Below are 57,671 nucleotides of genomic sequence, written 5' to 3'. Positions count from 1 at the left end.
CGGCGTATTATCCATGAAACTGAAAAGGTTTGGTGTACGGTTTAACGGGAAATATCTTTTAGAAACGCGAAAGTAAAACTAATTATTCCATAAGGGCTGTTAAAATTATTTAAAAAATCATAGAAATCATTATGCCGGATCTTTTATCTCCGGACCGGTTCCCCGAATTAATACCGAAGGCTTTTGCTCGGAAGAGCGGACAAGGAGGGGGATATGCTTCTTCAGAATAGTAGAAATATATGTTATCTTTGATACACAAAACCCCGATCAGAACAACGATGTTGCGGGGCGGTAAAAAATAATATTATGGCAGATACGTATAAGGTTCCCGGACAAACCAGGATAGGACATGTGCATCTGAAAGTCTCCGATATTAAAAGGGCCCTGGAATTTTATTGTGATCTGCTGGGGTTCGAACTTATGACCACTTACGGTGAAGATGCCGCCTTTATTTCCGCCGGAGGATATCATCACCATATAGGGCTGAACACGTGGTACAGTAAAAACGGCCCGCATCCGGCAGCTGATGCTACGGGACTGTTTCATACGGCAATTTTGTATCCTACCCGTAAGGACCTCGCAGTAATATATAACAGGCTGAGAAAGGCAGGATATCAGCTAACTGGAACTGCAGACCACGGTGTGTCCGAGGCCTTGTACCTCAATGACCCGGATGGTAACGGAGTAGAACTTTACCGGGACCGTCCCAGGGAAGAATGGCCCCGGAAACCGGACGGATCGCTGTATATGTATACAAGGCCCCTGGATATTCAGGATTTACTGACCGAGCTTGATAAATAGACGCTTAAACCGGGTTCCGGTCCATGTATGCTTATAACATTTTCCCCTCTTTTACATACTCTTTCTTAATACCGTTTACAATATCCTTCAGGTGGATCATCTCTTGCTGTTGTTCCATGGTTTTCAAACAGGTATATTGTATGATATTGACAATATTGGCCCCGGTAACATCATATTTCCTGGAAAGTTCCTCGAGACAGACATCTTTGGCAAGAGGGATTTTTTCAGGCAGGTTGTTTTGCCATAGTTGCAGGCGTTCGGCATACGTGGGAATTTCAAAGTCTATGACGGACTGGAAACGTCTGCTGAATGCGGTGTCTACATTACTTTTCAGGTTAGAGGCCAGTATGATGAGGCCGGGGTGCAATTCAATGCGCTGCAGGAGATATGAAACCTCCTGGTTAGCATATTTGTCGTGTGCATCCCTTACATTCGTCCGTTTTCCGAAAATGGCATCGGCCTCATCGAAAAACAATATCCAGTCCTTATTGGCTGCCTTGTCAAACAGGGCGGAGAGATTCTTTTCGGTTTCCCCGATATATTTGGAAACCACCAGCGAAAGGTCTATGCGGTATACGTCCCTGCCCGTGTATTTTCCCAGTAAACTGGCAGTAAGGGTTTTGCCCGTCCCCGGTGGACCGTATAACATGACGCGGTAGCCGGGTTTTATTTTGCCTTTCATTTTCCATTCGTTCAGGAGTATGTCATTATAGCGGAGCCAGGACTCTATTTCCTTTATCTGCCCGAGTGTCTTCTGGTTCAGAATAAGGTCTTCCCATTCCATTTCGGTTTCCAGTAACTGGGCAGGGAAGTTGGTACTGAGTTTCGGTTTGAGGATATTACCGGTGGAGAGGAGTTCCGTATATTCCTCATCCAGGAGCAGTTTACCACTCATTTTGGGCTCTCCCGCAGGGACTTCTTCCAGAGAGAGGATGTTTTTCCGGAACAAAAAGGAGGTATGATGAATGAAGTCCATAGCTTTTATACGATCTTCCATATCGTCTCCCGCCAGGACGAACAATGCTGTTTCCCCGGTGGGAAGAATGCCCCGGTGGTTTTTGGCCTTTACCCCGCCAAAAAGAGGGAATTCCCCGCCGTTCGGCAAAAATCCGGATATGATATCCGTAAGGTAATTCGGGGACAGATGAGGTACCAGTGCCAGTAGAAGCAATAGCAGGTCTTGTTCGTCCAGGCGGTGTTCGGACACGAAACGGGCCAGGGGAGAGGACAGGTCAACTTCATCCGGGGACGGACAGGAACAGGTACTTTCCCGTTCTGCCCGTATCGCAAAAACAGTATGCATTCTGTCCTCTATGTTATTCTTTAAGATGTCGAAAAGATATTTCATTTCCGGGGAATTTCATTATCAGATTAAAGATAAAACTCTGCTCCCGATGCCGATATCGGGAGCATTGCAGCTACTTTAGCTATACCGGTCGTAAGCCTTTTGTAATTTTTCATCATAGTGGTTTTCTTTATATCCGGGACCGTTATACCCTTTAGCAAAGGCTTTCCAATCCTTGCTTTTGATATGCGGTATCAGGTGGTTTACTTCCAGGTACCTGCCGAAGGCTTTCAGGTGTTCCCTTTCGTGCTCGTATTGTTTGGCCACAAAGTGGTCGACAGACATATATCCCAGGATTTTGGCATGGTATCCCATAACCTGGAAGGCACCCCAGGAAGCGGCACTGTAAGCGGCGTCATGTACTTCCTGCAAGTCGGACATTCCAGCGGCTTTTTCAAGACGATGATATTCCCCTGCGCCACCCGCATAATATTTTTTCGTCCAGTTTTTATACAGGACGTTAGCCGTACGGGATGACAGGAATTGCTGAGGATCAACGCCCCTTTTTGTCAATTCTTTCCAGAATACGTGCCCTTCGAAAAGTATTCTGGGGCGTCCGTCCACCAGGAATCCCTTACCACTGCTTTCCACTTCATTCACAGCCTTAACGGCGGCCAGTTCCAGGTTATAGTGTTGCGCAAAATCTACGAGGTCCTGTTCGGCCAGCAGTTTGTCATTGTGTTGCAGGACCTCCTTTTCCGCTTCCAGGAGCTTGGACCAGGTTTTGATGCCCACTATACCATCAACGACCAGGTTGTGTTTCTGTTGGAAATCGCGGACAGCGGTATCGGTATCCCTGCCGAAATAATCCGAGACTTTTACAGGGTAACCCATCTTTTCCAGAATCTCTTCCAAAAAGCGGACATCGGGGCCGGTGGAGCGGTATTTTATTGTTTTCATGGTAAATAAGATTATTTTTAGTCTTTAATCTTCCGGAAAAGAAGTTAAGATATAAAAAGATTTTTTGTCTCCAAATGCTTGCTTTTCAAGAATGATCCTTGCGTCCCATACATCAAAAGTTTCAATTTGATTGTCAATTCGCATCAGGGATTTACCTATTACATTACCCGGATTACCCTGATAATTTAATCGAAGCCGCCCAGAATCCGTTTCATCTAAAAGCCATATGATAATACTATTCCTAAACCGGGAAATCTGTTGACTTATAATTCTTTCAGCTGTAGATTTTGAGGTCCACACTGATCGAGGATCTTGAGTATTTTCATTCCAGATTCTGGAGGTGGCATAAATTTCCTGTTTTTCTTCAAGAGGAAGATTGTTATCAATGCCTGAAATCTGTGGTGAGACATGTCTCGCTAATGTATGTCCACCTTTGTGTTCATGAGAATTTAAATTTATTGGAGGCCACGAAATTTCATTTTCTGCCCGCTCAAAATCAATTTCTATATTTTGACCGTTTAAACGAGGATTAATGACTGCTTCCAAATGTACTATTTGAGTTTCATCCCGTGTGGAGTCAGTAATAATTTCGAGAGAAGTTAAATTATACTGAGTTTTTATAGAGTCTAAATGCTCTTCTTTTTCTTCATATGTCAAATCGTCCCGTCTTAATATTTGGTTACCCTGATTTATTGCCAAATTCAAATCTTCCCGCTTTTGCTCATCGTTACGTGGGTCTTCTCCGGGGGTGTTTTCTCCCCCCATCCCAAGCATATTCAAAAATGCGGTACCCGCAGCCATGGCACGGTCTATCAGCCAATCTATCCCTTCATTGATCATTCCCCGGGCATTTTCTATCATTTCCTCTATCTTTTCGCTGATGTCGCCCAGTCCCAGTTGTTTGGCAAGAAAAGATATAGCTATCGGGATACCGTCTGCCAGTGCGTTTTCCAGGAACCCGGCGGCAGTCTGTATGTTCCCGCGGGCAATGTCGGCCACACCGGCAACAAAGGAGTTAATTATACCGAGAATCTCCCTGAGCTTTTCAATAAAAGATGCAATAGCATTAAAAACAGTCTGTACTCCTCGTATAACAGGCATGATACCTGTAACATCGAGGAAAGATAATAACCAGGTGATAGCCTGTTGAATGACTTTTTCCTGTATAAAGCCCATGATGCCATCTTGTATGATGTTCCAGAGGTTACTGATCTGGCCCTGGATGTATTCCCAGATGGCTATAGGGCCCCGCTCTATCACATCCCTTACAAAAGCCCATAGTCCGGAAAGCGTATCGAGTACGGAACGAATCTGTGCTACTCTTTCTTCGCCTATCCTGAGGGCAAGACGTTCCAGTATATTATCAACAGTGATTCCCAGGACATCCATTGCCATTCCCATGATGGACCGGAGGCTCATATCATCCGGGATTTGTATGCCCGCATCGGCAAGAGTACCGAACAACCAGTTCTGTAACCCGTTCAGGAGGTGCGTACCTATATTGTTCAGGAAATTCAGGAAGCCTTTTTTAACCGCATTCATCAGGTTGAGCAGGAAGCCTATGGGGTCGTTTTTTATATCGGTAAAGGCCTGCATGGCATTGGCGAGGATACCGGCTATCATTTCGGGCGGTATTCCCATGATCTCCAGTATCAGTTCCACCAGAACCTTTACTACTTTCATTACAAACCGGAACAGACGGGAAATAGGTTCTTCGAATTGTGCGGCAATACGTTCGAATGCCCCGAGGGGATCGATCAGATCTTCGATTGACAGGGAATTCCATATATCGGTAAAAAGCTGTACAATAGTGTCCCATGAAAAGCCAAGTTCTTCTATTAATGCCTCAATTTGTCCTGCAGCCCTCGGGATAACCCCGGATTGTTTGAGTTCCTGATATTTTGCTTCTCCTCCGGGAACCAATCCCATGAAACCACGAATAATATTCTCTACGGATCGGAGGACTTTTTCTTCGGTGAGCGGATTTTTCCCCAGTATCACCGTAAGCAATGTAAAGCCCGGTATATCGGCAGCAAATGAATTAAGCCAGCCCAACAGGGCATTTTTAATGAGTTCCAGGACCTGTGTTGCCACTGTTGTTGCAAAATCCCATACCCTCTGAAGAAATCCGGTGGCACGTCCGGCAAGTGCTTGCAGGTTTTCCACAATGTTAGGCAGGTTCTCCGGTTGAATGGCATCCCATACGGCAGTAATTAACCCGCGCAATTCTCCCAGGAGCGACATAAACGTACCTACCTGGGTATCGAGCCAGTCTGCAGTTTCCTGTAATGTACCGCGTTCCTTCATTTGTTCGAGCTCGGTCTGTTTGTCAATAAGCAGGAGGAAGTCTTCAAGTATTTCCACTGTTGAGGCATTTACTTCTTCGTCCCTCAGAGGATCATAACGAATGATTTTTTTGATAAGTGACCAGGCCCGGTTTTCCTCCAGGATAGGTTCGGCGACATCGATAAGCACTTCCTTTATCCATGTAATAAGCTGGTCTATAAGTGAGGTGGCAAAAGTCTCGATCCTGTTGACAAGGTGTTGAAATTTATCCGTAATAACCTCGATGGCATTCCTGAACGGAAATTCCAGTTCGTCCCAAGCCTCTTCGAGCAGGTCCAGCAACCCCTGGGTTGTCAGGTTCAGACTGTTCAGTTGTCCTTTTACCCAGTCAAATACCCGTTGGATGATCCCGTATTCCTGCAGTTTGTCGAAAATCGCCGTGCCGAAGGGAACGAGCCCCATGAGGCCTTCTATGAGGTTGATGGGGGTCCGTTCTACCGTCCTGTCCAGCAAAGGATCGTATTCAATGATTACGGTAAAAAGCGTATACCCGGGAATATGCCTGGCTCTGTCAATAACCCAGTCCGGTATGACATCTACGATACCGAATCCCTGGACCATTTGCGGAGCCGGGCCTATATCCAGGGGCTTCAGATTTACCACACCTCCCTGTTGTACGGTATGGGTCAGTTCATGAGCCAGCAGATGTTTTCCGGAGCTGGACGAAGGATTGTACTTTCCCTCGTTGAAATAAATGTCATTACCATGGGTGAAAGCCTGTGCACCCAGTTTCTGATTCATCTGAACGGCTTTGTGATCCGTATGTATCCTGACATCGCTGAAATCCACGCCGAAACCACTTTCCATTTGCGATCGGGTAGTGGTATTCATGGCCTGTCCGCCGGGAGCATGACGTAAATCGTGTTCCATTTTCGGCGGGACCATGTTGAATTGGTCCGTTTTTGCCTGGATAGCGGTATTTTCATCTGTATTTCCATCATCGGCCCGGGATTGCTTTTGCAGCGATTCCTCTTCTTCCTGTTTCTGGATCTCCTCTTCCTTCTTTTCCTGGACCTGTTCTTCCTGAGGCTGTTTTTGTACAAGGGGAGTAATGTTTTCCGCAACAGGCCTTTCCTGTACTACAGGTTCTTTTTCGTCCCGGAACTCTTTTTTTTGCACGACAGGAGCGGCTGCGAAAAAAGGAGTATGACCGTAATGCCGGAAAGGGTTTTCCAGTTTTTGTACCACCTTACCAGCAGTATGATCGGCTTCACGTTCGTACTTGTCATCAGCCTTACCGATAGAAAGTTTGGCCTGCACACCAAAAAAATCGTCACGCCCTTTATTGGTGGAGGCCGGACTGGTAGTGGTACCGGATTTTTTGGCGAAGGCTTGCATAAAATTATGTGGTTACGGTTATGGGACCTGATAATTCGCAATGAGGATTAGTATTGCCGGCAAACCAGAACCGAAAGTAATACCTTCCGTCTTCCAGACCGGACCATGTTTTGGTATCGGGCCCGCCGATGGAGAACTTCTTTGTCCCCTGTTCGGAATCGAACCAATTATCCACCTCCTGTACAAGCGTAACATTTAAATGGGAAATGCCGGCACAACCGGGGGGATTCCAGCCGGAATCGATCATTGCCCGTACAAAACCACCGTTTACATCAAACACCCTGCTTTGCAAAAAGCGGTGTTTTATACTTATGGTACTGCTAAAACTGGCCTGTACATTCGGATTGGATGACCTGTTTCCCTGCTGAATGGTATGTGTCAACTCATGGGCAAGCAAATGTTTTCCTTCTTTGGAATCGGGGTTATATTTTCCTTCGTTGAAATATATATCATTACCATGGGTAAAAGCCTGTGCACCTATTTTTTTACTCATTTGTTCTGCCTTCCTGTCGGTATGGATATTCACATTGCCGAAACCGGTTCCGAAACCGGCTTCCATTTCCTGCATTGTACCGGCTCTCATTTTGCTCCCGGCTCCTTTGGTACCGGCCAGCTCACCTTCAAAACTGTTTTTATCCGGATTGCCAATGTATATCTGTTGTGATTTGGCTTGTATCTCTTCTTCCTCCTGCTTTTGAACAGGTTCTTCCTCAGTTTCCGCCTGTTTCTGCACTTGTTCTTCCTTTTCGCAATCTGCACATTTGGCCTGCACTTCTTTTTCTTCTCCTTTTAATTCTTGTTTTTGTACGGTAGATATGGTCTCCGCCAGGGGCTTTTGCTGTAGTTCTTCTTCACCGTTTCCCATTTTCTGGATTCCGGGTTGACTGGCCGTTTTATTCACTATCTTATCAGCTACCTGGTCGGCCTCCTTTTCGTATTTGTCCCCCGGCCGGCCCACATTCAGCCTGGCCTGTACTCCAAAGAAGTCCCGATTGTTTTCATTTTTCACTGCTGCGGAAGCACCGCGTTTTTCTCTTTTGAATTCTTTCATGGGTCTCGTATTACCATTCCACAAAAATCAGTTTCTCTATCCACGGAATTTTTACAATACTGATATTCCATGGCAGTTTTTCCAACAGGATATCCTGTGTTTTACGTTCCACGATAATCCTGGGATTGTCTCTCCCGGTAATAAGTTTCCCGGGGCGTTGTATGAATTCGTTCCTGATGGTCACGGCAGAAGTATTTTTAAACGCTTTCCATTGGCCGGTTACCGAAGCCAGTAACTCCAGGCTCTTTTCCTTGTGCTGCCCTGTAAGGGGTCTTTCCCTGGCAACGGGCTCCTGCAGGGGAATATCACACAGGAATTTTTCCAGCAGCATAAAATTCTCGGTGTCCATTTCTTTCCCTGTAGCCGTATAATGCAGCAGGTGGGCAGCGAGTTCTTTATCTGAGAAAACATTATCCGGTCCGATAAGCCCGCAATCGAGGAGAAAAGGTTTTAAAAATGGGTGCAACAGGATAAGACCTGTATTTTCGATAAATATTTCCTTTTCAGTTGCTTCCGCCGGAAAACCTGTTTCTTCCGGGTAACCTGGTTGACAGCTTTCTTTTTGGTCCGAAAGGACAACACGTTCTCCCTGGTCCGGGGAAGAGCGGGAAAAGGATATATCAGGTAAATTTCCGGGGATTTTATTTGAAGCCCCCGGGAATAAGCCTGTCGTATTCTCGATTTCTTTTATATCGGCCAAGAATGCAGACAATGCAGTCATTGACGATTGGAGGGCAGTTGCACTTGCAGACAAGACCATAGTGGTTACAAGGCTCCAGAAATGTTCTTTTTGGCCTTCCTTATACCGCTGGGCTCTGCGTTTTAAATATGCTGCAAATATTTTTGCAGCTTTTCCCGGTGAATTGTAAAGCGTACTCCCGTTCGGAACCGTTTTTTTTTCACTCTCCCTCAGGACCTGCGAATAGAGGGTAAGAAAGGATGGGACGGATTCGACATACCGGATGAAAAGCGGGATGAGTATGTTGTCCGGGAATTGCCTGATAAGCCTCTTCAGGGGAATACGCTCCCGGAGTACATCCCCTAAATCTCCTGCAAATCCTTTTTGAAGGATAAGGGAAGGTATATTCGCCGGGTCGGACAGGATATTCATATCTTTTGCGGATGCCCACCAGGGAGACCTGCCCGTCTTTATAAAATGGAAGAAGGTGTTGTACTGTCTCCTTTCCGGGGAAAGCGGTCTTACGTTGCCATTGTTATGGTCCTGTGCCTGTTGATACGGAAGTGACAGCTTTTCTGTTTCTTTCGCTATCTGTTCCTGAAATATTCTTTTCAGCCCGTTAAATTTTTTTTCCCGGAGATGTTGTTCTTCCACATTGAGGACCATGTGCAGCTTTTCCGTTTGTATGGCAACTGTTCCCCCGGGCATTTGTACCGTATTGAAATACGTTTCCAGCATCGGGAATATTTCATCTTTCAGAAAAGTATCCAGATGTTCCCGGAGGTAGTGAGCCGTTTTTAACGAACCGGTCTCTACCTCGAGAAAGACCTTTTGGATGATATGTTTCTTTCCGGTGTGCATTAGAGAATAACTTCCAGTTGTTTATTGATATGGTCCTTGATAAAATCTGCCCCGGTTTCAAAGAGATATTCTTCCAGGAAATCCTTCAGATCATTGTCCGTGTCAAAGAAAACCTGTCTTGTGAAAAGGGTTTGCAGTATTTCCGTAACAGAGTCCAGTAGCCCGGTAAGTGTTTCGTGATACTTTTCCAGTACCGGCAAAGACTGACAATGCAATATGAGGTACAACAGTTTTACCTGGGCAATGAACACTGTGGACAACTGTAGGAATACAACGGAATTGTCCTGCCACCTCAAAAGGTATTGTGCGGTAGTCCGGACCAGTTCGGTAAACATTTTTTCCAGATTACCATTGAGGTTACCGTAAAGGTAACGGAGGTCTCTCAGGACTGTTTCATATATTTTAACTGTGGGATCAATGATATTTTTACGGATATCTTCATCCACATCCATTGATTGTGATATACGTTCGAGCGCTTTGCGGATAAGAGTTTCCGTTTCTTCGGCACAACCCTCATTGGAAGCCGTCTCGAAGGTAATGGTGTGTCCTACGGTATCCGGACAGGCACCGTTACCCGGGGTGACCGTAAGGGATACCGAGGTTTTGTTCTCCTCATTTACCGGAAGGTTATAAGTATGTGTGGGGTTTCTTTCTTCCGAAGTATTTCCGTCACCGAAATCCCACCGGAATACCGCATTATCCAGTCCGTTTCCTTCGGGGATAAAGGTGATCCTCGGGGAGGTTACCGGGCTTTCGGGTACTTTAAAATCAAATACGGGTGTCTTGTGGACGGTAAGGGCCACTCCCGTTACCTGGTCGTTGACGGTAAAGTGTATTTGGGTGCCGAGCATTTCATCCGGGAATTTCCCGTGATCAATGCTAAGTTGGTAGCCTTCTATGGTCAAACCTTCGATTTCCGTATCGGCTTTTATGATACCGTCTTCCGGAGATACTTCAAAAAGCAGCGGGCCTTCGTCCTTACCTATGCAATAAGTGTTTCTTTCCAAACGCAGGAAAACTACCGGTTTTGGCACGATGAAGTTTACCGGTGAGCAATCCGTACAGCAGAGGTAGGGTAGGGAGAAATCGGCAATGACCGTACCTTCGGGAACTCCGGCGATACCTTTTAATCCCGCATTACCCATTCTTGTCCCAAGGGCGGATAATTCCCGGGAGAGCTCCGATGTTTTCATATTTGCACTGATGAACGGATCTTTCAGGGCCATGTCCCTGCCGGAAATGACCCGCTGCGTTTTGGCGAGATATACCAGCACGAATGTTCCGCCTTTCCGTACTCCCGCATGGTGTTCCAGTCCGGGGTGTTTCTCGGCGAAACCTGATAATTGCAGGCGAAGCAATATCCGCTCTTTGCGTTCTTCGATCTCTTTCAGCAACAACTGAAGTTTCTTGCCGGAGCAACAGATAGTGGCCAATTGATTGATAAGCAGGCCGTAAAATGCCTTGAGATTCTGGGGAAGGTCTGCATTCTGATATACGCTTTGTATTTGTTTTACATAAGCACATAATTGTTCCTGTGTAATATTGTAAGAGGAAATAATATCATTATCGAGGCCTTTCAGGTTTTCCGGCATTTTCCCGGACAGTATGTGCGTATAGGCTAGTATCTTTATGGAGTCGTCAATGACCAGTTTTTTAATGTCTTCTTTTCCTTCCCAGGTATCCGGGTCGAGAGTTTCATCCGCTATGTATTGCGCATCGGTTATAATATCGTTTACCGATCCTGTCCTGTTTTTGTCAAAGGCCGCTTTTACGATGTTTCCGAGGGCATTTGTGTCCAGGACGAGGCTTTCTTCCACAATATTGTTCCGGGCTACGGATATATCTCCTTTTTCGTTCCCGGTCATTGTGGCGTCCGCTTTCATTGTAAATGTAAAACCGGTTGCGGCGGACAGCCTTTTTGCCGGGGTTTTTATGTTGGTCCCGGGCTCCGTGATACTGAACCCCGAAAGGAAAGCGGCGACCCGGGCCAGGATACATTCCTGTTCGGCAGTCCAGGCATTCAGGAGTATGCGGAGGTCCTCGAATTCACATTCGTAATCGTCCATCTCAATTTCCTGTTCGTTTACTCCTATGGAAACCGCTTTGACGTCAAAAGCAAGACTGTTTGTCGTTTTTATGGCTTCGATCTGCTCAAGTGCATCTGTGTAATTCCTGCCCTGGTGACCTTCTATCCTGTAAAAGTCATAGGTATCCGGACCATATAAGAGAGGTTGCTGTACCTGGGGAATTTTTTCCAGGTTTTCCGTATGATAGCTGAGATTGTTTTTTTCTTTGTAAATGGAAGTCCTGAAAGCGCTCCAGCTTTTCAGTAATTCTTCTTCGACCCGGTAGTAGAAGGGGATAGCCCTGGCCCCGAGGGGGGCTATGGCCAGTGAGGGAGTTATTTTTACATCTCCTTGTGGTATGGCAAAAGCATTGAGCATGTTCTTTGCCCTTTCCAGAAGTAAAGTGAATTCTTTTTCGTAAGCCCGGTCATTGAGGACGGGGGATTTATAAAACCGGTGGCGATAGGCCTTGTAGGTTTCACCGTCCGTTACTTTTCCCAGCATGAGATGTTTGGGGAAAGCACTGATATCCGGGTAGCATTCGGTGGTCAGGCGGATAAACAGTTCTTTCATCTCCGTATAGGTGTCGATGAGGTCCTTGAGTAAGTCATAGTGATACTGGAACAATAGGGGAGTGTTCAGCACATTGAACCCGAACCGGTGGTTTATCCGGTTCTGGATGATGGCATTGTCCTTGTCCAGCTTAAAATGCAGGAGAACAGTCTGAAATCCTTTTTTGAGATGATCTATCACACCATGATCAAAAATGGCGTTGTAATAACTCATTTGCAGGGTTTTGTACGTAGCGGTATTCATATTATTCAGGATCACCCTTTTTTGTGCTACGTCCGCAAGTTTTTCGTAGAGATCCTTCAGGTAGAATTTTTGGTAAAGTGAATCGCGGTCAGTGATATGGTCTGCATCGTCCTGTGATACGAGCAACACACGAAGCCGGGCCACCTGTTCGGTTCCCTGGTTATCACAATCAATACCGGAACAGAGGTCCGGGTCTTTGGGGTAGCTTTCCAGGTAGAGTAAAACCACTTTATTTTCCAGGCCCGGAAGATCACTTAACGGAGTTTCATCCGTCACCTTGTTTTCGGGGATAAGTTCCAGCAATTCCACCTGTTTATCTTTATCGTCCAGGAAGTGAGGGTAAAAGACCCTGTCATCGATAAATGTTTTGAACGCGGTATACCTGATCGCGGAAATATGAATATTTTTTTCGGGCAATTCCGGGATATCCTTCCGCAGCTTCAAGAGATCGCCGTCAGTGGTGATTCCTGTTCCCTGGGTAATGGTAATGCTCTTGTCGGCCGGGTTGAAATGCACTTCAAAGCCACAGGCGATCCCCGTACCGCTGAGAGATATCCGGGACAGTCTTACCTGGTCTTCGAAGTAATCGATGGATTCGTTGAGCTGGGTATGGGTGAGCACCTGGTCTTTTTTATAGGAGTGGTACTGTGTGGTTATGATATCTAGTCTGGTTTTCATGGCGGCATGTTTTATAATGTTCCTAAGTTGGTTCTTCCGAGGATGACTTTTCCTTCCGGATGCTCTTCTTCTTCTTCACAATCGTACAGTCTTCCTACGGGATAAATGGTATTGAGTTGTGACAACGCATCTGTAAATGCTTCCAGTTTCTCTTTATCCTGGGCAGTCCCGACGGATGTTTTGGCCTCTAAAAAGGCCTTGTATGTCTTTTCGAAGTACAGGAGGTCGTTTTCTTCATCGGGAATTTCCCCTTTGCGGTAACCTATCCAGCAAATTCTGGCCAGGATATGTGCAGGAAGTTCCTGCCGGATGAGGTTTTCGAGATATTCCCTGAAAGCTGGGTCCGAAAACCGAAGGGTATAACCGGGAAGCACGATGCTTACACGATAGGAATACGGGTCTATGGTATGGCATTCTTCGCAATCGTCGGTGCATATCGGCAGAAACCCGGTGTCGGTAGTGTTTTTGGTAACATCCGGAAGTAAAAGAGTGTGTTCGATAAGGAAAATCCCTTCTTCGGTGAACGTAAATTTTACAAAGTCAATAAGGCCTGTAAGGGCATTCTTCAATTCTTGCTGTGTATTGTAATATTTGAATTGTTTGGCGATGATCCTATCCGGATGGGAAGCGCTTTCGAATTCCGGGTTGATGATGTGAAAAGAGAACTTGCCACCCGGGGACAGGTGTATTTCCACGTTATCTATGGCGATTTCCGAAATGGGTTTTTCAAAAGCCTTTTCCACGAGTTTTTTCCTGGTCTCCATAACCTGGCGAACGGCAAAATAAAGTTCTTCCACAGCCAGTTTTACGCTGGGGAATGCTTCTGTGGAAGAAAGGATAATATGGTTGCTCTCATTTCGTATTCTCCACTTGAAAACCGTCTCCCCCTCATGGTTGACAAGGCTGTAGACCTGTACGAAGGAACGCGACAGGTCCCTGCGAAAATAATTTTTGATCCCCGCCAGCCTTGCAATCCTTTTCTGTATTCCCGAAACATTATTGGTATTCCATAACCGCTCCTTGGGTTGATTATAGTAGTTAAAAGCGCTTCCTCTTTCTGCACTTACCGTGGCATATTCTTTCAGGAATGCCTGTTTGTTGGTGAGGACAATCTCTTCGGATGCACTGCCGTACAGGGTTTTCATCAGAAAGGCATAGTCTCCGAAACGTTCGGCAAAGCGGGCGATCAGGTGGTCGAGTAGGTTGTTCCTCCGCTCTACGGAATGGTCGAATGAAGCAAAGAGAACGTCTGCAAGCCCCTCGTCGTCATTCATAGTGTAGTCAGTGCCTGCAATGAGGTCAAAATCCCCGATGTCTTTTACGGCTTGTGTAAAATAAGTGCGGGTGAGTTCTCCGTCTTTTGACAGCAGGTCCTTTACGCTTTCCAGATGTTTGAAATAGCTGGCGAGTATCTGGTCATAGAACAGGAGGTAGCCCTTTAGCTGTTTTGCCCATGCTTTCCTGGAGGTTCCCGCTGTCGATGGCAGGCCGTTAACTCCTATGCCATACGTGTCGGGGAAATCATTCTGGATGGTAGTATAGGCTCCTGTTTCGGTATACCTTCCTGCCGGCAGTTTCAGTTCCTTGTCCAGGCGGGCCTTTTCCCGGTCTTCTGCTTCCTGTGCCTCCAGTTGTTTTTTATATGTTTCTACCGCCTGTCGGTTAATATTTACGGGGAGAATTCCCTTGGTATAGCTAAAAGTGCTTTTAGAACACAGCCGGGGTTTATGGTCCTTATCTACACAGATGATCCAGTTGTCTCCCTCACCCGGGGCATCACAGTCGTTCAGGGAAATCTCTTTGACTTCATGTACTTCTTCAATATCCATGATGATATTTATGATGTCCGAAAGACGTACTTCCCTGCGGAGTTCCGTTTTCCGGAGTTCTTCGGTGTCTATAAAACCATTGTCTAGCAGGGGGCCTTCGAAGATTTCATGGGAGGCATATCCCTTGTCCAGCATTTCCCGGAGAGAATAAAAGGTAAGCGGTGGAGAGAAGTATTTTTCTATGGCCCGCAGTACCCTGGCATGTACAAACTCTTCATCGGCACCGGGACTTATATCTATTATGGCACATACCGATATCGGATGCGATTTTACCTGTTCGATCTTTACAAGATCTTCGCACAGGTTCCTGTTTTCGTGGTATTTCCGGAAAATAATATCCTTTATCTGCTGCTTTTTTGCTTTTTGCTGTGTACTGTCCATATGACCGAAATCTTCGAAATCCACCAGGAGGGTATATAATCCTTTCAGGAGAAAGTCCTTTCTGAAGGCGGGAAGGGTTGCCGCAAAATCATTTTTGTCATAGGAAAGCAGTTGCTGTTTGCAATCGACATATACTTTTTTGGAATAGGTTTTCAGCCAGCAGTTTTTTACTCCGGGAATATCGATAAAGAGCTTTCTGTAATCCAGGGCGGTTACAGGTTTGCAAGGAAGGATCTCCGTAGCCCTGAAGAATTGTTTTTCCACCCCTGCCTGGTCTTTTCCTGCCAGGATATCGGCAATAGGCATATTGATACGCTGCCCGAGGTCCGTTATGGCGTAGCACAGCATTTCCAGTATGGTAATTCCCGGATCGTGTAAGTTATAATCGGTCCACAGTTTGCCGCCCAGATGTTCAATATATTCCATTCCTTTTTTCCGGAGGAAATCGAAATCGAGGTCATCTCCTGTAGCGGTGCTTTTGGGGATACTGATATGTTTGTCTAATGTTGACATTTTTCCTGGTTTTCTGTATGGAGGTTCGTACATGTTTTTATGGTACCGGTATCCACCGTATGCTCCCTGGCGGAGACCAGTATGGCCGCGGGACCGGAGGGAGGGAGCGATTTTTTCTGAAGAATCCCGTTTTTAAACATAAAAACGTCCTGCAGGTAGTCGACATAGTTCAGTTTTTCGATATAATTGACCAGGACGCTTTTGTGCAGGACAGTTCCGAACGCTATACCCTTATTTCGGTCAATAGCCCAGGGCGAGAGTAGTCCGGTGATATCTTCTTTCAATTGTTTTTTATAAAAAACATCGTCAAATCCGGCACGGAATTTTACCTTAAGCTCTATTTTGACGGGTTCGTATTCCGGATTGACCACTACTGTTTTTACTTGCATGGAATTATATCGGTTAATATATTCTTCCATTTCATTTAAAAGAGTAGTGCTTATCCGCGGTTCGTAAATATCAAAGACATTTTTATTGACAATATCCGGGATGACTACCAGGGTTACATACCCGGGCGACTGGTAATACAGCTGACCTTTTTTGCCGCAATACCGGGTGTGGTTCAGGCATTTGGTTTTATAGACTTCGGGAAATTGCTGTAAGAGCATATGTTCGTAATCCCAGAGCGTCTGTGCCCGTTTTTTGTGCCGTAACCTTTCACTTACCCTGCGGTAGTAATCCCGGTCATTTTCCGGGGGGACCCCTCCGAAAGAGTTGTAGGGCTGGGTAACCGCTTTTATACTACTAAGGCGTTCAACAGGTTTTGATATGGCCCCGGCAGGTAGTCCGTGGTCCAGATGTGATAATTCATTGTCCCGGTTCTCAAAAACAGCCTTCACGGCCTGGGTATGTATGCCAATAATCTTACAGACTGCATCAAAATCCTTGTATAATTTGGCACGCAGCCAATACAGGCCTTCCGGCAACCTGGTATTATTAGCTGTAGCTTCCGGCGGAATGGAAAATTTAACAATACCGGACCGGAGAAAATTATCGATCCCGTTGTGAATAATGTAGTCGTCATCCATCGATATCCATCGGTCATCGCTCAATACAGACCATTCGATTTTCTGTTTTTCCTTAAAACTTTCCTTTTCAGGGTTTTCGCTGCCTTCCAGCAACTGAAAGAATACGGATAGCTGCTGTCCGGGGACCAGGGATTCAAGGCCGATATAAAGTTCGCCGGTGTGGTTGCCGTACACCGGAAAAAGGGTTTTCTCTTCGGAAACCTTGCACTGTCCGAAAGGATGGATGTGGAAGATGTCCATATCTTCCTTTTCCGCCTTTGCCGTGTAATCCATGGCAATACTATCGGCGAACGGGGTATAGGGCTCGTTCGGAATAAGGATGTCATCATCATCACCGGCGAGGGCAATGGCATATATCCTGGGGAACATTTCATGAAGGAAAGACTGCTCCAGCGCTAACCGCAGGGGGCCGTTCTTGCCGGGAGCATACGGGGGGGACGGATTATTAACGGTAAGACTGGTTTCAAATACTCCGTTTTTACTTGTAAACAACGTGACCGTATCATCGGGAGTATCCGCATTTTCCCATTCTTCCCTGTTGGAAATCAAAGCAATGGCTTTAAAGTGGTTGTCGCCCTTTACGATCAGGTTATCCTCATTGAATGACGGGGAGATGAATGCATCATTAAAACTCCCTTTTTTCCGGGTCATTTCCTGGTAATTATCAAAGATGCCGCTTTTGTATTTGTTTTGGCTGGATTTGTATTTGTCACCTTCCCTGTATGCATAGTAAAGGGTCCGGAAGCTTTCGGGGGTATTTTTCCAGGTGATATTGATATTTATCTCTTCCCAGTGTTTTTTAAATATTTCGGGATAGTGCATGGTAAAAGCCGAATCTTTTACCGGGCGCGTGGTGAACGGATAAAAGGGCTTTTCCGGGTTTATCGTGCCGTGATCGTTTTCGATTGAAAGGTTTTTAATGCCTTTTACACTGACACCGATACTAATGTTCCCGATGGTTTTTCCTGCCAGTTTTTTGTACAGCCCATAACCGTTTTCTGTACCGGTATTGCATATGGCTTTAACAAGGGGCAGGGAAGTACGAAAGTTTTCTTTTAACGCTTTGTGGTCGTAGACGGTAACGGCATCGATATCTTTATCCAGTATTATTGTACATGTCAGGGTGTTCTTATCGGTCCTGAAGATGTTTTCATCGGGAGAGACCGGTCCTATCCATGCTTTTTTCCCACTGAAATAGAATTGCAGTCCGTCCTTTATTTCATCTCCCGTAATATGGGGTATGGGTTCGTTAAAGGTTATATTGAGAGTAATGGTCCTTTCTCCTTCTGCCAATTCCAGGATAGGCGACGCAACGGCAAAGCCCAGCGGGGCATCCTGTAATTCGTGCAGCCCCTTTCCGGTAGCTTCATTCCCGGTATGGCTGTGCCCGAAAGGGTACCATTGTGCATGGCCTTCGGGAAAACCGGCACCCTGACCGTCATGCGAATTGGCTACCTGGCTGTATTTGATAACAGTGCTGTCCCTGTACACATTTTTGAGACTGGTAATTACGGCCTTGTTAGCCACGAGTTCTTCTGCCGTGGTATAGATGCGTTTTTTGCCCGAAGTATCTTTTCCCCCGTTTAGTTCGGTTGCTTCGGGAATTTTTTCGTCGGCTATGTTCCTGGCAAGTTCGAACAATACATAAACTTTATCGGCAGTGGGAGGGAGTTTGTCTATTTTAAGCACTTCACGATAATAGAAATCCAGGTGCCTCCTGGTCAATTCGTTAAATCGTTGCTGACTGAGTTCCAGTAATTTTAAAAAGCACAGGAAAAGGGTGAGGTGAGGGGGGAGCGTGTGTTCATTTTCCAGGATACTGAGCCCGTTGCGTATATCTTCCTTAACTTTATTGAACCTTACAGGCATATCTGCGCTTACCTCTTCCTTGTCCATACCCAGATAGGCAAAGAAATTCTGCCAGTTGCCCGACATCTTGTTATCGGGACCGAAGTAGTTGACATGTTCGGCAAATTTATAGGCAAACAGCATCCAGTCGGCTATGTCCAGGTCCTGTAACCTGAAGTAGTCGGTCCGGAGCGCTTCGGTATATCGCTGTTCCTGCCCGGTGCCGTCGCGCTTCAGTATGTCCAGTATGTCGTTGCAGTCTGCCATCTTTTCGATTTTGAGGTGGTTATTGTCGGTTTGCTGTATATTCTACCTGTCTGTTCCTTCTCCTTTATAGAAAGGAAAAACAAGATTTTTCCTGGAGTTTGTTGCACGGACCCTGTAATCGAGCAGTATCAGTAATTCCCCTTCGGATTCGTTGCCTTGTGTTATATCTGTTTTTTCCACATCTATCCGGGGTTCGTAATACAGGACAGCGTTGTTTATAAGCTCTGTAACATAGGTTTTAAGGGTCCTGTTCAGGGGATTAAACAACAGGTCTTCCAGGTTGCAACCGTATCTGGGCTGCATGATACGTTCTCCCAGCCTGGTAGAGAGTAAGATCTCCAGGCTTTTGCGTATATCTTCTTCATCGGAGGTCATGGCAACGGATTTGCCTGCCTTACTGAACTGTGGAGGAAAACTCCACCCGGTACCCAGAAATGAATTTTTACGGTCCATTTTTCTTTAGAATTTGTAATTGGTTTTAGAAGGCATCTGCCTTATCCGATCAATACGGTAGGGTCTCCCGATATTATGGTACCACCGTGTGCTGTGGTGTCACCCAGCCTTGCTGCGGGCATGCCACCGATAAATACCGTGGCGGAACCCGTGAGGATGGAGTCCGGCGGACCGGTGCATGTCGCCATGTCACCGACCCTTGCCGCAGGTAGCCCGCCGATAAGAACGGTAGGCTCTCCGGGAGGGAGGACGGGCCCTCCCACATGGGGTGCACCGCCGGGGTTTACCATCGGGCAGACGTGCATATCGGTTATTCTTGCTGCTGGTTGTCCCATTTTTTTAAGTTTTTATGGTTATTGGTTCTGTCCGGTTTGAGACGCACGGCCTTTTCCTGTCTGAGACGCACGGCCTTTTCCCGTCTGAGACGCACGGCCGTGCGTCTCAGACGGGGATCTATATCAATTGATCTGTATGATCCCGCCTTTGAGTACGGCCAGGGCACTGGATGACATTTCCACCCCGGCACTGCCTTCGGCCTTGTACTGTGCATTGGCCTTTATATTGACGTTGGTGCCCTCGATGTTTACATCTCCCGTGGCTTTCAACCGGATGTCACCCGGGCTTTCCATACTTATTCCGTTATTGTCGATGGTAATGACATTACTGTTTTCATCTTCCACTTTTATGATCCCGGCATCTTCGTCGAGCGTAATGTACTTCCCGGCCGGGGTTTCGATCCGGATGGATTTTTTATCGTCGTCAAACAGCACTTTCATTTCACTGCGGGTGATAAAACCCTTTTCGTGGTTATCGTCACTCGCAGTGATGGGAGCAGGCTTGGCACTGCTGTGCAACATACCGAGGACTATGGCGTCATTGGGATCTTCGTTAATAAAGCCCGTAATGACTTCATCCCCGATCTCCGGGCGGAAAAAGGCGCCCCGGTTTTCCCCGGCATCAAGGGAGGCCACCCGGCACCAGATGCCTTGTTCTTTACTGTTTACGATGGGGAAGGTGACCAATATCCGGTCCTCACCGTCAGGATCGTCCTGTAGCCGGGAGACTATACCTACCTGTAATCCGCGGATGGCCGGTAAGAGGCCGGAAGCGGAGGGGGAGTGGATATCGTAGGTTTCCGAAAACCACTGTGGGTTTAATCCGAACTGGGCGTCTACGGTCCAGTTTCCTTCGGCAATGTGATGGTGCACCCCGGTAATATAAGCTTTGCCGTTAAAGCGGTCGCCCACACCTTCCAGTTTCAGGATGGTACCCGGTTTTACCCCGGGAATACCCTGAAACTTAACCCTGCCTCGAACCCTGGCAAGTTGCTGAAAAAGCGATCTGGCATCGGCCCAGTCCTGCAGTTCCACATCCGAAACACAACCGCCGTGGCGCAGTTCCATATTTTCCGGGGCGACAACCTGTGACAGCTCGTTCTGGGAAAGATTGCCATTAAGGTTTACGTCCGGGCCGTCGCCCTCGATTTCCAGTAATTCCTGGCCGGCCGGGTTCCAGCCATAGGAGGATATTTTATTGAACTGGTTCCGGGCGTCGATCTCGGCATCAAAATCGAGCATGGTGGTCCCGAAGGTCACGGTTTCCACTTCTTCCGTATCCAGGTCGGGTTTTTTCACAACAAGTTTTCCGTCATCGGCAAAACATAACTTTCCGTTGGCCTGCGCCCGGGAAACTACAAAATCCCAGTCAGAAGCGTTGTATTGTACCAGTTCCCTGTGTGTGTACTTGGTTGCTTCCACCTCATTTTCGAGGGCATAGGAGCCTATGATCTCTTCAAAAATATCACTGTCCTTCGCATCGTAGAAATATCTGCTCTTCCGGCCCATGGTCAATTTCACGGCTTCGTCCCGGCATTCAATGACCAAAAGGGAGGTGTTGCTTCGTATTTTGATATTGTGTTTAATGATCATTCCCTTGAATATTGTGGCTTCGTCCGAATGATATCCGGCAGTGATCTCTATTTTTTTCCCGGGAATCAGCAATTCTTCGTTACTGAGCTTAAAATCTCTTTCGGAGGCCTCACCGTCGATCAACACTAGCTGTGCGGTGGGGATACGGTTGACTTCCTTTGTAATGGTAATGCTCTTCACCGGGTGTTCCGCGGAGAGTTCTTCCCCCGCGATCAGTACTTTGCAGGTAACGAGATCGGCACTTCTGCTGGTCTGTATGACATCACTGTTGTTCATATCCCTGATTTTTGCAGGGGCGGGAAAAATAATTCCTGCCCGGTTTTCAACTTCCTGAAATTATCCAGCTTATTAACCCTGGCTACTTCCAGGTAATACCTGGGATCGCCATAGATCCGGTAGGTCATGAGCGGCAGGGTATCCCCATCCCTGACAATCCGGTAATGGGTCAGGTCGGGCGACTGGTTGTTTTCTTTGGCTGCCCTCAGGTTATCTTCCACAAACCCCTTGAACTTTCCCTTTGCCACCGCCCTGATGGGCGTACCGTCGGGTTTAAAGAGCTTGAACTCGATGTCCATCTGGGTCATGGCTCCTTTAAAAAGCAGGCTTCCCCATGCGATCATAAGGTAATTGGGCTTGTGTTCTTCACCGTCATAATCGAGGACAACTTTTTTAAAGGCTTCCAGATCATCGATAATACCGTCGTCTGTATTTTCATGGCCTGTGATGACCCCGGTGCGGTCGAACACAAATTCCAGTTCCAGTTCTTCCGGCAGTTTCTTATTGAATTTCGGGGCGGCCGCACTGGTGCCCGAAGCCTGGTCGTCATTTTGCTCGGTCTTGTAGTGATAGGTATATTTCTCCGGGTTCAGCAGTGTGGTAAATTCACCATCACCTACTTTGTTGTTGAATTCCGGGTCGCTATACGCTACTACTTTCAGTTTTTCGAGTTCTCCTGTGCTCATTTCTCCGGGACTTTATCGTTCTTTTTGCCTTTGCAGGGTTTCCATGACATACTCCACGCATTCCGCCGCGATATCCCTTTTATTTTCCTGGGAAGTACCGGCCGCGGAGGGAGAATTCTTCCCGCCTTCATCCACATGGATCTTAATGTGGAGTTCCTTGATCTCAATCGCCATTACCGATCGTTTTAAAATAGTTATAACACAATTCCACCGACTCTACCACCAGTTTGCTCTCTTCCGCATTGAAGTCCTCCACGGCCCATTTTACGGGATAGGCATGTACCACATTCCAGGTGAGCAGCGGTTGTTGTTCTTCATTGAGGAGTTTTACGGTGAGGTCTACGGGCTTGAATTCGAAATTTTCTATGGCGTTCCTGCACCAGTCGATCACTTTGGAACTGACCAGCATTCCCCGTTTCAAGACCAGGTTGGGGTACTTGGTCTTTACGGGGAATTTGTGTTTGAAACGGTTTTCCCCGCCTTCGGCGATCTCTTCGGTTTCGATATCTACCGAGAGACCGGAGACAGACTGGAACTTATGGTCTTCTTCTTTCGAATCTATACCGGTAAACTCCACCAGAAAATGAAAGCCTACCGGCGGATAGTACGTTGCCATGACCTAATCGTTCTGGATGGTTAAGCCTTCGTGGACCACTTCCATAGATTCTATCGCGGTTTCGTTGCCGTCTCCCTTGAGATCGGTGGACTGCACTTTGGCAGGCCAGGCATTTTTTACTTTCCACGTTACCACCGGTTCGTGCTCTTCATTCAGCAGTTTAATGGTAATGTCCCGGCGTTCTATGGTATTCAGTTTAACGGTATTCCACCAGTCGTAATACTCATTATCACTTTTGAATGTTCCCCTTTTAAGGGTGATATTAGAGTATTTCTGCATTCCGGGCATTTTGATCTTGCTGTATTCCGGACTGGCGCCGTGGCGGTATTCGATGACTTCGGTCTCTACATCGAGGCCGGAGACCTCGGTAAATCCTATTTGCGTTCCTCCCCAGTCTACTGAGAAATGGAACTTAGGTAATGGATAGCTCATAATATTGTTGTTTTAAAGTTTTGTTTCAATGGAGTAAAGGGTTGTCTAGGATTCCTGCATCTTGTGAGAGAATTTCAGGATGATAAATTCCGCAGGGCGTACTACGGCCATGCCTATTTCAATGTTCATGCGGCCTTCCAGTATGTCCTGGGCGGTCATCGTCTGCCCCAGGCCCACACGTACGTAGAAAGCCTGCTCCGGTTTGGCCCCGGCCAGTGCCCCGGCACGCCATTGCAGGGTAAGGAAGTTCTCGATCATGGCCCTGACCTTTACCCAGGTATTGGCATCGTTAGGTTCAAAGACAAATTGTTCCGTGGCTTTCTTGGTGGATTCCTCGACCATGTTGAAGAAGCGTCTTACGGGCACATAGCGCCACTCATTGTCGTTGCCCGCGAGGGTCCGCGCCCCCCATACGAGAGTCCCTTTCCCCACAAACGCCCGGATGGCATTGACGGATTTTCCGGTGGTATGTATATTCATCCCGGCCTGTTCTTCGTGCGAAATGGTCACTGTGGGACGTATCACATAATTCAGCCCTGTGTTGGCCGGAGCTTTCCACACGCCACGGTCGCTGTCTACCCGGGCATAAATACCGGCCATTGCTGCCCCGGGAGGCAATACTACCCTGTGATTATTTATTTCGGACAGGATGGTGTTGTAAGTAGCATTATCGAGGGGCTCGATATCGCTCAGTAAACGGCCGTTCAGTTTTCCGTTGTTTACATCTATCGGTTCGGCGGTATTTACGGCGGCGATAATGTTGCCCAGGTTGGTTTCGATATCCGAGAAAATATCGATTGACACGGATGCCGACGTTCCCGTATTCAGATCATATGTCAGCAATTTTTGCAGTTCTTCCAGGAAATTCAGGGTGTTTATGTGGAGTATGTTTTCCACTTTGGTGCCCGTATCGGCCTGGTTGAGTTTGACCAGCAGGTCTTCGAGGTTTTTGGTAACGGACATAATATGGTTGTCGCCTTCGAAATCCGCATTGAAAACGTCCAGGGCATCTGAGATAGCCGTTTGTATGGCGCTGTTTTCCTCGGAAGATGCAATGGCGGCATTGGCTTCCTTGTTGATCTGTTCCCTGGCGTCTATGACATTATTTAAAGTGGTGAGAAGTGATGTTACCAGTGCGGAAAAATTATTGACCTTGACGGAATTGGTAGCAAAAGTACCGTCGATATCAAATCCGTCGGCATCGTCATGCATAAAGAACAGGACTTCCTGGATTTTTCCGGCAACATTAGCCCCGCTAAGGTCCCTCAGGGCCTCAATCTGTGCCGGAAGTGCCGTTGGAGCGCTAATGGCATCCAGGTTTTCCTGCACCGTTGCAACGGCATTGGGATTGTAGGAGAGGTGCTCTATTACAATATCATCCCCACTGTACTGGTAATTCAGGATGGTCCGGATAAACGGAAAATATGCGGCTCCGTATTTCAGGTAATCCTGGTTCAGGTTGATACCGTTCCTGAGGGCGGCAAGAGGCTCCAGGTCTTCGATCCCGTTGTTGTACTCCCTGTCCGAATAGGTGTCGATAATGGTAAACCTGTCCTGGAGGTCCCTGCACTGCATCAGGGCGTTGTTGTAAAGCGAATAGAAATCGGTATCATCGCCAAGGTTAGTCGCATCCGGAAAAACGATAAGTGTAGGTTCGTCTTCTTTGCGCACTGCACCCAGTCCTGTATTCAATTCGTTAAAGTCAATAGCAGGAGGGGTTTCGGAATCTGTCCAGTCTTCATAAGTGCCTGTGGAAACGATATAACAGGGCCCTCCGCCGTTGGCAAAGTACATTTGTAACGAATAATACATGAGGTACGGGGACTTTACCATGGGCTCCGGCACATTGATGGTACGGCTTTCAGAGCCGTCTGTCAGGGAATCTTTTAACTGTACGGTGATCCCTCTTTCATTTTGTGCCGTACCGAAATACGTGGTATACTCCAGCAGGGAAGCGATCCTTTTAGGTTTAAGGATCAGATCGTCCGTCTCTGCCTGGGGTTTGGATTTCGCGAATTCCGTATAGCCTATAAAGGCCGGAATGGCGGTTTCTACTTGTGCTATAGATGGCGGAAACTTGGAGATCTCCTCTATATACACGCCTGGTGTTTTGTACGTTGTTGCCATAATGTTGGTTTTTTAAATGAATATTTCCGAATAGGTTTTGTTCGCTATGGTTCTGATGGAATACACGGAAGGGTTCGGGTACCTGTATGTATCTGCCCCGGGAGGGGGCGCGGCAAAATCGGTATCCGGGTCTATTTTAACGAATCCGTTTTTGGTCAGCGGTTTTTCCGCCAGGGTCTCCACCTCGAAACCTTCGGAAGGTTTCAGGTATTTCCAGAATGTCTTCCGGTTGTCAAAATGTATTTTGAATTCCGGGATATTTTCGAATAATTCGCCGTTGTTATCCAGGATGTGATGTTCAACGGAATCTGCACGCATATGGAGTTTGATGCAGCCCGATATCCCTGTTTTTTCACGATCTCTCAACCTCCCGAGAATATCCCGGGTACCGTTTTCGCTCAGGAGGTGGTTTTCACTGATAAATGTGTTTTCTGCGGGCCCGGGAATACAGGCAAAGTCCATATCTTCGGTAACGGGTTTTACATTTGTGAGATAGAGCACCCGGTCTTTTTCTGCGGTATACAGGGTATAGTTCATAAAGTAAGGGTCATTTATCCTGACGAGGAAGGTCAGGGAGGCCGTAATATCAATAGGAATAAATGGTTGCTGTGCGTTGTCGGTGTCTGTTTTTACCCCGATACTGAAGTGATCGTTCCGGGAGTGAAAAACCAGCTTATGGCCGGCCAGTAACCGGAAAGTATCCTCCGAGGGAATGATCTCCAGGAAAGAACGATGGTCATAGTGCTTTAACTGAATATCTCTTTCGCCCTCGGTCATGAGGTTAAATTCATCCGTTCCGTTATTGAGATGGTAATTGTGGTAGATAAACACACGGAGCAGGGTTTTATATCGGGTTTGAAATGACATCTCAGTTCTTGTTTAAGGTTCCGTTTATTTCTGTGATAAGGCCTTTTTCGCCGGTGATGATGTCCTTTCTTTCTATCTGAACAATGCTCAGTTTGTACAGGGCGGAGGGGAGTTGTCTGCCACCCAGGGTGCCCCATATAAAATTGAGTTCCTCGAAAGTGGGGGTATAGAGTTCTATGGTAAACTTGAAGTTGGTAATATCCGTCATGGAAATGCTGTCGCGGTCATACACCGTATTGGTCTGGGTGAAGACTTTTTTGCCCTGGAAAAATTCGATGACCTTGGAAATATCTTTTAACGATTTGTTATAGGTGTTCCTGTTGGCACTGAACAGCATAAAAAGGTTCAGGTGAATGACCGGGTTTTTGCGGAGCACCCTGTCGGGTTCGAAGGTGTTGTTGGGAATATTTTTTAAAGTGGTCTCTTCGTGAAAACTGATCAGGGTCAGGGCCACCTTGTCCGTAAGCTCATCTGCATTTTCGTTCTGGGAATCCAGAATGGCAATATTTTCGAGTATAACGGATCTGTCCAGTCCGGAATCCTCCAGGTACTGGTTGACCTGTTCTGTGATGATCTGTGCGATTTCAAAAAGCATTTTGCGGGATAGTTTAATTGTTTTCCAAAAGTATCCCGGTACCGGAAGAAGGACAAGGGTATTTTTCCCGGAATCAAAGGGGGATTTTTCCCCTTTTCGCAAAAGAGGCTTTATTCTTCATGCTTTTCTCCATACTTTTAACTAAACCATTAAAAAAAACAAATATTATGAAAACTACCTTATGTAAACAGGCTGTACGATTACTGGCCTTATCTCTTTTAATCATTCTGGCATCGTGTCAGCCGCCAAAAGTGGAGAAACCTGAAAAGACCATTGACAGGGACCGGGCTGCGAAACTGAGCAGCAGGTTTGTAGAGGAGCTCACGGAGCTAATGGAAGGAGCACGGGATACGGCCAGGCTGAACAGGATGCAAAAGGCCGGTTTTGTTCCCTTGGCAAAAGCGGATTTCGAACTGACAAGCCATACCTATTATACGGTAGAGGAACTGGAACACTATTTTGCCTGGGTAAAACAGGAAGCGCGTGAAAAAGGATATGCACTGGATGGCTACCGCTTTTATTTCGGGATTTACCCGGATAGCGATGAATTCGGGGAAAAACGGAATTTTATGACCATGTTCATTTCCCCGGCAGGAAGGAAGCTGGAACGGCAGGAAGGAGCTGTGGTAAATGTACCGTTTATGTATTATAATGCGGCCGAAAATATTGAGGAAATTGATCCTTATAATTACGGCGGAAATGGAGATCCGCCCAAGGCAACATATGAATAATCGGACAAAAAGGTGAATATGTTTCTAAATCGGATTGTTTTACTATAATTATCACATCGGGCGAAATGTATTTTTAAATTTCGCTCGATGTGATATCAATACTGATTATTTATCCTTCTATTAAATGATATTAGCTTGGAAATACTCGCTTCTTATATAAAATATATAGCTTTATTATCTGCAATAATTGCTACTATCACCTATCCGAAATATATAAAGGGAAGAGCGAAATATTTTTTGTATTCCATATGGTTAATTGCCGTAACGGAATTTGCATATAAATTTGTTTATTATAAAATCCTTGATGGTAAATACCCTGTTTTTTTTATTGCCAATATTTATTCTGTTTTACAATTTCTCTTTTATTTTTTCTGGTACAGATACCTCATCAACGCTTTGAAATTAAAAAGGCTACTGCTGATTTTTGCTTTACTCTTTGCCTTATTTGTAATATGGAATTCTATTTTCTTGCAGGACTTTGTTTATACTACTCAAACCTATACATATATAGTCGGGACAATTTTTACAATCGTTTCAATATATTTATACTTCGTACAGGTTTTTAATGATGATTTTATCCTTCACTTTCAACGTTCGGTGTATTTTTGGTTTAGCCTGGGGATTTTGTTATTTTTTATTCCTTTTCTTCCTTTTATGATCGCTTCCGAGTTTTTTAACTATGAGGGGAGTTTATTTTCTTTGGTTATCTTTATACTCAACGTAGTGATGCACAGTTGTTTTGTCATAGGCGTATTATGGAGCAAAAAGAAATACAATTACTGATCCTGGCCTCATCCATCATCCTTTTGATGTTATTGGCTGCCCTTGTCATCATTTTTTCTTTGTTCCACCGGAGGAAGACCAGGCTTCTTATCCAGAAAGCCGAAGACAAAAAACACTTCGAGGAAGAACTCGCCAAGACCCAGACGGAAATACAGGAACAGACGCTGAAAAATATCAGCTGGGAACTGCACGACAATATAGGCCAGTTGCTGTCGGTGGCAAAAATGCAGCTCAATATGCTGGAACGCGAGGTCCCGGAGGCACAAAAGAAACAATTTGCCGAAGCCACAGAGGTCCTGGGCCGGGGAGTCAGCGAAATACGGCAGTTATCCCATTCCCTGAACGCCGATTTTATTCTGAATGTTGGCCTGGAAGAAGCTCTGAGGGCTGAGGCCACACGCTTTAAACGGCTCAATTTTCTCAAGATCGATTTTAAGGTTGAAGGGGAGCCCATGCCCATGGATAAAAAGGACGAGGTTATCGTTTTCCGAATTTTCCAGGAATGTTTTTCCAATTGTATCAAGTATTCCAGGGCGACCGTATTGTCCATTTTCATACAATACTCCCCGGAAGAAACCCTGATCTCGGCTACTGACAATGGCATCGGATTTGACATACAGGGGGGAGGGGACGGAGTGGGTATTCTCAATATGCGAAGAAGAGCGGAGCTGATCGGCGCAAAATTATCTATAAAAGCTAAAAAAAACGAAGGAGTTTCAGTAACTTTGGTCTATCCCTATAAACCAACCGAAACCCGAGATGAATAAGAATGGTATTGCCATAGTCGATGATCATTTACTATTTGCGCAGTCTTTAACTTCCCTCATAGCGACGCTGGATAAATACGAAGTGCTGTTTCATTCCCTGAACGGAGAGGATTTTATCTGTAAGTTAAGCACCCAAACCACAGTTCCCAACCTGGTATTGCTGGACATCAATATGCCGGTGATGGACGGCCTGGAAACTATGGGCTGGATCAAGGAGAATTATCCCGCCCTGAGGGTACTTGCCCTGTCAATGGATGACCGGGAAGAGACCATTATTAAAATGCTCCGCCTGGGTGCCAGGGGGTACCTGTTGAAAGATATCCACCCGGACATATTTGAAAAGGCCCTGGATGATGTACTGATCAAAGGTTTTTATTTCTCTGACAGGATCACCAACACCATACTGGATTCCATAGATAAAAAGGAAGAGACGGACAAACTACGGCTCAAGGAGCGGGAAATGGAATTCCTGAAGCTGGCTTGTACGGAACGTACTTACAAGGAAATCGCGGAGGACATGTTCCTTTCTCCTAAAACTATTGACGGCTACCGCGAAGTACTTTTTGAAAAACTGGAAGTGAAGAGCAGGATAGGACTGGTGCTGTATGCGATAAAGAACAAGCTTATCGAAGTTTAGAAAAGCAGTAATTTATTTGTACGCTTTTTTAATCCTGTCCAGGTTACGTTTGTTGTCCCGGTCCTTGATCGTTTCTCTCTTATCATACATTTTCTTTCCTTTTGCCAGGGCTATTTCCATTTTGGCCAGTCCGCGTTCGTTGATGAACAGGCGAAGGGGAACAATGGTTAGTCCCACATTTTTCACTTCCTTGTTCAGTTTGCGAAGCTCGTTTTTGTTCAGCAGAAGTTTACGCTCGCTGCGGGGGTTGTGATTGTAGTGCGTGCCATGCACATACTCTTCGATATACATATTGATAACGAAAAGTTCTCCCTGGTCATTGAACTCGCAAAAGCTCTCTGCTATGGAGGCCTTGCCGAGGCGTATGGACTTTATCTCCGTCCCGGTAAGTACAATTCCGGCTACGTACTTGTCCAGCAGCTCAAATTCAAAGCGGGCACGTTTGTTTTGTATGTTGATCTTTTTTTGCATAAGGACTGCAAAAGTAATAACTATTTCGGGAATTGTGTTTTTTTGATCTTATTTCCGGTCCGGCAGGATTTCCGCTCCCGGATTACGTCAGTTCCAGCGCAAGGGTAACCATTTCTTTCAGGGAGTTTTCCCTGGAGGCTGCGTCCATACTTTCTCCGGTAACTATATGATCGGTTACCGTGAGTATGGCCAGGCTTTTTATGCCGAACCTGGCTGCAACCGAATACAGCGCAGCGGCTTCCATTTCCACGCACAGCACCCCGTATTCGGCCCATTTCCTGTAATATTCCGGGTCTTTATCGTAAAATATGTCGCTGGTAAGGATATTCCCGGCCTTTACGGGAATTTTCAGGTCTTCCGCCTTTTTTACCGCGCGGATAAAAAGCTCATAGTCCGCAGCAGGGGCAAAGCTATCCTGGTTAAAATGGATGCGGTTTATATTACTGTTTGTGGATGCGGCCATAGCCAGTACAATATCCCGTACCTTTATATATGGCTGGTATGATCCGGCGCTTCCTATACGGATGAGTTGTTTTGCCCCGAAATCATTTATCAGTTCGTGTGTGTAAATGCTGATGGAAGGTATTCCCATGCCGGTGCCCTGTACGGACACTTTTTTCCCCCGATAAGTGCCGGTATAGCCGTACATACCGCGTATATCATTGTACTGTATGGCATTTTCGAGAAAATGATCTGCTATCCACCGGGCCCTGAGCGGGTCGCCGGGCAGTAATACGGTCTCTGCTATATCTCCTTTTTCTGCTCGTATGTGTAAACTCATATTAATAGGATTCGTTAGAGGTATACCCTTCCACAATGGCAATACCGCTGGAGGTACCGATACGGGTAACCCCCAAATCTATGTATTTTTTGGCAACCTCAAAATTTTTTATACCTCCGGATGCTTTCAGCTGTATACGGCCTTTTACCGCAGCCCGCATTAATTCTATATCATGAAAAGTAGCGCCACCGCTTCCGAAGCCCGTGGATGTTTTTACAAAATCGGCCCCGGCATCTGCCACGAGAATGCTGGCGAGTACTTTTTCTTTGTCATTCAGGTAACAGGTTTCTATGATGACTTTGAGAATACGAGACCCGATCACCTTTTTTATGGCGTTGATCTCCTGGAGTACTTTTCCCGTATCGCCGGATTTAAGCCATCCGAGATTAAGGACCATGTCTATCTCATCGGCACCGTCTGCAACAGCCTGCTCGGCTTCATAAAGTTTGGCTTTGCTGCTCATGGCACCGAGAGGAAAACCGGCGACGGAACACACACGGACACCGGCGGAATCTATCAGTAAATCCCGGGCCCGAAGCACATGGCAACTATGTACACAAACGGCATAAAAACGATAATCGGCTGCCTCCATACATAATTTTTCTATGTCCCTTAACGTAGCTTCCGGCTTTAGCAGGGTGTGATCTATGTACTGGTTTATCCTCATAGGTAATATCTTGTATTATGTGATCCGTTCACTTTTACCGGTATGCCCGGTTATGCCATTTTAGGAGAGCGGAAACTCAAATGGCGTTCCTCAAAGGTAGTACTTTTTACCGGTAGCAGCACTTCACGGAAAAGTTCCATGAACTCTTCGGTATGTCTCTGTACTTTGCTGGTCCGGAGATTGAAATGCACGAAATTGATCCATGCCACGGATTTGAGGACGGTCTTGTCCTTATCCCACATACGGGCTTCTACCTGGAGATGTTTGTCGGAATACCGGATAAGTTGTGTTTCTATCACAACTTCCTCCATAGTAAAAACGGGTTTCAGATAAGCGATGTGACTGCTGCTTACTACCCATCCGAGCCCCTGTTCCCTGACAATACGGAATATATCCAGGTTATATTGTTCCAGCAACTGGTCTTCACGGGCGTTGATAAAATAATCGAGGTACCTGGCATTGTTCAGGTGGTTAAAAGGATCACAGTCCTGAAACCTTATTTTTGTTCTGCTTTCTAAAATGCTCGGTCTTTTTTCCATATTCATTTGTTTTATACCAAATGGTATATTTATAGTTAAAAAATTTAGTTTACGTATTTCCCTGTCTGTTACTATTGCGCATTATGCCACTCTGTGCGGATAATATGCTTCAACATATCCATGGTACTGTTAATATAAGAAGAGTCGTCCATGGTAAGGCTCATAAAAATAGCCCCTTCGATCATGCTGAACATCTGCCGGGCGCTTTCGGAAGCATCCAGGTCCTTTTTCAGTTCGCCGTTGCTTTTGCCTTCTTCTATTATATCTGCCAGGCTTCTCTCGATCTTGCGGATGATGCTACGGACACGATGCAGTAGTTTTTCGTTCTGGTGATTGGAATCCACTCCGATATTGAGTATGGGGCAGCCGCCCATTTCTCTGGAAAAATCGGAGTACTTACTGTAAAAATCGACAATGAGCAGAAGTTTTTGCAGGGGAGTGGAGCCTTTTTCCTGGTATTCCCTTACCTGTTGAAGCACACGTTTTACGTTACAGCGAAAAGCCTCTATGGCGAGTTCTTCTTTATTTTTAAAATTTCCGTATATCGCTCCTTTCGTCAATCCGGTAGCTTCCGTAATGGCACTCATACTGGTAGCGGCATAACCGTTCCGGTTAAAAATAGGCGCAGTGGTCTCAATAATAAACCTGGAGGTTCTCTCTGATTTTGTTAACGTCATAACAGGTGATTATATGCAAATATAATAAAATATACCTATTGGTATTTAATAATTTTCAATACATGAAAAACCGGTATCTCAACGATCACTTTTTTTAAAACCGGCGAAGCAGTAGTAAAAGCCGGCATGTGGAGCGGGACAGCAGGAAAAGTAAGGTTTAATCATCTGCGAATTGTATTTCTTCATTATCTTTAGGGCGGAAACTTTTTAATCAATAATAACTAATTCAATAACAACTACCATGAAAAAACACATTTTAACGCTATGCGGTCTGATGCTTGCTTCGGTTATGGCCACAGCACAGGTAAAGACGCCCGCACCAAGTCCTTCTTCTAAAGTAGAACAACAAGTAGGACTGACTGAGATTACCCTCGAATATTCCCGTCCTGCAATGCGCGGAAGGACCGTATTTGGCAACCTGGTCCCTTACGGGGAAGTATGGCGTACCGGAGCCAACGAGAATACAAAGATCACTTTCAGTGACGATGTTAAAATAGGCGGCAAGGAGCTGAAAAAAGGCAGTTATGCTATTTATACCATTCCCAATGCGTCTTCATGGAAGATTATATTCTACAGTGATACCGGCAACTGGGGAAATCCTCAGGAATGGGATGACAGCAAAGTGGCTTTAAAAACCACAGTGACCCCGGAAAACCTTCCTTTTGACATCGAATCTTTTACGATATTGTTCGGGGACATCACCAGCAATTCGGTAGAACTGGGTATTATGTGGGAAAGAGTTTACGCCGGTGTGGAAATAGAAGTACCTACGGAGGCCAAAGCAATGGCGAGTATAGAAAGTACATTAAACGGCCCTTCCGCGCGTGATTATTTTTCTTCTGCGGTATATTACCTGGAAGAAGGGAAGGACATTAAAAAAGCCAAGGAATGGATAGATAAGGCACTGTCCATGCAAAAAGAAGCCCCGTTCTGGATGTTACGCCAAAAATCGCTGATCTACCATAAAGCGGGAGACACAAAAGGTGCTGTCGAAGCGGCCAGACAATCTCTTGCCGGAGCGGAAAAAGCCGGTAATGCGGATTATGTGAAACTGAACAAGGACGCACTACAGGAATGGGGAGCCAAGTAGGCTTTTCTTCTTTTAATATCTCACTTATCATTTCGGGCGGAGCAGGGTATTTCCGGGGTTAATCAGGCCCTTGGATACTGTTCCCGCCCGGAGTGATATTTCGGGTTTTTCCGTTAATCCTAACTTTTCAGAAGCGTACCCTGACAATTACCGGTTAAAACTATTAATCAGCAGCTAAAATGTCAGATCCCGGAACATATGAAACTTACCGCATTCCGGTATCTCCCGAATTTAGGGAGGTTTTCACACATTTTTATTTTGCGGCAAACCGTTCGGAAACAACCATATCCAAAACCTTTTTGCCTTCTTACCAAATCATACTGATATTCAATTTTGGCGAAAAGGCTTTTATACGATCCGGAGAGCAGCAAATCGAGGTAGAGAAATGTTTATTGCTCGGACCTGTAAAAAAAGCTTTTGATTACACCCTTATACCCGGTTCGGAAATCCTGGTTGCCAATTTTAAGGATGATGCTTTTTATCGTTTTTTCGGGAATGCTTTAATGGAAAAAAACATGGCGGTCCACCCGGATGATCTCACTGGTGAGAATTGCTTTTCCGGGGTATGGTCCGAACTTAAAAAACTGCCTGTTAATGAAAAGCGGGTAGATTTTATCCTCGATTTTTGCCGGCCCTATTTAAAGGACAGGAATACGCTCATAAACCGCCTCACCGGTTTCGAAGATAAAAACCTCGATGTGGTCAAGACCCTGGCCGGAGAAACGGGGCAGACCGAAAGGAACATACAGTTGCAGCACAAAAAACAATTGGGGTATTCTGCAAAAGAAATACGCCGTTATTCTCGCTTTTTAAAAGCTATCGAAATGTTGCAACAGCATACTTCCGGACCGGGAATAAACTGGTTTGAAGTAATCCATACATGCGGATATTATGACCAGAGCCAGCTTATTCATGATTTTAAATATTACCTGGGGCTTACTCCGGTGAACTATCTCAAATTCCAGAGGGAGATCTGCAACCCCGTAAGTTGAATTTCGTTTTCTTACAATTTCAGGAATTTCGTGTGTTCTACTTTTACCCTATCAACATTAAAAGTAGAAAACATGAAACATTTAATTATTTATGCACACCCCAATCCGGAAAGCGCAAACGCATGGCTGAAAAAAAACCTGGAAAATCATCTGCAAAATACCGGTCACGAGGTCATGTTAAGGGACCTGTACCGGATTCAATTCCACCCGATACTTTCGGCGGAAGATATGCAGGGACAACGGATGGGAACTGTCGCTCACGATGTGAAAACCGAGCAGGAATATATTTCCCGGGCAGACTGCATAACTTTTATTTATCCCATTTGGTGGACCGGCCTTCCGGCTATTCTGAAAGGGTATATAGACAGGGTATTCAGCTATGGTTTTGCCTACCGGTACGACAAAGGGGTACAGAGAGGGCTTCTTAGCGGGAAGAAGGTGGTGATTGTCAATACTCACGGAAAATCTGCGGAAGAATACCGGCAAACGGGAATGGATAAAGCCCTATCGCTTACTTCCGATGCCGGGATTTATACCTATTGCGGCCTGGAAATCGTAAAGCATTTTTATTTTGACAAAGCGGACCGTGCTACGGGAACGGACCTGGAGCGGTGGTTGAAAACGGTACTGGAAACCTATACGGCAGGTTAATACATTAAAAACTGAGGAGATAAAGAAGGGTAGAGGCAAGGGATTTTAATATTCCGTAGGGAGAAGTAAGGTACGGCCTATAAAATATAAACAAAGGGAAATACCCTTATCCATGGGAAGTGTTGCATATATCCTCGTTATTTCAAGTGTTTCCCCGCTTTTCGTATTGTATTCTATCCAGTATTTATCACTTTCCGTAAGGTACAGGCGAATAAGTATAAAACCGTAGTTTCCGGACAATTCCCGGGCCTGTGCAGCGATGTCACAAAACAGGTGATCTTCCCTGAATAGGGACATAACCGCTTTTACACCATCCGTATAATAAAACAGGTGCTCCGGATGATAATGCAATTTACCGGAACTGCTGAAGTTTTCAATCTTTTTCCGGATTACCTTATTGATGTTTCTACGTATAAGCGTATTCATGGTATTAAAAGCAAAAAGGGATTTTTTGTTATAGATTCGGGAAAGACAGGGGTAGGATTACTTTATCGGATTTCAATATTTTTAATTCTTCTTGCAAAGGAAGGGAGGTTATCTATTTGGGATAGGAAGTTTTCAGAATTTTCACCTTTGATCTCCTGTATGACAATCCCTATTTTATATGCCCCGGACGGGACATTTTCGGGAATGTTTATTTCTTCTTTTATATAGCTTTGAGAATAATAATTTTTGTTAAAATTCCAGTTTTTACTGGTCTTCTGATTTTCGGGTTCTATAAACATCATAATGGTATAGGATGCATTGGCCGAGGATGAAGTACGCGCTTCCAATAACACTTTATCTCCCCGGGAAACCGTTTTTAATCCTTTTCCTTTGTCTGTACTGTATTCGAAGGTTTGGATATAGACATTGTTGCCGATAGAATCATCATCGCCTGAGCAGGAAACCAGGTATATGAGCAGGAGCATGCCAATTGTGATTGTTTTTACTTTCTCCATAATTTATTTTTTTATAGAAACAGTGTTTTTCAGAATTCTGAAAAGTTTATAAGGTTTATAATGACTGCCAGAGACTCATAGGTGCGTGCTTTAACTTTTTTCGGGGGCATATGGGGTAACTTGTTTATGTACGGACCTATAGCCGGTGTGAATTCACAAAATGTGTTTTCTATGCCATCGAGCAGGTGTTCGGGGTAAGGGCAGGCTTTTACTTTTTCATAAATATTGTCAATTAATAAACGTGCCATTTTTTTATCCCTGGTTTGCAGGAATACGGCAGATAAGGAGCGTAATTCCCGGATTTTTCCGTGCCTGTCCATTTCTTAATTCAGGGTTTCTGATGATAGTTTGCGTGAGTTTTTTGTTTAAAAGGGCCGCCTGATGGTCTGTGCAGACGGCCCATAGGTGAAAACCTAAAACATAAGAACAAATTTTATTTTGTTTAATTGTTTCTGTAATAGTTACTTGCACAATGAACTCTTAAAGTTGCATCTTCTGCACTGGTTAATGTATACCCTGAATTAGTATATTGTGGCCAAAACCTACCTTCGTTATTCACAATGAGTCCTTCCGGATTGGTAAAGAAATATATAAGTGGCATCAGGTATTCTTTAAAATTAGAAGCATTTCCATTTATTTCATTTAAGTAATTGAATTTGAGTTTTTTATCTTCTTTTTTAAATTCTACGGCATAAGATGCAAAATATTGTGTCTGACCATAAAAAAAGTAAAAATCCAGGGTATGCGTGTTTTGAGGGGCGTCCGCTTGTTTATTAAATTTTATAACAATGTCCTGTAGTTGGAACTCCGGATGATCTTTTTGTGCATCTTTGTCAACCTGGGAATACATTTCTTTGAATGCGTGAGTGTTTAGCACCTGATCAAACCTTTGTCCGGGAGAAAAAGCCAAAGAGTAAACCGAAGTACCAATATCTTTATAATCATTATTAATATAAGCAGGCTCATTGGAATATGTTATCTCAGCTACTGCGTTTTCTGCGGTAGAAACAAATTTCCTTTCCTCTTCATCCCAAAGAAAGTCCGTAAATTTCGCAGACTCCAGTTCCAGGGGAGGGTTTAGCACTATTCCTTCCGGCGTAAATCCTATTCCGAAAGATTTTTCTACCAGTTTATCATCGATGGGAGTAGTAGATTCTACGAATCTTTTCAAGACATTGTAATTAAAGTTATACAAAAATGTTTTTCCTTCTTTTATTACTTTTATTACCTGGAAAACCGGATCGCCGGGTTGAGGAAAGAGATTGTCTGCCATTTTCATATTCTGTAGAACCATATTATTCCAATCCTCAGCGCTTGCTTTTTCAAATACTACATCCACTTCATTCCTTACACTTTTAAAATGGAGCTTCCCGTCTTTTTCCCCGTAAAAATTAAATTCGTTATCGCCTTCGTACCCTCTTCCTCTTAATTCGGCAGGGAATGAAGAATTATTGAGTTTATGAATGTGATTCCTGGTAGAAAAAGTCAGTTTGGTAGTAGCTCCGAGGTTAAGATCGTACCGGCTTGATCTTACTTCGTTATTTTCATCTATGTCAGAAGTCATCTTTACGGAGCCATCTTCTGAGAACTCCATCAACAAAGTAAAGCCCCCGAATTTATCATTATTTGGAAAATAGGTAGTCTTCCATCCGTTTTCTGCGGATGTCAGGTGGTCTTTCAGTTCTTGTTCCCTGGCACTGATCCTCCCGGATGGGGAGTCCTGGAAGAGTTGTTCCTGATCGTCTCCGTTACAGGAGAGTAATACCATTCCGGTACATACCAGTATATATATTTTCTGTATAGCTTTCATCTGTTCTTTATATTAGTCTTTGTGCTTTTCCGTAATCTCCCGCATTTTTTCATCTACGAGTTCCTGTAATTCGTAGATATCGATATCCCATTCCGACTTAAAATAATTGGCTACGATTTCCTCTTTTTCCCGGAGGTTTTTAACAGCTTCATTCAGCTTTACCAGGCTCACCTGTAGCTTTTGTATGTCTTCTTCTAATTTTTTTACCTTCTTCAGGTCGTCTTCCGCTACTTTTTTATTCGTTAATTCCTGCACCTTGATCTTTATCATCAACTCCGTGAGGGTATTTTGTGTCGTCTTTAATGCGGTTTCCGTAGCTGCGGGAATGCTGTCTATTATAGCGTCAAATTCTTCTTTGGACATGTTGAGCATATGGGAAGTCATCTCTGCAAAATCTTCGAAATCATTCATTTTTGCGTAAGCTGAAATAAAACCTTCGCTATTTGCCTGGGCATTGGTAAAATTGTACCAGTTAGAGGTGTACCCCGAGGGAGTGATCTCTACGTATTTGGGATCAAAAGGTTTGGTCTGGTTCAGAATATGGCAATATTCGTGTTGAATGGTATGCATGTAACTTCTTGTTTCTTTTACGTCCGTCAGGTCCAGGTCATCTACCTTGAAGAGCGTTATTTTCATTCCGGCTTCGGCAAAACCTACCGTTATTGTTCCGGACTGGTTAACATTTTCCCCTCCTGCCAGAAATAATTGCCTGGGGGCCAGATTTTTAATGAAATCATTTCCTCCAACTTTGTTATAGGGATCAATCCATACATCGTGAACTACTTCTAATAAGGGCTTAACGTTTTCTTCCGTAGGAGGGTAGAGGTGTTTGTCTTTCGGATATTCATCATCATCCCATCGGTATTCCACATCAATGTTATATGGCGTTATGAAATTATCCCGTATCCAGGAGTCAAGGTCAGAAAGTTCCGGGGTTTTTGTATTGAGAACACTATCGGAGGATAGTGAATCTTCCTTGTTGCATGCCCATAACGAGAACAGGACCGTGATGAGCGTTATATATGTATATTTACTTTTCATCTTTTATATTTTACATTTTTCAAAAGCGGTTATCTGGGGTTCGGAGTCATCCCGAAGGATACGGCAGACGGAGGTATCTGTAATTCCCGTCGGGGATCGTTTCCGGACAGGGTAGATATATTTCCCGAAAAATCCGAATGTCTCACATCCATATTCCATCTTTTATTATCTAACCATCGCATACCTTCATGACAGAATTCCTTTCTCCGCAATTCGGACAGACATTTTATAAAGGGAAGCTGTGATTCCGAAATGTCATAAGCCGGTTTGAATTCACCCGGCTCCGGGGTATAGAAATTTTTGATGTCTTCCGTGGTCAACACATCCGATGCCGGGTCATACCCGTTGATTTTTTTGGATAGAAAAGCATTTATATCCTGAGTGGCAAGGTCGATATCCTCTTGCATAGCATATGCCTCTGCCCGGTTGAGCAATACTTCATCATAGGAGAGAAGAACACACATGGTATAGTAATAAACAGTACTGGCACTTAAATTGGCTGTTTTTTGGTATAGATCGAATTTGGGTATGTTACGAAACAGGTCCGCACTAAAAATACGATATGCCCATCCCTTTTGTTCTATGGGGCTGGTATTGGTATGAAACAATTCCTGTTCTTTATTTACGGAAAGGGCATATCTGTAAGACCTGTAAAAATAACCATACCCTGAACTGGTAGAAGTAATGAGCAGGTTCGCTGGTTCTTCCGAAGACTGGTATTTTATCTTCATCTCTGCGGGGGTTATGGTAGCGTAATCGTCATTCCAGCCTCGCAAGTTCTGTGTTGCGCCTCCTGCCAGGACATCATTCGCATAATCAATCACTTTTTGCCAATCTCCTTTGAAAAGATAAAAACGGGAAGCAAAAGCCTTTGCTGCATTTTCCGTGAAATGGAACTTCGGGTGTTCGTAATCATCACGGATAAGGGGGAGCCCTTCCTCAATATCTTTTTCTATTTGCTCGTATACCTCCTGTACGGTACCTCTTTCATAGTCTTTCAGTACTTCCTTTTCCGGTGTTGTCACTACCGGGATTCCCGGATCAGATGTTGCTGTAGAAGGATTGTATGGTTTGCACCATAAGGTGGCCAGCATAAAATGCGAATAGGCTCGTATAAGCAGTGCTTCTCCTTTTTGGGCATCCAGTTCACTACCACTTCCCATTTCTTTAATTGATTCCAGGGCCTGGTTGGCCTGGGCAATGGATTTGTAGCAGGCATTCCAGAAAAACACGGGAGTGTCGGAGAGATCGTTGTTCAGATCATTCCATTTGTACATTTCCGTATTTACCTGGTCCCTGAACCCGGCATTAGCCCCGTTGCCCTTGTCATCCGCATTATCACTCATGCTTTCGGTGAAGAGAAAGTAGCTTGCCTCAGGATATGCCCCCGTAAGCAGTTCATTGATCTTTTCGGGACTATCTATTTCTGTACGGTTATCAGGCACTTCATCCAGAAAGGATTCGCAGGAAATAAGTAAACCAAGAATGGTAGTCCATAAAAAACCGTAACGTTTATATGTTTTCATAATTAATTGTCGTTTTTTAGAATCCTACATTAAGTGTCAAGGTATATTGTCTGGTAATGGGGTAAGCCACTCCTCCGGCACGGAAAAACTCAGGATCTTGTCCGTTGAGCGCGGCATCGGAATAAATCAGAAACGGGTTGGTTGCCTGGAAGCGGAGCAAAAAGGTGCGCATACCGAGTTTTTCGGTAATACTACCGGGAAATCTGTAGGTAAGTGCTATATTTTTCATTCGTACGAACGAACCGTCAACCACCCGTTCCGTGGAATAGTTGTAGGCATTATAAGCCCTGGTTAGATCTCTGTTATCAAAATTATTGATCAGCCTGCTTGAGGGAATTACCGGGACATTGGTCATGTGCTCGTCTCCGGGTACCAGCCACCTGTTGATGAATTCACCGGGAAATACGTCCAGGTCATTGTAGTTGTCTTTATACATAGGGGTCAGCCGTATTTTATTTCCTGCCTGCATGGTAATCAATGTACTGAGTTCCCAGTTTTTATAGGTGAAAATATTGGACAGTCCCCCGGTAACGTTAGGCTCTACGGGGCCTTCGTACTTGAGGTATTCCAGGATGGCTTCGTTTTCCTGAAAATCCACCCCGGTTATGGGATCTCTGCCGTCGTGAAAATTGTAAGTCGGTAATCCGCGGTTATCCAATCCGGCAAAATCAAAGGAGAAGATAGAGTTTCGCTGATATCCTGCCACATTCCCTCCAACATCCCGAACGAGGTCAAATACATTGGGTAGATTCTCTACTTTGGTGATCTCCTGATCAAACCAGGCGAAGTTTACCGTAGAATTCCATTTAAAGTCTTCCGAATTTATGTTTTTCGTGGAAATGGCGATTTCCAAGCCTTTGGTGGTCATATCCGCATTGTTGGCAAATTTCAGATATTGCCCTCCGATTCCGCTGGTCCTTACCACATCTATAAGGTCAAAAGATTTTTTTTGATATATATCGGCCGCCAGGGATATGCGATTGTCAAAAAGTCCCAGGTCAATACCTATATTGGTTTCGTGCAGTTTCTCCCAGGTGAGCTCGCTGTTTTCCAGCTCATCGATATCAATCATATTTTCCCTGTCGGCCGGATTAAACCTGTTGGTTATCTCGTTACGAAAGATAGCAAGGGCATTGCTGGCTATACCGAGCCCCGCAATAAGACCGTAACCGCCCCTGACAGATAAATTGGATATTACCGGGGAGTCTTTCAGGAATTCTTCGTTAGAAACATTCCACTTTCCGCTGACATTCCACGTAGGGAGCCATCGTGCGCTTTGTGCTTTTCCAAGCTTGTTGGAACCCTCGTAATTCCCGGTAGCACTTATTACATAGCGGTTATCGAAGGCATAGGTCCCCTGGGCAAAAAAGGCAATCCCTCTTTCCCTGTCCTGGGTTTTTCCGAAGTAATCGGTGGAATTTAACAGGGATCGTTGCAGGATACGATAATCCGTAAAAGGAATGCCACCCCTGCTGTACTGGTATCCGAACCCCGTAAAGAAATTATTACTTCTGTCGGTATACCGGTATTCCTGTCCCAGGTATAATTTCAGGTCGTGTTTATTCTCAATGGTTTTGGAAAAATCAAGTGCGTTTCGGAAATAAAAACTTTGCAGGTTGTCTTCGGCAAGGTTATAGATACCCCCTTCCGGCAGTACCACTTGGGGGAGCGAATTAGGATTGTCCGGGTCCTTAAACAGAAAAATATTCTCATCAGCCACTACCTTTGTTTCATTCGCCCTGTACGCCGCAGCAACATTAGAGTTTTCCGTGATGTTATGTTCCTTAGTACTTTTCACATATCTCACAGAACCCAGGAAATTATATTTCAGGTCATCATTGATCTTAATCCCCAGTTCCCCTTGTATTTTAAGGTCGAGGATCTTAAGATCAATGCTGTTGTTTTGCATTTCATTGATGACATTAAAGGGTGCCCAGTTGAAACGATAAGATTCGAGGTTGCCATTTCCGTCTCTCGGGCGGAGTGTTCTCGACGTATTCAGGGCGTAGCTGAACGGGTTTATATCAAAATCCCTGGTATATTCCCCGTCTACGGTATTGGTCTGCCGGTTATAGGTTCCCGGGGCTTTCTGGTCCCTTATAGAGCCCTGTACGAGCAGTCCGGCGGTCACCGCATCGGAAAAATAGTAGGTGTTCCTGATATTTCCGGTAATCCGGCGTATGCGGTCTGCAATGCTCCATCCCGGATCTGTAAAATATCCTATAGAAGCGTATTGGGTCGAATTTTCCCCACCTCCCGAAAAGCTGAGGGTATGGTTCTGGGTAGGTGTAGTACGGAAGAGGGTCCTGAACCAGTCCGTATTTGCCATTTCATATTGTTGCAGGAAGCGGTTCCGGGCTTCCGGGGTATTTTCCAGCCCAAAATTTCCTGTATTCGGATCGTAGCTGTTTATAGCTCTGTACATGATATTATAAACACCTCCATATCTTCCTTGTGTGGACGTAGCGAGATTCAGAAAACCTTTTCGTTCCATTTCCTGGTATACCCCCATAGTTTCCTGAGAATTGAGCAGGTCGTAATCCGCATACGCGGGGATACTCCTCACCGTGAATTCCCCCTGATAGGTTACCGTGCTTCTGGCATTTCGTTTTCCGCGTTTGGTGGTAATGATCACCGCCCCGTTAAGTGCACGAGCACCATATAAGGAAAGGGCAGAGGCGTCTTTGAGGATTTCGATGGATTCGATATCATTGGCATTCAGCCCGGCAATGGCCGAACTAATGAGCGTTGCGGCATCCCCGGAAACCAATTGGTCAAAAGAGAGGTTCACAATCTCTTCCTGGACGGCCCCGTCCACGACCCACAGGGGCTTGGTATCCCCGAAAATGGAAGAACCGCCCCGGATGGTTATTTTGGGAGCCGCTCCAAACGTACCCGTAACATTCTGTACATTTACCCCGGCTGCCCTTCCTTCGAGCATCCTTCCCGCATCTACAATACCGTCTATTTTCATTTCTTCGGCATTGATGGTCTGTGATGCCCCGGTAAATACTTTTTTGGCAATGTCCTGGTACCCGGTAACCACAACTCCCTGCAGTTCGGAAACATCCTCCTCCAAAGACACGTTCACTGTTTCCCCCGATACGGTGACTTTTTTGGATTTCATTCCCAGATACCGGAATACCAATATATCGCCGCTTTTTGCGGTAATCGTATATTTTCCGTCAAAATCCGTAGTAACTCCGCGAGATGTACCTTCCACGATTACGGTAACCCCCGGTAAGGGCACACCGCCCGTATCGGTAACCGTACCGGATATCCCGGTCTGGAGTACGGAAGAAGGTACGGAAGAAACCGGAAGATCCTTTTTATCTTCTTTTTCCATGAGAAATACCCGTTCATTCCGTATTTTAAAGGTAATGGGCATACCTTCAAACAGTAACCGGAGGGCTTCGTTCACAAGTGCCTGTTTTACATGAAGAGATACGGACAGCTCCGGGTTCAGAATGTCTTCCCTATAGAAAAAGCTGTAACCGGTCTGTTCCTTTACTTCTTCCAGGGCTTCTTTTATAGGGATATTTTCAAGGGACAGATCTACTTTTTTCTGTCCGTATCCTGAATAAGCAACTATCTGGAAGATAGAAAAGAATATGAAAAAGAGTGATAGCTTCACTTTTAAATGTTTTATTTTCATAATTTTGAAAAACTTTGTTTAATGGTTTCGTGTGCGATAAGTAAATCATTTAATGAAGAGCAGAAGGGGAAATGTTGGCGCATTTTCCCTTTTTTCGGCTAGTAAGGTTCTATTACATAGGCACTGGTTTTTAAATAAGGTTGTTTGAATTGAGTTAGCATTATGGTATATCGATATCTTTATTTCTTTATGGTTATGAGATCGTCTTTGAGGGAATATTCAAAGAATTTAATGGTGGTAAAGGCTTTCAGTACATCTTCGACACTTTCATCCTGAATATCGAAATCGCCGTAAAAACGCACATTTTCCAGCTCCTTGTTCTCATTGACAATACGTACACCGTAACTTCGCTCAATTTTTTTGATCACCTCAGAAAACGGTTCCTGTATGAAAACCAAGCGGTGTTCTGTCCAGGCCACATCATTTTCTATGATGATCTTGTCTACGGAGATCGTTCCTTTTTTGTTGTTGAAGAAAGCAGCTTCCCCCGGGACAATGGTTACCGGTGTGCCTTCCGAATCTTTTCTGCTTACCTGGACGGAACCTTCCTGCAGGGATGTCTTTATACAGCCGTCATTTTCATATGCCCTTACATTAAAGCGGGTACCTAGTACTTCCACCACCATTTCGCCTGTGTTTACCAGGAAAGGTTTTTCCTTGTTCCCGGTCACGGAAAAATATCCTTCGCCTTTCAGGTAAACCTGCCTCTGTTTTCCTCCTTCGAAACTTACGGGAAAGCGAAGTATGGATTCCGAGTTCAGGAATACTTCCGTACCGTCGGCGAGTAAAATGTTAAACCTTCTGCCTTTCGGGACCGTAAGTTCATTAAAAACAGGTTTCCCGGCAGTATTCCGGCTTTCCGTATTGTAATCCAGACGATCATTTTGCTGATTAATGACAAGATCTCCGTGAGTATCTATTATTTCTTTACTGTCATTGGCACGAAGCTCCTTTACGGTGCCGTCGCTGAGTTTCAGCGTTACAAGTTCAGGCTCATATTGCAGTTTTTCTTCGGGGTCGTTTAACAGAACCATATAACCTGCACCCAGTATTATTACAGCTATGGCTGCATATTTCAACAGTGGCTGCAAGACCCGTATCCCCCTGCTTTTTTCCTTCGGTTTCTTTATCCTGTGCAGTATGTCGGCCAGGGCATCCGGCCCGGGGTTGTCCTGCGCCCAGATATCGGTGAGATAATTATCCTGAACGAGCTTTTTGAAATACAATTCATTTTTCTTATCTTCTGACAGCCATCCGGACAGGGTTTCCAGTTCTGTTTCGGTAATTGTATTATTGAAATATTTAATTATGATATCCTCCATAATTTATGTCAATTCAAAAGAGTATTTTTGATAGTGACTGAAAAATGATCAAAAACCCTTAAAATTTTTTATTTTTTTTTAATCTTTGCGAAAACACGTTTACTGACGCTTCGGTAGCTACCCCATCCTTAGCTTTTTTATATCAGATCAGAAACAGGTGATATATGCACATGGAACGGCATAGTGCTGATTTATCTGTATAATGAATACCTCATTAATTCGGTTTATATGAAGAAGGACGCATTGAGATCTTTTGTTGAAGATGGAGACGATCAATCTTTTACGGAAATTTTTAATGCCCATTATATTCCTTTGGTCGCATATATATGCCAGTACACGCAGGACCGAAGCGAGGCCGAGGATATCGCCCAGAACAGTTTTGTAAAATTGTGGGAAAAGAGAAGGGAACTCCGGATACATACTTCCTTAAAAAGCTACCTCTATAGTACGGCATATAATCTTTTTATAGATAAATACCGGCAGATGAAAAAAACCAACGATTACTTGGAGAACCTGAAAGAGGAGGCTTTATATGAGATGTCCGGTCAGTCGGAAACAGAACTGATGCGGCAACTGGAACTGCTGGAAAGTGCCATAGAAGAGCTGCCTCCCAAATGCCGGAACATATTCATCCTGAATAAAAAAGAGGGATTTACCTATAAGGAAGTCGCCGAAAAACTGAATATATCCGTAAAAACCGTAGAAACCCAAATGCGGATAGCCATGATTAAACTCCGGGAACGTCTGAAAGATAACCCTCTCGTTCTGGCTCTTGTCCTTAATATGTGATTTTAACCTATTTTATTTGTAATCAATATATTGAACTTTATTATATGATGCTTTTGTTTGAATGTGTTAATAAGAACGATAGGATAAAAAACATTCTATGGCCACAGGGAAAGCAATAAAAAGAGGCTGTCTAAAAAGTCAAGGCAGCCTCTTTTTTATTCGGGTAGGTATCCGAGAAAAATCTCAAATACGCAAATCTCAGGGGGTTGAAAAAACTTTTTAGACGCCCTCGTACTGTTTTCGGAAAGCCAAAGATGCTTAAATATGCATTCCGCCGGATGCTTCAATACGTTGAGCATTTATCCAACGGGCTTCGTCCGTACAGAGAAAGGCAACAATGCCCCCGATGTCGTCGGGCAGTCCTGCACGGCCAAGGGCAGTAACGCCCGCTACCATGTCATTCATCTCCTTATTATCCCGTACACGTCCGTTGCCGAAATCCGTTTCTATAGCTCCCGGCGCCACTACATTGGCAGTGATCTTCCTGATTCCGAGTTCTTTGGCCAGATACCTCGTAAGTACTTCCACGGCTCCTTTCATCGAAGCATATCCCGAAGAACCGGGCAGGGAAAAACGGGCAAGCCCGGAGGAAATGTTAATGATCCTTCCGCCATCGTTCAAAAAGGGAAGTGCTTTTTGGGTGAGGAAAAAGACTCCTTTGTAGTGAATATTTATCATGTTGTCCAGCTGTTCTTCCGTTGTTTCGGCAAAAGAGGCGTATAATGCTGTTCCGGCATTGTTAATGAGAAAATCGAAATTCGGGCTTCCCGTTTCCTCTTGTAAGTGGGAAGTAACCTGTTCGAAGAATTCATCGAATGTTTCCACCTTACCGGTGTTTAACGGATAGGCTATCGCCTTTTGCCCGAGGGAACGGACCTCTGCCACAACCTCATCCGCTTTTTGTTTGTTACTGTTATAGGTAAGAATAACATCGATGCCTTTTGAAGCAAGGCTGACGGCCATATTTCTGCCGAGTCCCCGGCTACCGCCCGTTACCAGTGCAATTTTTTGAGTACGCATATCTGTTTGATTTTTAGTACTGCAAAGTACGGGCATTCTGTTAGCGGGATGTTTGTGTAAATCTATCCGTTATTTGTAAAAATCAAATAAGTAAGTTATCGGTAATTTAACGGAGAAAGGGAGGTCTGTTTTTTAAAGAAATTGGAAAAATGGGCTATTTCTTCAAATCCCAGGCTGTAAGCTATTTCCGAAATGCTCCAGTCCGTTTGTTTCAGTAATATTTTGGCCTCCTGGGTAATCCGGCTTCCAATAATGTCGGTAGTTGTCTTTCCCGTATTTTCTTTAAGGGACTTGTTCAGGTGATTGACGTGAACGGACAGCCTGTCAGCATAATCCTTTGCCGTACGAAGCTTAAGTCTCTGTTCCGGGGATTCGATGGGGAACTGTCGTTCAAGCAGCTCAATAAAGAGGGAGAGGATACGGGTAGATGCATTTTTACCGGAGTGAAGGATAGTGGCGGGCTGTAGTTTCTGCCCGTAATGTATGAGTTCCAGCACATAATTGCGGAGCAGGTCGTATTTGAATTCGTAATCCGACGAGATCTCCTTTTTTATTTTCTGGAATACCCGTTCTATATCTTCAGCTTCCTCTGACGATATTTCAAATACAGGATATCCTCCTGACCTGAAGATAGGGAGCTCGTCGAGGATTACACCGGTTTTGTTCTTTACCATGAATTCTTCCGTAAAAACACAGAAAGAACCGGCTTGATTATCATCCTGCGGTATCCAGTTATAAGGGATTTTAGGCGTTCCGAATAACAGGGCGTTCTGATTTACCTGTATTATTTTATCGGCGTATTCCGCACGGTTTCTGCCTCTGATGAGGCTGATCTTGTAATAAGCTCTCCGGTTATAAGGCATTATTTTTTTTCGCCTGGCATTCCGTATGGTATCCGCCACATCAAAAATATTGAAATGTCCTATTTCCTTGTGAATCCCCGAAGGTAACAATGCTTCGATATCTTTGCCTGTGAATTCTACCGCCTCCTTGTAAAAATCTTCCAGCGACGTATGGTTTATACTCATAACGGAACAGGTATTGTTTGTAAAAAACAAATATACGACATTCTTTTATAGCAAAGAACCGGATAGATGGAGATGAAAGGGCGATTAGATGGAAAAAGACATCCCTGATTTCAGGTATATATGGGGTGTTTTAACTTTTTGTAGCGGAAGTATGCACAGAGGATACAGCGAAGTTTCCTATTTTTGCCGGTAATCTGCCTTTATTGCACAAGTGCGGCACCCCTCGGGGGCAGAGAAGCCATACCTTACGGTTTTCCCTTAATTCTGGAAAAACAGGTATTTTTAATTAAACTTTTCGATACTATTCTATGGAGCAAATAGCGAATGATGAAAAATTCCGGTTTCATGAACCCGGAAACTGGATTGAAAAATTAGATGACGAACAACTGAAATCCCTGATAAGAGAATCCGATTTCTCACGAAAACAGGCAGATGAAGGCCGGGATTACTGTTATTTTCTGAATAAGGTCTTTTATACGGAAGACCACAGGGAGTCTGATTATGTCTGTATGGCTTATACTCTTAACGAGCCGGCCAATCTGGAGCAGGCCTCCGCTTATGATATGGTACTGGAAGATAATGAAACCTATCACATACACCGTATTAATGTTCTGAGGGAGGGACAGCTTATCGATAAAATCCCCGATACGAGTATTAAGGTACTTGATGACGAAAACCGCAGTGGAGGCGGCATACTGAACAGTACCAAAAAAATAAATGTCTCCATCCGGGACCTGCGGCTGTATGACGTACTGATCCTTGAGGATTCCCGGGAAAAAATATTTACCGACCGGGATTTTCTCCGCAGGGAATTTTGCAAATACGTTTGGATGGGTTCGCATAACTACTGGGCTTACGGCACCTGTAATTTTAAGTTCATAAACCGGAGGAGTAAGACGGTTGCATATAAAAAGACATTCTTCCGTGATGAACAGGGACATGTACAGGAACCGGAGACCGGTTATCTGAAAACAGGGGAGACCTTTGAACTGAATCAGGAAAATTACATTAATCCCACGGATTCCAACCGGGAAATTTCTCCATATATAGATTTTGCAACGGACAGCAACTGGGAAGAACTGTCCGGTTATATCTCTCCGTTTTACGAAGATGTCTATAACAAAGAACCCCTGGAAAAATTCGCGCCGGAGGTGGTTCGGAAACTGGATGCCCTTCCGGACAAGGACGAACAATTAAAATACGCTCTCGATTTCGTACAGAATCGCGTTTACTATGTATATAACGCCTATGAAATGAACGGGCATAAACCCCAGGAGCCGTCTGTCACTTATGCCAATAAACAAGGAGATTGCAAGGCAAAGACCGTATTGCTCAAAGTTATCCTGGATCATCTCGAAATAGCATCGTCGGTAGTACTGGTTAACTACAATACGGATTTTTATTTCAAATATTACCTGCCTTCGCTGTTGTCTTTTAATCACGTAGTGGTGAAAATCGATTATAAAGGGGAAACCTATTTTGTAGATGCCACCACGAGGGACGATTTCGGCACCATAGAAAACCGGAACTTCATCAGTTTCCTGCACTACCTGGAAATCAAACAGGGACAGGACCTGCAATTGCGTAAACCCTTCGTTTTCCCGAAATATTGTATTGATGAAAAGGTAGAGTTTAATGTGGAGAAGAACATAGGAAAACTTACCCTTACCACCGTATTCCGTTACAACCGGGCCAATAATATGCGGCGGTATTTTAAAAATACCAGTAAGCGGGAAATCATCGACAACTGGAACAATATCATGTTCTATAACCTCAATTATAACAATGACAGGAATAACCTAGATTCCCGGGATGTTTTTAAAAATGCATCCATTGGTATAATAAATGATGACAAAGAAAGTAATGAAGTAACTATTCAATATTCCGCTACCATAGAAAACCCTTATTTTACAGACAATAAAGGGACCCGTTTTCTCATGTATTTCGATCGCAACGTAGTGAAGAATACCGCACGCGATTTTCTTCATAAAGACATTACCTTCTGGCATAATTTTGACAGTGAGCGGTATGAGATACACCTGTATACGGACCAGAAAATAGATATGAAAGAGAAATATACCATACAGGAGAGTACCATTAACAATACGTATTTTACTTATAACAGCAGGAAAAAGATCCGGAAAAACGGGGGCAGTGCCTTTATTGAGTATAATCCCGTTGCCAACCAGGAAATTTCCCCGGAGGATTTCGAGAGTTTCCGGGAGGCACACCATAGGATTGCCGATAGTAATTTCGGACTTGGTATAGATATTATAGAACCGGGCCTGTTGAATATGTTGAAATTCAATATAAAGAAAAACTTCAGGTAGATAAGGAATACCTGTTGTTATACTTGTTGTTATGAAAAAGGAAAGGGAGACGTAGTATTTTTCTTTTCCTTTTCTTTTTTGTTGTTTTTAGTTCCCGTTCCCTTACTTAATGTTCTCACTATATAACCTGCTCATTTCACTGCCCGAACTATAATTTAAACCGTTTCTAAGGATTTAAATTTTGTTTGTACCAGTGTGGTATTTACTTTTGTCCTGTGACCAGGCTATGTATATATATTCTCATTCCATTAATGAATGTAAACACTTGCTTTTTTCAGCAATTGTTTAAAGTTCCCGTCCTGTTCCAGCACTATATGGAACATCAGGAAAATCTGGGGGGTAACCTCCATTTCATTGACTTTCTTTCCATGCATTATGGGGGGCAGGATATGGACGATGATGACGATGACCGGGATATGCAGCTCCCTTTCAAAAAAGTAGATTACGGTGCTGCGCAGGTAGTTTTTGTTCCCGTCCGGACATATAGCAGTCCGGATTCCTTCGCACAATGTTTATCCGGTATAAAAATCAATTTTAAAAAAATTCTTCACTCTAATCCCCATTTGGGAGATCTGATAAAACCTCCTATGGCATAATTCCTCTTATTGGTTTATTTTTTGAAAGTAGTGGGGCACATCTTCTTGTGTTACGACTGCATTTTCTTATATATTCAATTTTAAGAAGTTATGCTTGATAAAATCATTCAGTTTTCTGTAAAGAACAAACTGGCAATCGGCATTTTTACATTACTCTGGATCGTTTATGGCGTATACGAAGTAACCCGTTTGCCAATAGATGCCGTACCGGATATTACCAACAACCAGGTACAGATTATTACAACAGCCCCTTCTTTGGGAGGAGAAGATGTAGAGCGGCTGATAACTTTCCCCATAGAACAGGCCATGAGCAATATTCCGCAACTACAGGAAAGCCGAAGTATTTCCAGGTTCGGATTGTCAGTAGTCACCATTGTTTTCGATGAAAATGCAGATGTATATTGGGCCCGGCAGCAGGTGGCGGAAAGATTGCAAAAAGTTGAGATCGACGAAAATGCAAATACTCCGGAAATGACTCCCGTAACTACCGGCTTGGGAGAAATATACCAATACGTCCTGAAACCCCAGCCCGGTTTTGAAAGCCGATATTCCCTTACGGAACTACGGACCATACAGGATTGGATTGTTAAAAGGCAGCTACTGGGCACACCGGGTGTTGCCGATGTCTCCACTTTCGGAGGAAAATTAAAACAATATGAAGTAGCTGTAAATCCTGCCCGCCTGGAGGCGCATGAACTCACTATCAACGATGTGTTTACTGCACTGAGCAGGAGTAATCAGAACACGGGGGGAGCCTATATAGAAAAAGGGGCTGCCGTATTGTACATCCGCAGTACAGGACTGGCAAAAAGTATAGAAGACATTGGCAACATAGTCATCCGGAATACACAGTCCGGAGTGCCCATACTTGTAAAAAATGTAGCGGATGTCAATATTTCCTCTGCAATCCGCTATGGAGCGTTGACGACGGATGAGACAGGGGAAGCCGTGGGTGGTATTGTTATGATGCTCAAAGGGGAAAATGCTAACAATGTCGTAGATAATGTTAAGGAAAGAATTGCTGAGATACAGGATATTTTACCTGAAGGCCTTGATATAGTTCCGTTTCTCGATCGTACCAAAATGGTGGATAATGCCATAGGCACGGTAGAGAAGAACCTTATCGAAGGAGCACTCATCGTAGTACTTGTCCTCGTATTATTCCTCGGAAACCTGAGGGCAGGGCTTATTGTGGCATCTGTCATACCACTTTCGATGCTCTTTGCCGTTATCATGATGAACTTTTTCGGTGTAAGCGGTAACCTGATGAGTCTCGGTGCCCTGGATTTCGGACTGATAGTGGACGGGGCCGTTATTATAGTGGAAGCCATTTTACACCACTTACACTCCTCCGGACAATACAAGGGGCTTACCGTAATATCCCGGGAGCAAATGAATAGGGAAGTTTCTGGTTCTGCTTCACGCATGATGAATGCGGCTGTGTTCGGACAGATTATAATCCTCATCGTATATCTTCCTATTCTTTCCTTACAGGGAATAGAAGGGAAAATGTTCAAGCCTATGGCGCAAACCGTGGCATTTGCCATTTTGGGAGCTTTTATACTCTCACTTACGTACATTCCCATGGTAAGTTCCCTTTTTATCAGTAAAAAACTTAACCGGCGACTTAATTTCTCTGACAGGATAATGAGAAGACTGGAGGTGTTTTATGAAAAGTGGCTGGAAAAAGCATTGAAGGTCAAAAAAGGAGTTATTGCCATAGCAGTGGTGCTCTTTGCCATTGCCCTCTTTATTTTCAGCAGAATGGGAGGGGAGTTCATCCCTCAGCTGGAAGAAGGAGATTTTGCAGTAGAGACGCGTTTACTTCTCGGCACCAATTTAACGACAACTACGGAGACCATCTGGAAGATTTCGGCTGAACTGCGAAAAAAATACCCGGAAGTGGAACAGGTAGTATCACGTATTGGCAGTGCGGAAATACCCACTGACCCTATGCCCATTGAAGGAGGGGATATGATTATTGTACTCAAAGACAAATCTGAATGGGTCAGTGCATCCTCATTCGGGGAAATGGCAGAAAAGATGTCCCGGACTGTTCAGGAAGTTGCTCCCGGCGTTACCACCGGTTTCCAGTTTCCCGTGCAGATGCGTTTTAACGAATTAATGACAGGCGCAAAACAGGATGTGGTATGCAAGATATACGGGGAAGATCTTGATAAACTTGCACAATACGCAGAACAACTTGGGGACATCAGCCGTACGGTAGATGGGACTGCGGACCTGTATGTGGAAAAGGTAACCGGAATGCCACAGATAGTCATAGACTATAACTGGGCAGAAATGGCCAGGTATGGTATTTATGTGCAGGATATAAACCGAACGGTAAACGCAGCTTTTGCAGGAGCCGTTGCCGGAAATATTTATGAGGGCGAAAAACGCTTTGATCTGGTTGTGCGTGTTGAGAACGAACGCCGAAAAAGTATAGAGGATGTTCGCGGATTACTGGTATCGACTTCTACCGGTGCGCATATACCGCTGCACCAAATAGCTACGGTAGAAGAAGTGGAAGGGCCGAACCAGATACAGAGAGAGAATGCCAAACGCCGTATAATAGTCGGTTTTAATGTTAGAGGACGTGATGTACAGAGTATCGTGGAAGAGCTGGAACAAAAAGTAAACCGCAAGATGAACCTCGACCCCGGATATTATGTTACGTACGGAGGGGCATTTGAAAACCTGCAACAGGCCAAAAGCAGGCTTGCAATAGCCGTTCCGGTAGCTTTGCTACTCATATTTGCCCTTTTGTATTTTGCTTTTCAATCATTGAAGGAGGGGATTATCATATTTACTGCTATTCCTCTGTCGGCCATAGGAGGAGTATTTGCTCTTGCCATGCGTGATATGCCTTTCAGCATCTCTGCGGGAGTAGGTTTTATAGCGCTTTTTGGAGTGGCCGTTCTCAATGGTATTGTGCTGATATCCGAATTTAACAGGATACAAAAAAAGGGAGAAGTAACAGTTCCTTTGCAGATAATTATGCGGGGAACCAAAAACAGGCTGCGTCCGGTACTTATGACTGCAGCAGTGGCTTCTCTGGGTTTCCTCCCCATGGCGTTGAGTAACGGGGCCGGGGCGGAAGTACAACGTCCTTTGGCTACAGTAGTTATAGGTGGGCTTATTACGGCAACTTTTCTGACTCTTTTTGTGTTACCGGCAATTTATCTTATGACATATCATGTAAAAAAAGTGGTTCCTTTCGGAAAGAACAGGGGAATTAAGTTTCTCCTTTTGCTATCGATAATGTTCCCGGCTACAACAAATCTTTCGGCACAGGAACCGGTGAAGCTTTCTTTATCAGAATCCATTGAGGTAGCCATGAAAAACAACAAAAGGATCAAGGCAGCCGGATATAACGAACAGGCCGGGGCCATGCTGAGCAGGTCGGGTTTTGGCATTCCCGGAACTGTGGTGGACATGGACTATGGCAAGTTTAACAGTGAATTTGATGATATGCGCTTTGGTATAAGCCAGACCTTTAGCTTTCCGACGGTTTATACACGTCAGAAGAAAGCCTTATACAAAGAGTACGAGGTGGCAAAAGCGCAGACTGTGCTGACCGGTCAGGAAATAAAAACCGGCGTGCGTATGCTTTTCTATGAATTGCTATGGCTGGAACAGAAAAAAAAAATGCTGCAATATGCGGATAGCATTTACAGGTTGATGGAAGAAAAATCGGAACTCCGTTTTAAGGTTGGGGAAACCAATATCATCGAAAAAAATACTTCCCGGTCCGCCCGACAATTTTATACTAATCAACTTCATATGATAACCAGCGATATTGAAATTGCCCGTAGTTCCTTTAATGCAATATTACAGGACAGCATCACCTACATGCCTGCCCCGACAGGAATAAAAATCGATTTTGTTGTCCCGGAAGAGCAGGCTGTAGAAAACCTTCCTATGGCGCAATTGTCCCGGAGTAAAGCAGAAGCGGCAAAATGGCGTTGGAAAGCGGAAAGGGCGCGTATGTTCCCGGATATTATTGTCGGTTATAATAACACAAGTATAAAAGGATTTCAGACGAACAAAAAAGGAGAAGAAGTTCTCTATGATAGTAGGGACAGGTTCGGGTATATAAATGCAGGACTTAGCATACCTCTTTTCTTCGGCAGCCGGTCGGCAAAAAATAAAGCCGCCAGGGCCCAATGGAAAGATTATTCCGCCCAGGCAGAGGCCATGGAGACAGAACTTTCTGCCGAGGTATTCAATGCCCGTAAAGAACTCCTGAAGTACAGGGAAAACCTTGATTATTACGAGTCGGAAGGGCTTGCCAATGCAGAAGCAATTATTGATGCTGCCAACAGTCAGCTCGAAAACGGAGATATCGACTATCTTCGATGGGTCCTTGTAGTTAACCAGGCAATAACGATCAAGAACGGATATCTGGACACGGTCCGTAATTATAACCGGGCTGTCATAACAGTTCAGAAGTGGAATAACCTGTGAAGGGCTGTGAATCCGGCTGAAACGGTCTTTGTACTTCTTTGTATGCAATTAATACGATTTATACGGCCATTGAAAAATAAAAAACAAACTGATGAAAAAATATATAGGAATAGCAGTATTGGCCATAATGGTTATGGCTTCCTGCAACGAAAATAACAAAACGGAAGAAAAACCGGTTGAGGCACTACCGCGCCCGGGGATACTGGAACTGACACCGGAACAGGCTAAAAATGCCGAGATTGAAATCGCCAGTCCGAAAATACAGGAAATCAGCGGAATTATAGATATTCACGGTACAGTGGCAGTGCCGCCTCAAAGTAAGGTAAATGTGACATTTCCCCTCGGAGGTTATATCCGTAAGACCGATATTATGCCGGGTATGCACGTCAAAAAAGGCGATGTACTTGCCGTAATAGAAGACATGCAATACATTCAATTGCAGCAGGATTACCTTACGGCAAAAGAAAAATTCAGCCTGGCAGATAAGGAATACGTACGCCAGAAAAAACTCAATGCCGGAAAGGCAAGTAGTGACAAATTGCTTGAGCAGGTAAGTACGGAAAGAAAAACACAAAGAATCTCTATGGTATCCCTGGGCAGAAAACTGGAATTGCTCGGCATCAATCCTGATAAACTTATGGCTGAAGGAATCCGTAGATCCGTAAATATTTTGTCACCGGTAACCGGACTGGTGTCCAAAGTAAATGTCAATGTCGGTAAATATGTGTCTTCTACCGAGATGCTTTTTGAGGTTATAGCAATGAAAGATATCGTTTTTTCCCTTAATGCATTTGAGAAAGACATACCATTTTTGAAGACCGGGCAGGATGTGGAAGTCTTTTCCAATAACAATCCGGATAAAAAATACGCGGCGAAAGTTATTTATCTGAACCACAGTCTTGATAATGACCGTGCGGCAGAAGTAATCTGCAAACCCGAAAAATATGACGAAGCACTGTTACCAGGCCTTTTCCTCAATGCCCAAATACATATTGATAACAAAAAAGCCATGGTACTGCCAGAGGAAGGAGTGGTAAGCTGGAAAGGGAAGAGCTATGTTTTCAGAGCTGTAGGGAACGACACGTACGAAATGCTGCCCGTAGAAGCAGGTGTGGTGTACGATGGTTTACGGGAAATATCATCAGATTGGCTGTCCGTTGAATCCAGGCTGGTAGTAAAAAATGCTTATACCCTGCTTATGAAAGCAATGAACAGTGAAGAGGAAGAGTAGAAGAACTACGGGAATACTATGAAGAGAAGCCTGTCCCTTTATACCGGAACAGGCTCTTATTTATTCCGATGTCTCACAACGTATTGAAAATCTCCATAACCGGTGACAGTAAGGTTGGAACAGGCGTAAAAATTTTACAAACCGACGAGAAAAAAAGATAAACGATTACAAAACTAAAATGTATTTTTAGAATAAATTTTCCCGTATGAAGAGATATCTTTTGCCCCTGGTATTACTGGTGCTGTCCAATTGTTTTATGACGCTTGCCTGGTATGGCCATCTCAAATTTTCGGAATGGAAAGGCTTTTCAAAACTCGGCCTGTTCAGTATTATAATAATCAGTTGGGGGCTGGCATTTTTCGAATACTGTTTCCAGGTCCCTGCCAATAAAATCGGGTTTTC

At 44.6% G+C, this 57,671-nt stretch carries 47 protein-coding genes (1 of these 47 running past the window's edge); 12 read left to right on the top strand and 35 right to left on the bottom strand.

Annotation, left to right across the window (positions count from 1 at the left end):
- Window positions 1-15 carry the 5' end (the start) of an RNA polymerase sigma factor gene (locus ED312_RS04230; RefSeq protein ID WP_123214762.1) on the bottom strand. The gene continues 561 nt to the left of window position 1, outside the view, so 15 of the gene's 576 nt are visible here — the first part of the coding sequence; its start codon is at window positions 13-15; its stop codon lies beyond the left edge, outside the window.
- A 291-nt stretch (window positions 16-306) separates the two neighbouring features.
- On the opposite strand from ED312_RS04230, the gene ED312_RS04225 reads away from it, so the two are divergent.
- Complete coding sequence (locus ED312_RS04225) at window positions 307-801, top strand: VOC family protein (RefSeq protein ID WP_123214761.1); 495 nt, start codon at window positions 307-309, stop codon at window positions 799-801.
- 31 nt (window positions 802-832) lie between these two features.
- Here ED312_RS04225 and ED312_RS04220 read toward each other — a convergent pair whose 3' ends face one another.
- The 18 genes from ED312_RS04220 to ED312_RS04140 form a co-directional block, all read right to left on the bottom strand.
- Entirely contained in the window at window positions 833-2,149 is a 1,317-nt protein-coding gene (locus ED312_RS04220) for an ATP-binding protein (RefSeq protein ID WP_240643019.1), read from the bottom strand.
- Between the two features lie 75 nt (window positions 2,150-2,224).
- Window positions 2,225-3,046: an N-acetylmuramidase domain-containing protein gene (locus ED312_RS04215; RefSeq protein ID WP_123214760.1), complete on the bottom strand. Its 822-nt coding sequence runs from the start codon at window positions 3,044-3,046 to the stop codon at window positions 2,225-2,227.
- A 24-nt stretch (window positions 3,047-3,070) separates the two neighbouring features.
- A complete protein-coding gene (locus ED312_RS04210) occupies window positions 3,071-6,730 on the bottom strand; it encodes an eCIS core domain-containing protein (protein ID WP_123214759.1) in 3,660 nt (1,219 codons plus the stop codon).
- A gap of 4 nt (window positions 6,731-6,734) precedes the next feature.
- On the bottom strand, window positions 6,735-7,781 hold the full coding sequence (locus ED312_RS04205; protein WP_123214758.1) for an eCIS core domain-containing protein: 1,047 nt from the start codon (window positions 7,779-7,781) through the stop codon (window positions 6,735-6,737).
- Window positions 7,782-7,791: 10 nt separating this feature from the next.
- A complete protein-coding gene (locus ED312_RS04200) occupies window positions 7,792-9,321 on the bottom strand; it encodes a contractile injection system tape measure protein (RefSeq protein WP_123214757.1) in 1,530 nt (509 codons plus the stop codon).
- Window positions 9,321-12,881 carry a PKD domain-containing protein gene (locus tag ED312_RS04195; RefSeq protein ID WP_123214756.1) on the bottom strand — a complete coding sequence of 1,187 codons (3,561 nt, stop codon included), beginning with the start codon at window positions 12,879-12,881 and terminating at the stop codon, window positions 9,321-9,323. Before ED312_RS04195 ends, ED312_RS04200 begins: the two co-directional genes overlap by 1 nt.
- A gap of 11 nt (window positions 12,882-12,892) precedes the next feature.
- Window positions 12,893-15,604, bottom strand: coding sequence for a hypothetical protein (locus tag ED312_RS04190; RefSeq protein WP_123214755.1), 2,712 nt, complete (start codon window positions 15,602-15,604; stop codon window positions 12,893-12,895).
- The gene (locus ED312_RS04185; RefSeq protein ID WP_123214754.1) at window positions 15,592-18,747 is read right to left on the bottom strand and encodes a baseplate J/gp47 family protein; all 3,156 of its coding nucleotides are present in this window, start codon (window positions 18,745-18,747) and stop codon (window positions 15,592-15,594) included. Before ED312_RS04185 ends, ED312_RS04190 begins: the two co-directional genes overlap by 13 nt.
- A 42-nt stretch (window positions 18,748-18,789) precedes the next feature.
- Window positions 18,790-19,200, bottom strand: coding sequence for a GPW/gp25 family protein (locus ED312_RS04180; protein ID WP_123214753.1), 411 nt, complete (start codon window positions 19,198-19,200; stop codon window positions 18,790-18,792).
- A 41-nt stretch (window positions 19,201-19,241) separates the two neighbouring features.
- Entirely contained in the window at window positions 19,242-19,535 is a 294-nt protein-coding gene (locus tag ED312_RS04175; protein ID WP_123214752.1) for a PAAR domain-containing protein, read from the bottom strand.
- Window positions 19,536-19,658: 123 nt separating this feature from the next.
- Entirely contained in the window at window positions 19,659-21,404 is a 1,746-nt protein-coding gene (gene vgrG, locus ED312_RS04170) for a type VI secretion system tip protein VgrG (RefSeq protein ID WP_123214751.1), read from the bottom strand.
- Window positions 21,401-22,090: a CIS tube protein gene (locus ED312_RS04165; RefSeq protein ID WP_123214750.1), complete on the bottom strand. Its 690-nt coding sequence runs from the start codon at window positions 22,088-22,090 to the stop codon at window positions 21,401-21,403. Before ED312_RS04165 ends, vgrG begins: the two co-directional genes overlap by 4 nt.
- 12 nt (window positions 22,091-22,102) lie before the next feature.
- Window positions 22,103-22,264: a DUF5908 family protein gene (locus ED312_RS23685; RefSeq protein WP_170164443.1), complete on the bottom strand. Its 162-nt coding sequence runs from the start codon at window positions 22,262-22,264 to the stop codon at window positions 22,103-22,105.
- Window positions 22,254-22,706, bottom strand: coding sequence for a phage tail protein (locus ED312_RS04160; protein ID WP_123214749.1), 453 nt, complete (start codon window positions 22,704-22,706; stop codon window positions 22,254-22,256). The genes ED312_RS23685 and ED312_RS04160 overlap by 11 nt, the downstream gene beginning before the upstream one ends.
- 3 nt (window positions 22,707-22,709) lie before the next feature.
- Window positions 22,710-23,138 carry a phage tail protein gene (locus ED312_RS04155; RefSeq protein WP_123214748.1) on the bottom strand — a complete coding sequence of 143 codons (429 nt, stop codon included), beginning with the start codon at window positions 23,136-23,138 and terminating at the stop codon, window positions 22,710-22,712.
- A gap of 45 nt (window positions 23,139-23,183) precedes the next feature.
- Window positions 23,184-25,265 carry a phage tail sheath family protein gene (locus tag ED312_RS04150; protein ID WP_123214747.1) on the bottom strand — a complete coding sequence of 694 codons (2,082 nt, stop codon included), beginning with the start codon at window positions 25,263-25,265 and terminating at the stop codon, window positions 23,184-23,186.
- A gap of 12 nt (window positions 25,266-25,277) precedes the next feature.
- Window positions 25,278-26,132, bottom strand: a complete 855-nt coding sequence (locus tag ED312_RS04145) for a hypothetical protein (protein ID WP_123214746.1) — start codon at window positions 26,130-26,132, stop codon at window positions 25,278-25,280.
- Window position 26,133: 1 nt separating this feature from the next.
- A complete protein-coding gene (locus ED312_RS04140; RefSeq protein ID WP_123214745.1) occupies window positions 26,134-26,727 on the bottom strand; it encodes a DUF4255 domain-containing protein in 594 nt (197 codons plus the stop codon).
- A 167-nt stretch (window positions 26,728-26,894) separates the two neighbouring features.
- Here ED312_RS04140 and ED312_RS04135 point away from each other — a divergent pair, with 167 nt between their 5' ends.
- From ED312_RS04135 to ED312_RS04120, 3 genes are all read left to right on the top strand, one after another.
- On the top strand, window positions 26,895-27,458 hold the full coding sequence (locus tag ED312_RS04135; protein WP_148044214.1) for a hypothetical protein: 564 nt from the start codon (window positions 26,895-26,897) through the stop codon (window positions 27,456-27,458).
- 755 nt (window positions 27,459-28,213) lie between these two features.
- The gene (locus tag ED312_RS04125) at window positions 28,214-29,008 is read left to right on the top strand and encodes a sensor histidine kinase (RefSeq protein WP_240643017.1); all 795 of its coding nucleotides are present in this window, start codon (window positions 28,214-28,216) and stop codon (window positions 29,006-29,008) included.
- Complete coding sequence (locus tag ED312_RS04120; protein WP_123214742.1) at window positions 29,001-29,645, top strand: response regulator; 645 nt, start codon at window positions 29,001-29,003, stop codon at window positions 29,643-29,645. Before ED312_RS04125 ends, ED312_RS04120 begins: the two co-directional genes overlap by 8 nt.
- A 12-nt stretch (window positions 29,646-29,657) precedes the next feature.
- Here the strand turns inward: ED312_RS04120 and smpB are convergent, their stop codons facing one another.
- The 5 genes from smpB to ED312_RS04095 form a co-directional block, all read right to left on the bottom strand.
- Window positions 29,658-30,116 (bottom strand): SsrA-binding protein SmpB, encoded by a 459-nt coding sequence (smpB, locus tag ED312_RS04115; RefSeq protein WP_123214741.1) that lies wholly within the window; start codon window positions 30,114-30,116, stop codon window positions 29,658-29,660.
- Between the two features lie 82 nt (window positions 30,117-30,198).
- Window positions 30,199-30,897, bottom strand: coding sequence for a purine-nucleoside phosphorylase (gene deoD, locus ED312_RS04110; RefSeq protein WP_123214740.1), 699 nt, complete (start codon window positions 30,895-30,897; stop codon window positions 30,199-30,201).
- Between the two features lies 1 nt (window position 30,898).
- Window positions 30,899-31,564: a deoxyribose-phosphate aldolase gene (gene deoC / locus ED312_RS04105; RefSeq protein ID WP_123214739.1), complete on the bottom strand. Its 666-nt coding sequence runs from the start codon at window positions 31,562-31,564 to the stop codon at window positions 30,899-30,901.
- Between the two features lie 50 nt (window positions 31,565-31,614).
- Window positions 31,615-32,103 carry an acyl-CoA thioesterase gene (locus ED312_RS04100; protein WP_123214738.1) on the bottom strand — a complete coding sequence of 163 codons (489 nt, stop codon included), beginning with the start codon at window positions 32,101-32,103 and terminating at the stop codon, window positions 31,615-31,617.
- A 71-nt stretch (window positions 32,104-32,174) separates the two neighbouring features.
- Window positions 32,175-32,780, bottom strand: a complete 606-nt coding sequence (locus ED312_RS04095) for a TetR/AcrR family transcriptional regulator (protein WP_123214737.1) — start codon at window positions 32,778-32,780, stop codon at window positions 32,175-32,177.
- Between the two features lie 241 nt (window positions 32,781-33,021).
- On the opposite strand from ED312_RS04095, the gene ED312_RS04090 reads away from it, so the two are divergent.
- The 3 genes from ED312_RS04090 (at window position 33,022) to ED312_RS04080 (ending at window position 35,513) form a co-directional block, all read left to right on the top strand.
- Window positions 33,022-33,870 (top strand): DUF2911 domain-containing protein, encoded by an 849-nt coding sequence (locus tag ED312_RS04090; protein WP_123214736.1) that lies wholly within the window; start codon window positions 33,022-33,024, stop codon window positions 33,868-33,870.
- Between the two features lie 179 nt (window positions 33,871-34,049).
- Window positions 34,050-34,862, top strand: coding sequence for a helix-turn-helix domain-containing protein (locus tag ED312_RS04085; RefSeq protein WP_123214735.1), 813 nt, complete (start codon window positions 34,050-34,052; stop codon window positions 34,860-34,862).
- Window positions 34,863-34,934: 72 nt separating this feature from the next.
- Window positions 34,935-35,513, top strand: a complete 579-nt coding sequence (locus ED312_RS04080) for an NAD(P)H-dependent oxidoreductase (RefSeq protein WP_123214734.1) — start codon at window positions 34,935-34,937, stop codon at window positions 35,511-35,513.
- Window positions 35,514-35,558: 45 nt separating this feature from the next.
- Here the strand turns inward: ED312_RS04080 and ED312_RS04075 are convergent, their stop codons facing one another.
- From ED312_RS04075 to ED312_RS04040, 8 genes are all read right to left on the bottom strand, one after another.
- On the bottom strand, window positions 35,559-35,939 hold the full coding sequence (locus ED312_RS04075) for a DUF6876 family protein (RefSeq protein ID WP_123214733.1): 381 nt from the start codon (window positions 35,937-35,939) through the stop codon (window positions 35,559-35,561).
- A gap of 62 nt (window positions 35,940-36,001) precedes the next feature.
- Window positions 36,002-36,454 carry a DUF4625 domain-containing protein gene (locus ED312_RS04070; RefSeq protein ID WP_123214732.1) on the bottom strand — a complete coding sequence of 151 codons (453 nt, stop codon included), beginning with the start codon at window positions 36,452-36,454 and terminating at the stop codon, window positions 36,002-36,004.
- Window positions 36,455-36,483: 29 nt separating this feature from the next.
- Window positions 36,484-36,702, bottom strand: a complete 219-nt coding sequence (locus tag ED312_RS04065) for a hypothetical protein (RefSeq protein ID WP_148044213.1) — start codon at window positions 36,700-36,702, stop codon at window positions 36,484-36,486.
- 194 nt (window positions 36,703-36,896) lie between these two features.
- Window positions 36,897-38,264, bottom strand: a complete 1,368-nt coding sequence (locus ED312_RS04060; RefSeq protein WP_123214730.1) for a DUF4302 domain-containing protein — start codon at window positions 38,262-38,264, stop codon at window positions 36,897-36,899.
- A gap of 12 nt (window positions 38,265-38,276) precedes the next feature.
- On the bottom strand, window positions 38,277-39,305 hold the full coding sequence (locus ED312_RS04055; RefSeq protein ID WP_123214729.1) for a substrate import-associated zinc metallohydrolase lipoprotein: 1,029 nt from the start codon (window positions 39,303-39,305) through the stop codon (window positions 38,277-38,279).
- A 29-nt stretch (window positions 39,306-39,334) separates the two neighbouring features.
- The gene (locus ED312_RS04050) at window positions 39,335-40,831 is read right to left on the bottom strand and encodes a RagB/SusD family nutrient uptake outer membrane protein (protein WP_123214728.1); all 1,497 of its coding nucleotides are present in this window, start codon (window positions 40,829-40,831) and stop codon (window positions 39,335-39,337) included.
- Between the two features lie 16 nt (window positions 40,832-40,847).
- Entirely contained in the window at window positions 40,848-44,465 is a 3,618-nt protein-coding gene (locus tag ED312_RS04045) for a SusC/RagA family TonB-linked outer membrane protein (RefSeq protein ID WP_240643016.1), read from the bottom strand.
- Between the two features lie 200 nt (window positions 44,466-44,665).
- Entirely contained in the window at window positions 44,666-45,808 is a 1,143-nt protein-coding gene (locus ED312_RS04040; protein WP_123214726.1) for a FecR family protein, read from the bottom strand.
- Window positions 45,809-46,036: 228 nt separating this feature from the next.
- On the opposite strand from ED312_RS04040, the gene ED312_RS04035 reads away from it, so the two are divergent.
- The gene (locus ED312_RS04035; protein ID WP_148044212.1) at window positions 46,037-46,597 is read left to right on the top strand and encodes an RNA polymerase sigma factor; all 561 of its coding nucleotides are present in this window, start codon (window positions 46,037-46,039) and stop codon (window positions 46,595-46,597) included.
- A 258-nt stretch (window positions 46,598-46,855) separates the two neighbouring features.
- Here ED312_RS04035 and ED312_RS04030 read toward each other — a convergent pair whose 3' ends face one another.
- Together ED312_RS04030 and ED312_RS04025 are read right to left on the bottom strand one after the other, a co-directional pair.
- Entirely contained in the window at window positions 46,856-47,617 is a 762-nt protein-coding gene (locus ED312_RS04030) for an SDR family NAD(P)-dependent oxidoreductase (protein ID WP_123214724.1), read from the bottom strand.
- A gap of 95 nt (window positions 47,618-47,712) precedes the next feature.
- Window positions 47,713-48,645: a helix-turn-helix domain-containing protein gene (locus ED312_RS04025; protein ID WP_123214766.1), complete on the bottom strand. Its 933-nt coding sequence runs from the start codon at window positions 48,643-48,645 to the stop codon at window positions 47,713-47,715.
- 308 nt (window positions 48,646-48,953) lie between these two features.
- On the opposite strand from ED312_RS04025, the gene ED312_RS04020 reads away from it, so the two are divergent.
- Window positions 48,954-50,975, top strand: a complete 2,022-nt coding sequence (locus tag ED312_RS04020; RefSeq protein ID WP_123214723.1) for a DUF3857 domain-containing protein — start codon at window positions 48,954-48,956, stop codon at window positions 50,973-50,975.
- Between the two features lie 248 nt (window positions 50,976-51,223).
- Here the strand turns inward: ED312_RS04020 and ED312_RS23680 are convergent, their stop codons facing one another.
- Window positions 51,224-51,484, bottom strand: a complete 261-nt coding sequence (locus tag ED312_RS23680) for a hypothetical protein (RefSeq protein ID WP_170164442.1) — start codon at window positions 51,482-51,484, stop codon at window positions 51,224-51,226.
- Between the two features lie 177 nt (window positions 51,485-51,661).
- Here ED312_RS23680 and ED312_RS04010 point away from each other — a divergent pair, with 177 nt between their 5' ends.
- From ED312_RS04010 to ED312_RS04000, 3 genes are all read left to right on the top strand, one after another.
- Complete coding sequence (locus ED312_RS04010; protein ID WP_123214721.1) at window positions 51,662-56,038, top strand: CusA/CzcA family heavy metal efflux RND transporter; 4,377 nt, start codon at window positions 51,662-51,664, stop codon at window positions 56,036-56,038.
- Window positions 56,039-56,129: 91 nt separating this feature from the next.
- Window positions 56,130-57,269, top strand: a complete 1,140-nt coding sequence (locus tag ED312_RS04005; RefSeq protein ID WP_123214720.1) for an efflux RND transporter periplasmic adaptor subunit — start codon at window positions 56,130-56,132, stop codon at window positions 57,267-57,269.
- Between the two features lie 205 nt (window positions 57,270-57,474).
- The coding region (locus ED312_RS04000) for a DMT family protein (RefSeq protein ID WP_148044210.1) at window positions 57,475-57,671 on the top strand (197 nt) is incomplete at its 3' end.

The sequence above is a fragment of the Sinomicrobium pectinilyticum genome (genome assembly GCF_003725735.1).
GTDB lineage: Bacteria > Bacteroidota > Bacteroidia > Flavobacteriales > Flavobacteriaceae > Sinomicrobium > Sinomicrobium pectinilyticum.
Note: the sequence above shows the minus strand (reverse complement) of the source record. Positions and strands in the feature narration are given on the sequence as shown.

Excerpts from the sequence above, each read along its gene's own strand:
- smpB (WP_123214741.1), bottom strand. The coding sequence starts at position 30,116 with ATGCAAAAAAAGATCAACATACAAAACAAACGTGCCCGCTTTGAATTT.
- ED312_RS23685 (WP_170164443.1), bottom strand. The coding sequence starts at position 22,264 with ATGGCGATTGAGATCAAGGAACTCCACATTAAGATCCATGTGGATGAA.
- ED312_RS04025 (WP_123214766.1), bottom strand. The coding sequence starts at position 48,645 with ATGAGTATAAACCATACGTCGCTGGAAGATTTTTACAAGGAGGCGGTA.
- ED312_RS04120 (WP_123214742.1), top strand. The coding sequence starts at position 29,001 with ATGAATAAGAATGGTATTGCCATAGTCGATGATCATTTACTATTTGCG.
- ED312_RS04205 (WP_123214758.1), bottom strand. The coding sequence starts at position 7,781 with ATGAAAGAATTCAAAAGAGAAAAACGCGGTGCTTCCGCAGCAGTGAAA.
- ED312_RS04085 (WP_123214735.1), top strand. The coding sequence starts at position 34,050 with ATGTCAGATCCCGGAACATATGAAACTTACCGCATTCCGGTATCTCCC.
- ED312_RS04005 (WP_123214720.1), top strand. The coding sequence starts at position 56,130 with ATGAAAAAATATATAGGAATAGCAGTATTGGCCATAATGGTTATGGCT.
- ED312_RS04040 (WP_123214726.1), bottom strand. The coding sequence starts at position 45,808 with ATGGAGGATATCATAATTAAATATTTCAATAATACAATTACCGAAACA.
- ED312_RS04125 (WP_240643017.1), top strand. The coding sequence starts at position 28,214 with ATGGAGCAAAAAGAAATACAATTACTGATCCTGGCCTCATCCATCATC.
- ED312_RS04070 (WP_123214732.1), bottom strand. The coding sequence starts at position 36,454 with ATGGAGAAAGTAAAAACAATCACAATTGGCATGCTCCTGCTCATATAC.
- ED312_RS04155 (WP_123214748.1), bottom strand. The coding sequence starts at position 23,138 with ATGAGCTATCCATTACCTAAGTTCCATTTCTCAGTAGACTGGGGAGGA.
- ED312_RS04220 (WP_240643019.1), bottom strand. The coding sequence starts at position 2,149 with ATGAAATATCTTTTCGACATCTTAAAGAATAACATAGAGGACAGAATG.
- ED312_RS04050 (WP_123214728.1), bottom strand. The coding sequence starts at position 40,831 with ATGAAAACATATAAACGTTACGGTTTTTTATGGACTACCATTCTTGGT.
- ED312_RS04200 (WP_123214757.1), bottom strand. The coding sequence starts at position 9,321 with ATGCACACCGGAAAGAAACATATCATCCAAAAGGTCTTTCTCGAGGTA.
- ED312_RS04160 (WP_123214749.1), bottom strand. The coding sequence starts at position 22,706 with ATGGCAACGTACTATCCGCCGGTAGGCTTTCATTTTCTGGTGGAGTTT.
- ED312_RS04195 (WP_123214756.1), bottom strand. The coding sequence starts at position 12,881 with ATGAAAACCAGACTAGATATCATAACCACACAGTACCACTCCTATAAA.
- ED312_RS04140 (WP_123214745.1), bottom strand. The coding sequence starts at position 26,727 with ATGCTTTTTGAAATCGCACAGATCATCACAGAACAGGTCAACCAGTAC.
- ED312_RS04010 (WP_123214721.1), top strand. The coding sequence starts at position 51,662 with ATGCTTGATAAAATCATTCAGTTTTCTGTAAAGAACAAACTGGCAATC.
- ED312_RS04145 (WP_123214746.1), bottom strand. The coding sequence starts at position 26,132 with ATGTCATTTCAAACCCGATATAAAACCCTGCTCCGTGTGTTTATCTAC.
- ED312_RS04185 (WP_123214754.1), bottom strand. The coding sequence starts at position 18,747 with ATGGCAGACTGCAACGACATACTGGACATACTGAAGCGCGACGGCACC.
- ED312_RS04080 (WP_123214734.1), top strand. The coding sequence starts at position 34,935 with ATGAAACATTTAATTATTTATGCACACCCCAATCCGGAAAGCGCAAAC.
- deoD (WP_123214740.1), bottom strand. The coding sequence starts at position 30,897 with ATGAGTTTACACATACGAGCAGAAAAAGGAGATATAGCAGAGACCGTA.
- ED312_RS04035 (WP_148044212.1), top strand. The coding sequence starts at position 46,037 with ATGAAGAAGGACGCATTGAGATCTTTTGTTGAAGATGGAGACGATCAA.
- ED312_RS04210 (WP_123214759.1), bottom strand. The coding sequence starts at position 6,730 with ATGCAAGCCTTCGCCAAAAAATCCGGTACCACTACCAGTCCGGCCTCC.
- ED312_RS04090 (WP_123214736.1), top strand. The coding sequence starts at position 33,022 with ATGAAAAAACACATTTTAACGCTATGCGGTCTGATGCTTGCTTCGGTT.
- ED312_RS04180 (WP_123214753.1), bottom strand. The coding sequence starts at position 19,200 with ATGGACCGTAAAAATTCATTTCTGGGTACCGGGTGGAGTTTTCCTCCA.
- deoC (WP_123214739.1), bottom strand. The coding sequence starts at position 31,564 with ATGAGGATAAACCAGTACATAGATCACACCCTGCTAAAGCCGGAAGCT.
- ED312_RS04215 (WP_123214760.1), bottom strand. The coding sequence starts at position 3,046 with ATGAAAACAATAAAATACCGCTCCACCGGCCCCGATGTCCGCTTTTTG.
- ED312_RS04165 (WP_123214750.1), bottom strand. The coding sequence starts at position 22,090 with ATGAGCACAGGAGAACTCGAAAAACTGAAAGTAGTAGCGTATAGCGAC.
- ED312_RS04030 (WP_123214724.1), bottom strand. The coding sequence starts at position 47,617 with ATGCGTACTCAAAAAATTGCACTGGTAACGGGCGGTAGCCGGGGACTC.
- vgrG (WP_123214751.1), bottom strand. The coding sequence starts at position 21,404 with ATGAACAACAGTGATGTCATACAGACCAGCAGAAGTGCCGATCTCGTT.
- ED312_RS04075 (WP_123214733.1), bottom strand. The coding sequence starts at position 35,939 with ATGAATACGCTTATACGTAGAAACATCAATAAGGTAATCCGGAAAAAG.
- ED312_RS04020 (WP_123214723.1), top strand. The coding sequence starts at position 48,954 with ATGGAGCAAATAGCGAATGATGAAAAATTCCGGTTTCATGAACCCGGA.
- ED312_RS04065 (WP_148044213.1), bottom strand. The coding sequence starts at position 36,702 with ATGGCACGTTTATTAATTGACAATATTTATGAAAAAGTAAAAGCCTGC.
- ED312_RS04225 (WP_123214761.1), top strand. The coding sequence starts at position 307 with ATGGCAGATACGTATAAGGTTCCCGGACAAACCAGGATAGGACATGTG.
- ED312_RS04190 (WP_123214755.1), bottom strand. The coding sequence starts at position 15,604 with ATGTCAACATTAGACAAACATATCAGTATCCCCAAAAGCACCGCTACA.
- ED312_RS04100 (WP_123214738.1), bottom strand. The coding sequence starts at position 32,103 with ATGGAAAAAAGACCGAGCATTTTAGAAAGCAGAACAAAAATAAGGTTT.
- ED312_RS04060 (WP_123214730.1), bottom strand. The coding sequence starts at position 38,264 with ATGAAAGCTATACAGAAAATATATATACTGGTATGTACCGGAATGGTA.
- ED312_RS04150 (WP_123214747.1), bottom strand. The coding sequence starts at position 25,265 with ATGGCAACAACGTACAAAACACCAGGCGTGTATATAGAGGAGATCTCC.
- ED312_RS04095 (WP_123214737.1), bottom strand. The coding sequence starts at position 32,780 with ATGACGTTAACAAAATCAGAGAGAACCTCCAGGTTTATTATTGAGACC.
- ED312_RS04135 (WP_148044214.1), top strand. The coding sequence starts at position 26,895 with ATGAAAACTACCTTATGTAAACAGGCTGTACGATTACTGGCCTTATCT.
- ED312_RS04055 (WP_123214729.1), bottom strand. The coding sequence starts at position 39,305 with ATGAAAAGTAAATATACATATATAACGCTCATCACGGTCCTGTTCTCG.
- ED312_RS04175 (WP_123214752.1), bottom strand. The coding sequence starts at position 19,535 with ATGGGACAACCAGCAGCAAGAATAACCGATATGCACGTCTGCCCGATG.